General features: G+C 62.1%; 54 protein-coding genes (2 of these 54 cut by a window edge). 30 read left to right on the top strand and 24 right to left on the bottom strand.

Going from position 1 to position 55925, the window contains the following annotated elements:
* Positions 1 to 1053, bottom strand: the 5' portion of a protein-coding gene (gene prlC / locus ACMGT0_RS01250; RefSeq protein ID WP_416771177.1) for an oligopeptidase A. 1047 nt of this gene lie to the left of the window's left edge; only the first 1053 of its 2100 coding nucleotides appear in the window; its start codon is at positions 1051 to 1053; the stop codon falls past the left edge of the window.
* Positions 1054 to 1107: 54 nt separating this feature from the next.
* On the opposite strand from prlC, the gene ACMGT0_RS01245 reads away from it, so the two are divergent.
* Positions 1108 to 1656 carry a gamma carbonic anhydrase family protein gene (locus ACMGT0_RS01245; RefSeq protein ID WP_054063397.1) on the top strand — a complete coding sequence of 183 codons (549 nt, stop codon included), beginning with the start codon at positions 1108 to 1110 and terminating at the stop codon, positions 1654 to 1656.
* 28 nt (positions 1657 to 1684) lie between these two features.
* Entirely contained in the window at positions 1685 to 2329 is a 645-nt protein-coding gene (locus tag ACMGT0_RS01240; RefSeq protein WP_054057616.1) for an HAD family hydrolase, read from the top strand.
* A gap of 105 nt (positions 2330 to 2434) precedes the next feature.
* Here ACMGT0_RS01240 and ACMGT0_RS01235 read toward each other — a convergent pair whose 3' ends face one another.
* Entirely contained in the window at positions 2435 to 3493 is a 1059-nt protein-coding gene (locus ACMGT0_RS01235) for an aminopeptidase (RefSeq protein WP_054057617.1), read from the bottom strand.
* 146 nt (positions 3494 to 3639) lie between these two features.
* Between ACMGT0_RS01235 and ACMGT0_RS01230 the strand changes: the two genes are divergently transcribed.
* The gene (locus ACMGT0_RS01230; protein ID WP_054057623.1) at positions 3640 to 4053 is read left to right on the top strand and encodes a hypothetical protein; all 414 of its coding nucleotides are present in this window, start codon (positions 3640 to 3642) and stop codon (positions 4051 to 4053) included.
* A gap of 162 nt (positions 4054 to 4215) precedes the next feature.
* On the opposite strand, the gene ACMGT0_RS01225 is transcribed toward ACMGT0_RS01230, so the two are convergent.
* Both ACMGT0_RS01225 and ACMGT0_RS01220 read right to left on the bottom strand, forming a co-directional pair.
* Positions 4216 to 4455, bottom strand: a complete 240-nt coding sequence (locus ACMGT0_RS01225; RefSeq protein WP_054057618.1) for a DUF1161 domain-containing protein — start codon at positions 4453 to 4455, stop codon at positions 4216 to 4218.
* A 249-nt stretch (positions 4456 to 4704) separates the two neighbouring features.
* Positions 4705 to 5136, bottom strand: coding sequence for an OsmC family protein (locus ACMGT0_RS01220; RefSeq protein ID WP_054057619.1), 432 nt, complete (start codon positions 5134 to 5136; stop codon positions 4705 to 4707).
* A 220-nt stretch (positions 5137 to 5356) separates the two neighbouring features.
* On the opposite strand from ACMGT0_RS01220, the gene ACMGT0_RS01215 reads away from it, so the two are divergent.
* Positions 5357 to 6358 (top strand): LLM class flavin-dependent oxidoreductase, encoded by a 1002-nt coding sequence (locus ACMGT0_RS01215; RefSeq protein ID WP_416771174.1) that lies wholly within the window; start codon positions 5357 to 5359, stop codon positions 6356 to 6358.
* 60 nt (positions 6359 to 6418) lie between these two features.
* On the opposite strand, the gene ACMGT0_RS01210 is transcribed toward ACMGT0_RS01215, so the two are convergent.
* A complete protein-coding gene (locus tag ACMGT0_RS01210) occupies positions 6419 to 6652 on the bottom strand; it encodes a DUF1161 domain-containing protein (protein ID WP_054057621.1) in 234 nt (77 codons plus the stop codon).
* Between the two features lie 136 nt (positions 6653 to 6788).
* Positions 6789 to 7004: a dodecin gene (locus ACMGT0_RS01205; protein ID WP_017902537.1), complete on the bottom strand. Its 216-nt coding sequence runs from the start codon at positions 7002 to 7004 to the stop codon at positions 6789 to 6791.
* 161 nt (positions 7005 to 7165) lie between these two features.
* Between ACMGT0_RS01205 and ACMGT0_RS01200 the strand changes: the two genes are divergently transcribed.
* Positions 7166 to 7492, top strand: a complete 327-nt coding sequence (locus ACMGT0_RS01200) for a DUF883 family protein (protein WP_017902536.1) — start codon at positions 7166 to 7168, stop codon at positions 7490 to 7492.
* 6 nt (positions 7493 to 7498) lie between these two features.
* Here ACMGT0_RS01200 and ACMGT0_RS01195 read toward each other — a convergent pair whose 3' ends face one another.
* Positions 7499 to 8392 (bottom strand): LysR family transcriptional regulator, encoded by an 894-nt coding sequence (locus ACMGT0_RS01195; protein WP_416771171.1) that lies wholly within the window; start codon positions 8390 to 8392, stop codon positions 7499 to 7501.
* 111 nt (positions 8393 to 8503) lie between these two features.
* On the opposite strand from ACMGT0_RS01195, the gene trpB reads away from it, so the two are divergent.
* The 5 genes from trpB to ACMGT0_RS01170 all read left to right on the top strand — a co-directional run bounded on the left by trpB (position 8504) and on the right by ACMGT0_RS01170 (position 13806).
* The gene (trpB, locus tag ACMGT0_RS01190; RefSeq protein ID WP_054061180.1) at positions 8504 to 9724 is read left to right on the top strand and encodes a tryptophan synthase subunit beta; all 1221 of its coding nucleotides are present in this window, start codon (positions 8504 to 8506) and stop codon (positions 9722 to 9724) included.
* Positions 9724 to 10533: a tryptophan synthase subunit alpha gene (trpA, locus tag ACMGT0_RS01185; protein WP_416771169.1), complete on the top strand. Its 810-nt coding sequence runs from the start codon at positions 9724 to 9726 to the stop codon at positions 10531 to 10533. Before trpB ends, trpA begins: the two co-directional genes overlap by 1 nt.
* Positions 10534 to 10777: 244 nt before the next feature.
* Positions 10778 to 11812, top strand: coding sequence for a hypothetical protein (locus tag ACMGT0_RS01180; RefSeq protein ID WP_416771167.1), 1035 nt, complete (start codon positions 10778 to 10780; stop codon positions 11810 to 11812).
* Positions 11812 to 12327, top strand: a complete 516-nt coding sequence (locus ACMGT0_RS01175; RefSeq protein ID WP_416773592.1) for a geranylgeranylglyceryl/heptaprenylglyceryl phosphate synthase — start codon at positions 11812 to 11814, stop codon at positions 12325 to 12327. The genes ACMGT0_RS01180 and ACMGT0_RS01175 overlap by 1 nt, the downstream gene beginning before the upstream one ends.
* Positions 12328 to 12576: 249 nt before the next feature.
* Positions 12577 to 13806 (top strand): hypothetical protein, encoded by a 1230-nt coding sequence (locus ACMGT0_RS01170; protein WP_416771165.1) that lies wholly within the window; start codon positions 12577 to 12579, stop codon positions 13804 to 13806.
* A gap of 221 nt (positions 13807 to 14027) precedes the next feature.
* On the opposite strand, the gene ACMGT0_RS01165 is transcribed toward ACMGT0_RS01170, so the two are convergent.
* The 3 genes from ACMGT0_RS01165 to ACMGT0_RS01155 all read right to left on the bottom strand — a co-directional run bounded on the left by ACMGT0_RS01165 (position 14028) and on the right by ACMGT0_RS01155 (position 17656).
* Positions 14028 to 16052 carry a hypothetical protein gene (locus ACMGT0_RS01165; protein WP_416771164.1) on the bottom strand — a complete coding sequence of 675 codons (2025 nt, stop codon included), beginning with the start codon at positions 16050 to 16052 and terminating at the stop codon, positions 14028 to 14030.
* Between the two features lie 288 nt (positions 16053 to 16340).
* Positions 16341 to 16667, bottom strand: coding sequence for a DOPA 4,5-dioxygenase family protein (locus tag ACMGT0_RS01160; protein ID WP_054061331.1), 327 nt, complete (start codon positions 16665 to 16667; stop codon positions 16341 to 16343).
* A 38-nt stretch (positions 16668 to 16705) separates the two neighbouring features.
* Positions 16706 to 17656 (bottom strand): choline sulfate utilization transcriptional regulator, encoded by a 951-nt coding sequence (locus ACMGT0_RS01155; RefSeq protein ID WP_054063406.1) that lies wholly within the window; start codon positions 17654 to 17656, stop codon positions 16706 to 16708.
* A 115-nt stretch (positions 17657 to 17771) separates the two neighbouring features.
* Here ACMGT0_RS01155 and betC point away from each other — a divergent pair, with 115 nt between their 5' ends.
* The 3 genes from betC to ACMGT0_RS01140 all read left to right on the top strand — a co-directional run bounded on the left by betC (position 17772) and on the right by ACMGT0_RS01140 (position 21990).
* On the top strand, positions 17772 to 19286 hold the full coding sequence (gene betC / locus ACMGT0_RS01150) for a choline-sulfatase (RefSeq protein ID WP_416771162.1): 1515 nt from the start codon (positions 17772 to 17774) through the stop codon (positions 19284 to 19286).
* An 18-nt stretch (positions 19287 to 19304) separates the two neighbouring features.
* Positions 19305 to 20225: a choline ABC transporter substrate-binding protein gene (gene choX / locus ACMGT0_RS01145; RefSeq protein ID WP_054063408.1), complete on the top strand. Its 921-nt coding sequence runs from the start codon at positions 19305 to 19307 to the stop codon at positions 20223 to 20225.
* Between the two features lie 196 nt (positions 20226 to 20421).
* Positions 20422 to 21990: a SulP family inorganic anion transporter gene (locus ACMGT0_RS01140; RefSeq protein WP_416771160.1), complete on the top strand. Its 1569-nt coding sequence runs from the start codon at positions 20422 to 20424 to the stop codon at positions 21988 to 21990.
* Between the two features lie 249 nt (positions 21991 to 22239).
* Here ACMGT0_RS01140 and aroE read toward each other — a convergent pair whose 3' ends face one another.
* Both aroE and hemF read right to left on the bottom strand, forming a co-directional pair.
* On the bottom strand, positions 22240 to 23061 hold the full coding sequence (gene aroE, locus ACMGT0_RS01135) for a shikimate dehydrogenase (RefSeq protein ID WP_054063410.1): 822 nt from the start codon (positions 23059 to 23061) through the stop codon (positions 22240 to 22242).
* 70 nt (positions 23062 to 23131) lie between these two features.
* Entirely contained in the window at positions 23132 to 24043 is a 912-nt protein-coding gene (hemF, locus tag ACMGT0_RS01130) for an oxygen-dependent coproporphyrinogen oxidase (RefSeq protein ID WP_054063411.1), read from the bottom strand.
* Between the two features lie 169 nt (positions 24044 to 24212).
* Between hemF and ACMGT0_RS01125 the strand changes: the two genes are divergently transcribed.
* Entirely contained in the window at positions 24213 to 25190 is a 978-nt protein-coding gene (locus tag ACMGT0_RS01125) for an NADPH:quinone reductase (RefSeq protein WP_273824860.1), read from the top strand.
* A gap of 159 nt (positions 25191 to 25349) precedes the next feature.
* On the opposite strand, the gene ACMGT0_RS01120 is transcribed toward ACMGT0_RS01125, so the two are convergent.
* The 3 genes from ACMGT0_RS01120 to ACMGT0_RS01110 all read right to left on the bottom strand — a co-directional run bounded on the left by ACMGT0_RS01120 (position 25350) and on the right by ACMGT0_RS01110 (position 28175).
* Positions 25350 to 25907 carry an L-threonylcarbamoyladenylate synthase gene (locus ACMGT0_RS01120; RefSeq protein WP_054061270.1) on the bottom strand — a complete coding sequence of 186 codons (558 nt, stop codon included), beginning with the start codon at positions 25905 to 25907 and terminating at the stop codon, positions 25350 to 25352.
* Between the two features lie 38 nt (positions 25908 to 25945).
* Positions 25946 to 27049 (bottom strand): DNA-processing protein DprA, encoded by a 1104-nt coding sequence (gene dprA, locus ACMGT0_RS01115; RefSeq protein WP_054063413.1) that lies wholly within the window; start codon positions 27047 to 27049, stop codon positions 25946 to 25948.
* 103 nt (positions 27050 to 27152) lie between these two features.
* The gene (locus tag ACMGT0_RS01110) at positions 27153 to 28175 is read right to left on the bottom strand and encodes a LysM peptidoglycan-binding domain-containing protein (protein WP_054061568.1); all 1023 of its coding nucleotides are present in this window, start codon (positions 28173 to 28175) and stop codon (positions 27153 to 27155) included.
* Positions 28176 to 28327: 152 nt separating this feature from the next.
* On the opposite strand from ACMGT0_RS01110, the gene def reads away from it, so the two are divergent.
* From def to ACMGT0_RS01085, 5 genes are all read left to right on the top strand, one after another.
* Positions 28328 to 28834 carry a peptide deformylase gene (def, locus tag ACMGT0_RS01105; protein ID WP_017902518.1) on the top strand — a complete coding sequence of 169 codons (507 nt, stop codon included), beginning with the start codon at positions 28328 to 28330 and terminating at the stop codon, positions 28832 to 28834.
* A gap of 139 nt (positions 28835 to 28973) precedes the next feature.
* Entirely contained in the window at positions 28974 to 29918 is a 945-nt protein-coding gene (fmt, locus tag ACMGT0_RS01100; RefSeq protein ID WP_416771155.1) for a methionyl-tRNA formyltransferase, read from the top strand.
* Positions 29915 to 31225 carry a 16S rRNA (cytosine(967)-C(5))-methyltransferase RsmB gene (rsmB, locus tag ACMGT0_RS01095; RefSeq protein WP_416771154.1) on the top strand — a complete coding sequence of 437 codons (1311 nt, stop codon included), beginning with the start codon at positions 29915 to 29917 and terminating at the stop codon, positions 31223 to 31225. Before fmt ends, rsmB begins: the two co-directional genes overlap by 4 nt.
* A gap of 26 nt (positions 31226 to 31251) precedes the next feature.
* A complete protein-coding gene (gene trkA / locus ACMGT0_RS01090) occupies positions 31252 to 32625 on the top strand; it encodes a Trk system potassium transporter TrkA (protein WP_054056410.1) in 1374 nt (457 codons plus the stop codon).
* 32 nt (positions 32626 to 32657) lie between these two features.
* Entirely contained in the window at positions 32658 to 32981 is a 324-nt protein-coding gene (locus ACMGT0_RS01085) for a tetratricopeptide repeat protein (protein WP_054056411.1), read from the top strand.
* On the opposite strand, the gene ACMGT0_RS01080 is transcribed toward ACMGT0_RS01085, so the two are convergent.
* From ACMGT0_RS01080 to ACMGT0_RS01070, 3 genes are all read right to left on the bottom strand, one after another.
* Positions 32968 to 33213: a PilZ domain-containing protein gene (locus ACMGT0_RS01080; protein WP_054056412.1), complete on the bottom strand. Its 246-nt coding sequence runs from the start codon at positions 33211 to 33213 to the stop codon at positions 32968 to 32970. The genes ACMGT0_RS01085 and ACMGT0_RS01080 overlap by 14 nt on opposite strands.
* A gap of 75 nt (positions 33214 to 33288) precedes the next feature.
* Entirely contained in the window at positions 33289 to 34176 is an 888-nt protein-coding gene (locus tag ACMGT0_RS01075; protein WP_054056413.1) for a lysophospholipid acyltransferase, read from the bottom strand.
* Between the two features lie 37 nt (positions 34177 to 34213).
* Positions 34214 to 34777 (bottom strand): DNA-3-methyladenine glycosylase I, encoded by a 564-nt coding sequence (locus ACMGT0_RS01070; RefSeq protein WP_416771151.1) that lies wholly within the window; start codon positions 34775 to 34777, stop codon positions 34214 to 34216.
* An 82-nt stretch (positions 34778 to 34859) separates the two neighbouring features.
* Here ACMGT0_RS01070 and glyQ point away from each other — a divergent pair, with 82 nt between their 5' ends.
* The 4 genes from glyQ to ACMGT0_RS01050 all read left to right on the top strand — a co-directional run bounded on the left by glyQ (position 34860) and on the right by ACMGT0_RS01050 (position 39264).
* Positions 34860 to 35813: a glycine--tRNA ligase subunit alpha gene (glyQ, locus tag ACMGT0_RS01065; protein ID WP_054056415.1), complete on the top strand. Its 954-nt coding sequence runs from the start codon at positions 34860 to 34862 to the stop codon at positions 35811 to 35813.
* Positions 35810 to 37867: a glycine--tRNA ligase subunit beta gene (gene glyS, locus ACMGT0_RS01060; protein WP_054056416.1), complete on the top strand. Its 2058-nt coding sequence runs from the start codon at positions 35810 to 35812 to the stop codon at positions 37865 to 37867. Before glyQ ends, glyS begins: the two co-directional genes overlap by 4 nt.
* Positions 37868 to 37876: 9 nt before the next feature.
* On the top strand, positions 37877 to 38410 hold the full coding sequence (gene gmhB / locus ACMGT0_RS01055) for a D-glycero-beta-D-manno-heptose 1,7-bisphosphate 7-phosphatase (RefSeq protein WP_054056417.1): 534 nt from the start codon (positions 37877 to 37879) through the stop codon (positions 38408 to 38410).
* Between the two features lie 83 nt (positions 38411 to 38493).
* A complete protein-coding gene (locus ACMGT0_RS01050; protein WP_054056418.1) occupies positions 38494 to 39264 on the top strand; it encodes a lysophospholipid acyltransferase family protein in 771 nt (256 codons plus the stop codon).
* Between the two features lie 174 nt (positions 39265 to 39438).
* Here the strand turns inward: ACMGT0_RS01050 and ACMGT0_RS01045 are convergent, their stop codons facing one another.
* Together ACMGT0_RS01045 and ACMGT0_RS01040 are read right to left on the bottom strand one after the other, a co-directional pair.
* Positions 39439 to 41061, bottom strand: a complete 1623-nt coding sequence (locus tag ACMGT0_RS01045) for an MFS transporter (protein WP_054056419.1) — start codon at positions 41059 to 41061, stop codon at positions 39439 to 39441.
* A 159-nt stretch (positions 41062 to 41220) separates the two neighbouring features.
* Positions 41221 to 42858: a GMC family oxidoreductase gene (locus ACMGT0_RS01040; RefSeq protein ID WP_416771149.1), complete on the bottom strand. Its 1638-nt coding sequence runs from the start codon at positions 42856 to 42858 to the stop codon at positions 41221 to 41223.
* 133 nt (positions 42859 to 42991) lie between these two features.
* Here ACMGT0_RS01040 and ACMGT0_RS01035 point away from each other — a divergent pair, with 133 nt between their 5' ends.
* Entirely contained in the window at positions 42992 to 43879 is an 888-nt protein-coding gene (locus ACMGT0_RS01035) for a LysR family transcriptional regulator (RefSeq protein ID WP_054063423.1), read from the top strand.
* Positions 43880 to 43933: 54 nt separating this feature from the next.
* On the opposite strand, the gene gyrB is transcribed toward ACMGT0_RS01035, so the two are convergent.
* Genes gyrB through dnaA form a run of 4 tightly spaced genes read right to left on the bottom strand, consistent with a single transcriptional unit; the run spans position 43934 to position 50170 of the window.
* Positions 43934 to 46351, bottom strand: a complete 2418-nt coding sequence (gene gyrB / locus ACMGT0_RS01030; RefSeq protein WP_054056422.1) for a DNA topoisomerase (ATP-hydrolyzing) subunit B — start codon at positions 46349 to 46351, stop codon at positions 43934 to 43936.
* Between the two features lie 4 nt (positions 46352 to 46355).
* On the bottom strand, positions 46356 to 47459 hold the full coding sequence (recF, locus tag ACMGT0_RS01025) for a DNA replication/repair protein RecF (protein ID WP_416771146.1): 1104 nt from the start codon (positions 47457 to 47459) through the stop codon (positions 46356 to 46358).
* Positions 47460 to 47495: 36 nt separating this feature from the next.
* A complete protein-coding gene (dnaN, locus tag ACMGT0_RS01020; protein ID WP_054056424.1) occupies positions 47496 to 48599 on the bottom strand; it encodes a DNA polymerase III subunit beta in 1104 nt (367 codons plus the stop codon).
* A gap of 38 nt (positions 48600 to 48637) precedes the next feature.
* Positions 48638 to 50170, bottom strand: coding sequence for a chromosomal replication initiator protein DnaA (gene dnaA, locus ACMGT0_RS01015; protein ID WP_054056425.1), 1533 nt, complete (start codon positions 50168 to 50170; stop codon positions 48638 to 48640).
* A gap of 566 nt (positions 50171 to 50736) precedes the next feature.
* Here dnaA and rpmH point away from each other — a divergent pair.
* The 6 genes from rpmH to mnmG form a co-directional block, all read left to right on the top strand.
* The gene (gene rpmH, locus ACMGT0_RS01010) at positions 50737 to 50871 is read left to right on the top strand and encodes a 50S ribosomal protein L34 (protein ID WP_080635311.1); all 135 of its coding nucleotides are present in this window, start codon (positions 50737 to 50739) and stop codon (positions 50869 to 50871) included.
* Between the two features lie 16 nt (positions 50872 to 50887).
* Positions 50888 to 51289 (top strand): ribonuclease P protein component, encoded by a 402-nt coding sequence (rnpA, locus tag ACMGT0_RS01005; RefSeq protein WP_054056450.1) that lies wholly within the window; start codon positions 50888 to 50890, stop codon positions 51287 to 51289.
* Positions 51282 to 51527, top strand: a complete 246-nt coding sequence (yidD, locus tag ACMGT0_RS01000) for a membrane protein insertion efficiency factor YidD (RefSeq protein ID WP_039792602.1) — start codon at positions 51282 to 51284, stop codon at positions 51525 to 51527. Before rnpA ends, yidD begins: the two co-directional genes overlap by 8 nt.
* A gap of 2 nt (positions 51528 to 51529) precedes the next feature.
* A complete protein-coding gene (gene yidC / locus ACMGT0_RS00995; protein ID WP_416771142.1) occupies positions 51530 to 53209 on the top strand; it encodes a membrane protein insertase YidC in 1680 nt (559 codons plus the stop codon).
* A gap of 81 nt (positions 53210 to 53290) precedes the next feature.
* Entirely contained in the window at positions 53291 to 54661 is a 1371-nt protein-coding gene (mnmE, locus tag ACMGT0_RS00990; protein WP_054056427.1) for a tRNA uridine-5-carboxymethylaminomethyl(34) synthesis GTPase MnmE, read from the top strand.
* A 642-nt stretch (positions 54662 to 55303) separates the two neighbouring features.
* A protein-coding gene (mnmG, locus tag ACMGT0_RS00985; protein WP_416771140.1) for a tRNA uridine-5-carboxymethylaminomethyl(34) synthesis enzyme MnmG crosses the window boundary here: on the top strand, positions 55304 to 55925 show its 5' end (the start). The gene runs 1271 nt beyond the window's last position; the window shows 622 of its 1893 coding nt (coding positions 1-622); it begins with the start codon at positions 55304 to 55306; its stop codon lies beyond the right edge, outside the window.

Here is a 55925-nt window from a genome sequence, read left to right as displayed (position 1 = left end):
GTCCCAGCTCTGCAGTTCGGCACAGCCCTGCTCGGCAGCGTAGGCCTTGAGCTGTTGCAGGTCCTGGGCGGCGAACGGCTTGCTGCGCTTGGCCAGGTCGCGCAGGAAGGTCAGCACCTGGTCGCTGGAATCGGCCATCTTGGTCGCCAGGCTCAGTTCGGCGAAGCTGGCAAAGCCCAGCAGCTTGGCCAGTTCCTGGCGCAGGTCGAGAATTTCAGCCATCACCGGGCCGTTGTCGAACTGGCCGGCGTTGGGGCCCTGGTCGGAGGCGCGGGTGCAGTAGGCGGCGTAGACCTCTTCGCGCAGGGCGCGGTCTTCGGCGTAGGTCATCACCGCGTAGTAGCTGGGGAATTCCAGGGTGATCAGCCAGCCTTCCAGGCCCTTGGCCTGGGCCGCGGCGGCCATCTGCGCCTTGGCCGAAGCACTCAGCCCGGCGAGGGCGGCCTCGTCGGTGATGTGCTTGGTCCAGGCCTGGGTAGCGTCGAGCAACTGGTTGGAGAAGCGGCTGCCCAGCTCCGACAGCTTGCTCTGCACCTCGGCATAACGCTTCTGCTCGGCCTCGGGCAGGTCGATACCCGACAGGCGGAAGTCACGCAGCGAATGTTCGAGAATGGTTTTCTGCGCCACGTCGAAGCCGGCGGCCTCGGGGCTGTTGGCCAGGGCTTCGAAGGCCTGGAACAGCTCGCGGTTCTGGCCCAGCTCGGTGGAGTAGGCACTGAGCGCCGGCAGGCAGGCCTCGTAGGCTTCGCGCAGTTCCTGGCTGTTGCACACCGCGTTGAGGTGGCTGACCGGGCTCCAGGCGGCGCCCAGGCGGTCGTTGAGTTCGTCCATGGCCAGCACCAGGCCGGCCCAGCTCGGATTTTTCCCCTGGCTTTGCAGGATACCTTCGATGGCCTTGCGGTTGTCGGCGAGGATCTGCTCGATGGCCGGTTGCACGTGCTCGGCACGGATCGCCGAGAAGGGCGGCAGGTCGTAGGGCTGCAGAAGAGGGTTGTTCGCGCTCACGGTGGACACCTTGGCTGAAAAAACATGTAGGAACAAAGATGGGGCCATCTTAATTACAATCAATGCCCACCGCAGCTATCAGCAACAGAGAGAGTGCCTATCGTGACCCTTCGCACCTACCAGAACCACACGCCGTCCCTGGGTTCCAGGGCTTTTGTCGACCACTCGGCGGTGGTGATCGGCGATGTCGAGATCGGCGACGACAGTTCGATCTGGCCATTGACCGTGATCCGTGGCGACATGCACCGCATCCGCATTGGCGCCCGCACCAGCGTGCAGGACGGTTGCGTGTTGCACATCACCCACGCCGGGCCTTTCAACCCCGACGGCTTCCCGCTGCTGATCGGCGATGATGTGACCATCGCCCACAAGGTCATGCTGCACGGCTGCAGCATCGGCAGCCGGATCCTGATCGGCATGGGCAGTATCGTCATGGATGGCGCGGTGATCGAGGACGAGGTGATCGTCGGCGCCGGCAGCCTGGTGCCACCGGGCAAGCAACTGGCCAGCGGCTTTCTCTACGTCGGCAGCCCGGTGAAGCAGGTGCGGCCGCTGACGGAGAAGGAGAAGGCCTTTTTCACCTACAGCGCCGCGAACTACGTGAAGCTCAAGGATCAGCACATCGCCGAAGGCTACGACCGCGCCGAGTGAGCGTTTTCTGTACGGATTGGGACATTTCATGCACTACCAGACAATTCTGTTCGACCTCGACGGCACCCTGACCGACCCACGCGAGGGCATCACCCGCTCGATCCAGTTCGCCCTCGCCAAGCTGGGTATCGACGAGCCGGACCTGGGCAAGCTGGAACACTTCATCGGCCCGCCGCTGCTGCAGGCGTTCATGCAGTTCTACGGCTTCGACGAGGCCAAGGCCTGGGAGGCGGTGAATTTCTACCGCGAGCGCTTCAAAGTCACCGGCCTCTATGAAAACCGTGTGTTCGACGGTGTCGTGCCGCTGCTGGAAACCCTCGGCGGGCAAGGGCGCACACTGTATATCGCCACCTCCAAGCCCTGGGTGTTCGCCCGCGAGATCGCCCGGCATTTCGACTTCGCCCGACACTTCAAGGTGATCTACGGCAGCGAGCTGGATGGCACGCGGACCGACAAGGTCGAGCTGATCGCCCACCTGGTCGCCGAGGAGGGCCTGGAACCTGGCGATACGCTGATGATCGGCGACCGCAAGCACGACCTGATCGGCGCGCGCCGCAACGGCCTGGCCGCGGCGGCGGTGGGTTACGGGTTCGGCAGCTTCGAGGAACTGAGTGCCGAGCAGCCGGCGTATCACTTCCAGACACTGGACGAGTTGCATCGGGCGTTTGTGTAGGGCCCGAGAGCGAGCCGCGCCGTTCGCGGGCAAGCCACGCGCCGATAGGGTTGTGCCACACGCTGGCCTCTCTGTAGGAGCGCGGCTTGCCCGCGAAGAGGCCGGTCAGCCCGGCATCAATTTCTGTAACGCCGCCTTTCTCGCCTCGGGCGGCATGGCCCCCAGCCTTTCCACCTCGGTGAAAAACGCCGGCCAATCGCCGTCGACCTGCCTGAACAGCGCCGCAAACGCCGGCACCCACTGGTCATACAGCCCGAACGGCAACAGCTTGGCGTTGTTCAGCGGCGTATTGATCCAGCCATCGTAGCGCTTGTCGCCGGCCCACTGCGTCGCCTGCAGCCGCCGGTATTCCTGGCGCAGGCGCTCGAACTCGGCGGCCTTGCGCGCGCGCATCCGCTCGGCCGGCAACGGCAGCGCGTAGAGCGCCTGCAGGCGCTTGCGGGTCTCCAGCACCAGGGCAATGAACTGGTCCTTCTGCTGCGTCTCGTTGCCCAGGGTCGCCGGCAACCCGCGCGCCGCCCGCCATTGCCGGGTACCTTCCTGCTCGACGAAATTGGCGTAGGACTCGTTGAACTCGGTGTCGTCCTTCACATAGAAGCGCTGGTGCGCCAGCTCATGGAAGATCAGCGTCGCCAGGCGCTCGTCGCCCCAGTTCATCATCGAGCTGAGGATCGGGTCATCGAACCAGCCCAGGGTCGAGTAGGCCTCGACCCCACCGATGTACACATCCAGGCCCTGCTGGCGCTGCAACGCGGCTTCGCCCCGGGCCGCGCCCTGGCTGTAGTAGCCGCGATAGGCGACACAGCCGGCGATAGGGAAACAGTGGCTCTGCGGCGTCAGGGAAAATTCCGGGGTGGCGAAGACATTCCACACCACGTAGGGCCGCCTGATATCGGCATACAGCCGATAGCTGCGGTTGTCCGGCAGATGCAGGTGCTGGCTGGCGAAGGCCCGCGCCTCTTGGGAACGGATCAGGTGCTCGCGCAGCGCCTGGGGACGGCTGGGATCGGCGATCACCTGCGCCACCGGTTCACGGGCGCGCAGCAGGCTCAGTTGGCCGCTGGCCAGCTGGCTGTAGTAGTCCAGGCTGCTGCAACCGCCCGCGAGCAGCAGCAGGCCTGCCAGACCGAGGCGTAGAAGGGGAGCGAATGGCCGGTGCGGCATGCGGATCATCCAGTCGGGGTTTGCGCCAAGACTATCGCGCGGAACGAAACATGTTCCATGAAGATTGGCCACATTCAGGCAAAAGCGTCCAGCCAAGACCACTGATCACAGGTATGCTGAACCCCTGTCATCAAGCGAAATCCATCATGCGCAAGCTGCTGACCTTCCTTGCCCTCGCCAGCCTCGGCGGCTGTGCCGGACCGCTGCCGGCGGTCGACCCGAACATGGCCTGGATCGACCTGGGGACCCGCACCGGCACCCTGGTCATGGCCGAAACCCTGGACAGGAAGCGCCTCGACGACGGGCGCTTCTTCCAGGTGACACCCGGGCCCCATGAGCTGACCGTGCGCTTCGACTACGACGTGTACATTGGCGGCATGGCGATGAACACCGACCCGCTGCAACGAATCTGCTACATCAGCGTGTCCTACCCGAACTTCGAGGCAGGACGGCGTTATCACCTGGAAGGGGTTGCCCTGGGGTTCCAGGCCAATGCCCGGCTGTATGACGACAAGGGCGTGCAGATCGCCTCGGATGAACGGGTGATCTGCATGCCCTAGGCTGTGTACGAAATTGTTTGAAACGCAGGTTAGGCAAGGCAAAAACCGGCGAGGAACGCCCGGGGTCGCGCCCGACTTGACTGGTTGTCAATGAGCATTCCGAGCCGGTTTTTAACGCCGCATAACCAAGTTTCAAGCGATTTCGTACATAGCCTAGGGGCCTCAGGTATCGTTCTTCTGGTAGATGATCGCCTTGGTGCCGTTTTCGCAGGTACCGACCACCATCGCCACGTCATGCTTCTCGGCTTCCTCCCGGGAGACGATCTCCAGGGTGTAGGAAGGTACGGCGTTGGCCTGGATCTTCACTTCGATCTCGTTCTTCAACTCCTGGCAGTCCTTCGGAGCCGCCAGGGTCTGCGCCGCCAGCGCGCAACAGAAAATACCCAAGGCAATACGTTTCATGATCAGACTCCTTCTGGCGGCAACGCGTCGCAAGGGCGTACGCAATCAGTTGCCGCATACCGATTCGACCACAAACGGGAGAATCAAGTTCTGACTCGCCTCACAACCTGTGATAACGGAGCCACACGTGGGCGCCGGTTCCCTCCACATAAAGCACAACCCTGTGGGGACCAACTTCTTGGGGGCAGTCCGGAGATCGCCAAAAGCCTCGCGGAGGAATCCGGCTGCCACAGGTCATGTTCCGCGAAGTCAGCCCAGCAGGGTCGCATCCAGGCTGATCTTCGCGTTCAGCACCTTGGACACCGGGCAACCCTCCTTGGCCTTCTGGCTCAGCTCATCGAACTGCTGCTGGCTGGCACCCGGGATCTTCGCCTTGAGAATCAGGTGCACCGCGGTAATGGCAAAACCGCCATCCACCTGGTCCAGCGTCACCTCGGCGTGGGTGTCGATGCTGTCGGCCTTGAGCCCGGCCTCGCCGAGAATCATCGAGAAGGCCATGGAAAAGCACCCGGCATGGGCCGCGCCGATCAGTTCCTCGGGGTTGGTGCCCCGGCCACCCTCAAAGCGTGCCTTGAAGCCATAGGGTGCCTCGCGCAAGACACCGGTTTCGGTGGAAATGGAGCCGATACCGGTTTTCAGGTCGCCTTCCCAGTGAGCCGAGGCTTTCTTCGTGATACTCATGGACTGTCTCCTCAAAAGCGACGCGGGGGTTCGCGCCAGACCAAAATTTTGAGAATAGTCGGCCTCTCAAAGTTCATCTTGTAGGAGTCGTCTTTGATTTCTGCAGGCTAAAAACTCAGACTGCTCTTGAAACTCGGGTATATGCCCATATTGCCCAGAACACCGACAGGTCCTTCGCCGCGTATCGCAAGCCTGTCCCTCAAACAGGAGTAACAGGCTTATGAAGCGCTTGTCCGACGTGAAGTTTTCCACCCTCGACCTGGTACCGGTGCGCCAGGACGGCAGCCCGGCGCAGTCGCTGCGCAACTCGCTGGACCTGGCCCGGCATGTGGAAAAGTGGGGCTTCAACCGGTTCTGGGTCGCCGAGCACCACAACATGGACGGCATCGCCAGCTCGGCCACCTCGGTGCTGCTGGCCTATCTCGCCGGCGGCACCTCGAGCATTCGCGTCGGCTCCGGCGGGGTGATGCTGCCCAACCATGCGCCGCTGGTGATCGCCGAACAGTTCGGCACCCTGGAAAGCCTCTACCCCGGGCGGATCGACCTGGGCCTGGGCCGGGCACCCGGTTCCGACCAGATGACCGCCCACGCCCTGCGCCGCGAGCGCTCGGGCAGTGCCGACGACTTTCCCGAAGACGTCGCCGAGCTGATGAAGTACCTCGGCCCGCGCACCCCCGACCAGCGCGTGATCGCCGTCCCCGGTACCGGCACCCAGGTGCCGGTCTGGCTGCTCGGTTCGAGCCTGTTCAGCGCGCAACTGGCCGGCGAGCGCGGCCTGCCCTACGCCTTCGCCTCGCATTTCGCCCCGCGCTACATGCATGAGGCGATCCGCGTCTATCGCAACCACTTCAAGCCTTCGCAGGTGCTCGACAAGCCCTACGTGATGCTCGGCGTGCCGCTGGTGGCGGCCGACAGCGACGAGCAGGCCGACTACCTGGCAACCTCGGTCTACCAGCGCATCCTCGCGCTGATGCGCGGCCAGAGCCTGGTGCAGCGGCCGCCGGTACAGAGCATGGACGGCCTGTGGCTGCCCCATGAGAAAGAGGCCGTGGCCAGCTTCCTCGGCCTGGCGATGGTCGGCAGCCCGCAGAAGATCCGCGCCAAGCTGGAGGTGCTGATCGAGCACACCCAGGCCGACGAACTGATCTTCACCTGTGACCTGTACGAACACGCCGATCGCCTGCACTCCTACGAGCTGCTGTCGCAGGTGATGAAGGGCTGAAACCCGATCGACGCCCATGAAAAAGCCGGCGCATTGCGCCGGCCCTGATGCTGCGAACGCTTACTTGCGCTTGTAGGTAATGACCTTGGTACCGGCTTCGCAGGTGGCCACCACCTTGCCGTCGGCGCCTTTCTCGCCGGTGGCGCGATCCAGGATCTGCAGCGAATAGCCATGCACGCCCTTGGACTCCAGCTTGTCCTTGATCTCCCTTTCCAGCTCGTCACATGGCTTGCCTGCCGCAAGGGTCGTTCCCGCGACACTCAACAAACCCAGCGCCAAAATCAGCTTCTTCATCGGTCACATTCCCTGGTCGTATCAAAAAAAGTGCGTCGGCTTTTGGGCGACGCACAGGAGGCTCGATTGGAGCCTTCTGTATAGCAAGCTATATGGCAGTCGGCCAGTGGACTAGTTCACAAGTGCCAGCATTTACTCAACTGTTGGCGATCTTGAAGCCGACCTTGAGGGTCACCTGGAAGTGTGCCGCCTTGTTGTCGCGGATATGCCCGCGGGTATCGACCACCTCGAACCACTCCAGGTGCTTGAGACTCTTGCCGGCTTCGGCCAGGGCGTTGTTGATCGCTTCCTCGATGCTGTTGGGCGACGAACCGACCAGTTCGATCTTCTTGTAGGTGTGATGATCACTCATGCTGCTCTCCTTGGGCTTGCGGGCTGTCAGGGACAGCCTAGCAGTGATTTTCCAGAGGGCCCGGATGGGGTCGGCACAGCGGATTGCAGATTTTCTGCACTTTCGCCAACCGGTGCAGTCGGACTTCACAGACGCCATCCATCACTGAGAGGAGAGCCGATATGGCCAGTTCATCGTTGCGTAAAGCTGCACTGCAAAGCATGGAAGCGGAGATCGAGAGCCTGCTCAAGTCCCTGGAAAGCCTGAAGGACGACGCCTCGGACGAATCGCGCAAGACCCTCAAGGCCCTCAGGAGCAACGCCGAAAGCGCCCTGCGCCATTCGCGGCACCTGCTCAGCGACGCCTACGAGGAGGTCAAGGTGAAGACCCGCGAGACCGGGATCGCCACCCGTGACTACGCCCAGGAGCATCCATGGACCACGGCGGGCGTGGCAGTCGGTGCGTTGGGTCTGCTGGCGGCCTACCTGCTGTGCAAGCGCGGGGATTGAGGCCGGTCAGGCACCTTTTTCCAACTCGGCCTTGAGCCACTGCGCCAACTGCAGGGCGCGGCCATCCACGGCCCGCCCCGGCAACCACAAGGCCAGTCGCCCGGGGGTTTCGTTGAAGCCCCACGGCGCGACCAGCCGACCAGCGCGCAAGTCATCGGCCACCAGCGCCTGCGGCGCGATCGCCACCCCGAGCCCGGCCACCGCCGCTTCCAGCAGGTAATACAGGTGCTCGAAGCCCTGTCCGTACTTCAACCCGGACGCCTCGATACCATTACTCCTTGCCCAGCTCGGCCAGGCCTGCGGGCGCGAACTGGTATACAGCAGCGGCTCGCCCACCAGTGCGCGGGCCGGCGCCTGGCGCAGGGCCGCATAATGGGAAAAATGCGGGCTCATCACCGGCCCGATGCGCTCGCAGGCCAGCTCATGCACCTGCATGTCCGCCGGCCACGGTGGCTCGGCGAACAGCAGCAGGGCATCCAGCCCCGGCTTGCGGGGGTCCAGGTCGCCCTCGCCGGCGGACAGGTGCAGGCGCAGGTCCGGCAAATCGGCATTCAGCCGCCCGAGCCGCGGGATAAACCAGCGCGCCAGCAGGCTGCCGGAGCAACCGAGGACGAACGGTGCATCGCTCGAATCGCGGGTCAGTTCGGCGCAGACCGAACGCAGCCGCTCGAACGCCTCGGCGCTGGCATCGCGCAGGCGGATGCCGGCATCTGTGAGTTTCAGGCCGCGCCCATCCTTGACGAACAGGCTCAGCCCCAGGTGTTCCTCCAGCACCTTCAGTTGCCGGCTGACCGCACCGTGGGTCACGTGCAGCTGTTCGGCAGCCTGGCTGACGCTGTTCAGGCGGGCCGTGGCTTCGAAGGCGCGCAGGGCATTGAGCGGGGGCAGGTCGCGGCTCATGATATCTGTGAGTTTTCCTGACAGGTTACGGCGATCTTATCGGTTTTCATCCACGCCTGTCATGGTTAGAGTGAAGCCATCGATCATTCCATCACCCACCTGGAGCCTCCCATGACCCAGTCCACCCTGCGCAACGGCCCCGATGCCCATGGCCTGTTCGGCGCATTCGGCGGCCGCTACGTGGCTGAAACCCTGATGCCGCTGATCCTCGACCTGAACCGCGAATACGAGGCGGCCAAGGCCGACCCGGCGTTCATCGAGGAACTGGCCTACTTCCAGCGCGACTACGTCGGCCGTCCCAGCCCGCTGTACTTCGCCGAACGCCTGACCGAACATTGCGGCGGCGCGAAGATCTACCTCAAGCGCGAAGAGCTGAACCACACCGGCGCGCACAAGATCAACAACTGCATCGGCCAGATCCTGCTGGCACGGCGCATGGGCAAGAAACGCATCATCGCCGAGACCGGCGCCGGCATGCACGGCGTGGCCACCGCCACCGTGGCTGCGCGCTTCGGCCTGCAATGCGTGATCTACATGGGCACCACCGACATCGAGCGCCAGCAGGCCAACGTGTTCCGCATGAAGCTGCTGGGCGCCGAGGTGATCCCGGTGGTCGCCGGCACCGGCACCCTCAAGGACGCCATGAACGAAGCGTTGCGCGACTGGGTGACCAACGTCGACAGCACCTTCTACCTGATCGGCACCGTCGCCGGCCCGCACCCGTATCCGGCCATGGTCCGTGACTTCCAGGCCGTCATCGGCAAGGAAACCCGCGAGCAGTTGCAGGCCCAGGAAGGGCGCCTGCCCGACAGCCTGGTGGCGTGCATCGGCGGCGGTTCCAACGCCATGGGCCTGTTCCACCCGTTCCTCGATGACACCAGCGTCGAGATCATCGGCGTCGAGGCGGCCGGCCACGGCATCGAGACCGGCAAGCACGCCGCCAGCCTGAACGGCGGCGTACCGGGCGTGCTGCATGGCAACCGGACCTTCCTGCTGCAGGACGACGACGGCCAGATCATCGACGCCCACTCGATTTCCGCCGGTCTGGACTACCCCGGCATCGGCCCGGAACACGCCTGGTTGCACGACATCGGCCGCGTCCAGTACACCTCCATCACCGATGACGAAGCCCTGGCCGCGTTCCACCAGTGCTGCCGCCTCGAAGGCATCATTCCGGCCCTGGAGAGCTCCCACGCCCTGGCCGAAGTCTTCAAGCGCGCGCCGAACCTGCCCAAGGATCACCTGATGGTGGTCAACCTGTCCGGTCGCGGTGACAAGGACATGCAAACCGTCATGCATCACATGCAACAGTCCCAGCAGGAGAAACACTGATGAGCCGCCTGCAAGCCCGCTTTGCCGAGCTGAAACAACAGAACCGCGCCGCCCTGGTGACCTTCGTCACCGCCGGCGACCCGGGCTACGACACCTCCCTGGCGATCCTCAAGGGGCTGCCCAAGGCCGGTGCCGACGTGATCGAGCTGGGCATGCCCTTCACCGATCCGATGGCCGACGGCCCGGCGATCCAGTTGGCGAACATCCGCGCCCTGGCTGCCAAGCAGAACCTGGCGAAAACCCTGCAGATGGTTCGCGAGTTCCGCGCCGAGAACAACGACACCCCGTTGGTACTGATGGGTTACTTCAACCCGATCCACTACTACGGCGTGGCACGCTTCATCGAAGAGGCCAAGGCCGCCGGTGTCGACGGCCTGATCGTGGTCGACCTGCCGCCGGAGCATAACGGCGAACTGTGCGACCCGGCCCAGGCCGCCGGCCTGGACTTCATCCGCCTGACCACCCCGACCACCGACGACGGCCGCCTGCCGACCGTCCTCAATGGCAGTTCCGGCTTCGTCTACTACGTCTCGGTAGCCGGCGTGACCGGTGCCGGCTCGGCCACCCTGGAACACGTCGAGGAGGCGGTCAGCCGCCTGCGCCGCCACACCGACCTGCCGATCAGCATCGGCTTCGGCATCCGTACCCCGGAACAGGCCGCCGCCATCGCCCGCCTAGCGGACGGTGTGGTGGTCGGTTCGGCCCTGATCGACCAGATCGCCAAGGCCGAAACCGGCGAACAGGCCGTCGATGGCGTGCTGAGCCTGTGCGCGGCGCTGGCGGAAGGGGTGCGTGGCGCGCGCCACTGATTCGCCGAATAGTCGCTACATCAAAGGGCTTCAGTGCTACAGCGCTGAGGCCCTTTTTCATGGGCGTAAAAGTCCTTTCCCTACCAAGTATTCAGAGACGCTAACCGATTCACCGGCGATGGGCGTTTATTGGCAGAATTCCCTTCTACAAGCGCCAACCATTGAACGCTCGTACCGCCTTTTAAACGGTGGATCGCGCCAGTCCTAACGTGCTGGATCGTCTCGACTTCAAGAATGGGCCATCATGACACGTCCCCTTGCCTCCCTTTCAAGTTCATCAACTATTCCTCCCGGCATGTTGCAAAGCGAGCAGTCGGGGAAAAACTATAAAGCCAACCAGCAATTGCAAGATGGCAAGAACGTTCCCGCTCAAGCAGGGCCCAACGCACAGATAAATTTTCTCAACAAGCAACGCGCGGAGATGCTAGAACTCAAGGCTAAGGCTGCTTTATTACAGGTAAAAAACCAACCCAAGAAAGTTTTTTTGAGCTATTCAAAAAAAGACAGTCAATTTGTCGTCAGCGATAATCTGAATTTTAGAAAAAAACTGGCTATCAAGCTTGGGCTCAGCGACGGTGGATATTCAAGCGCCCCCTTCAACCCAAAATTTCACAACATTGCCAACCCTGGTCAAAGAGTCAAAATCGAGGATTTGATCGAACGTTTGGATAACAGTCAACAGCGCGTCACTTCAGAAATAAAACTTAACGAAACTCTCAACTCAGGGAATAAGTTGGACGATATTGGTGAACCTCCACCAGCACCCGGCAACCTGAAGTTTGTCAAACAAGAAGGCTCGCCCCCTGAAACATCACCGCCTGTCAAGCCACCACGCAACTTTGAATATAGCGCTCCCACCCAGGATATTCGAGCCGAACGGTCAACGACAGCTGCTGGCCTACCTAATGAAAGTTCCGATACCGAAGTCTCCACAGACAGAGAATTTGATGAGCTATATAACTCATACACAGCGCTTGCTCAAATGTCTGCTGACGCCAGAGACAAAGAATTTGACGAAATATTCGGATACGAACAAACAGCGCCTGGTAGCCAGGGCGCGTCATTATCATTAGCCAACCCTGGACACTCTGAAGCCGACAAGGGTGCCGTGCCAATCCGACCACCGCGAAAGAGAGATGCTCTGAACGATCAGAAAAAAAACCAGAGCCCCTCTGAAGATAGGTTAACAGGAATAAAGAAAGGTCACGTTAAAAACCTCATCTCTCGCTATGAGGAGCTGAACACGGACAATTCGGATAAATCGCCTGGCACAAGATAATTCATCGGACTTTTCCAAAGCGACAGAAAAGAGATCATTGCCAGCAGCAATCAGCCGCCCTGGTGACCTTCGTCACCGCCGGCGACCCGGGCTACGACACCTCCCTGGCGATCCTCAAGGGGCTGCCCAAGGCCGGTGCCGACGTGATCGAGTTGGGCATGCCCTTCACCGACCCAATGGCCGACGGCCGCCTGCCCACCGTCCTCAATGGCAGTTCCGGCTTCGTCTACTACGTCTCGGTAGCCGGCGTGACCGGTGCCGGCTCGGCCACCCTGGAACACGTCGAGGAGGCGGTCAGCCGCCTGCGCCGCCACACCGACCTGCCGATCAGCATCGGCTTCGGCATCCGTACCCCGGAACAGGCCGCCGCCATCGCCCGCCTGGCGGACGGTGTGGTGGTCGGTTCGGCCCTGATCGACCAGATCGCCAAGGCCGAAACCGGCGAACAGGCCGTCGATGGCGTGCTGAGCCTGTGCGCGGCGCTGGCGGAAGGGGTGCGTGGCGCGCGCCACTGATTCGCCGAATAGTCGCTACATCAAAGGGCTTCAGTGCTACAGCGCTGAGGCCCTTTTTCATGGGCGTCAAGATCCTTTCCCTACTCAATGTTCAGAGGGGCTAACCGATTCACCGGCGATGGGCGTTTATTGCAAGTACACCCTCCTTCAAGCGCTAACCATTCAACGCTCGTACCGCCGTTCTACAACGGCGGATCGCGCCAGTACGGACGGACTGGATCGTTTCGATTTCCAGAATGGGCCCTCATCATGCCTTTCATTCCCCCCAGCTTGAATGGTCTCCCGGCTTTTATAACTGGCCGGTTCCAGAATGACAGGTCGGAGCCGGACTCCAGAGCTCGCCAGAAGCTTCTGGGTACCACTAATCTCCCTACCAAGCCAGAAACAATCAGCAGGATAGATGCTCCCCAAACCACTAACGAAAGCATATCAAACGATACCCAAATCAAGCTCGCCATAGATGAACTAAGGGCTGCGCAGCAAGACGCTGAGCAGCGCAAGGGAGAACTATTGGGCCTGAAGGAAAAATTCAAAAGCGCGAACAACCCGCTAGATAAAGGCATCCTTCGCTACTCTGAAAAGAAAGGTCTTTATCTCAGCGCTAACTTCAGCTTCCGTGAAGCCCTCAACTTAAAGGATGCCGGATCCGAAAAATTCGAAAGAAACTTTAAAGGCCTTGGCCTGGATTTTGGAAAGGTCAACGATAAACAAGCGGTCTTTACTATAATCGATGATAAAGTGAAGGCTAGAGATGAATACATCAATTTTCTTGAGTCAAAAATACTAGACCATGAAAAAAATCTATCTACTAAACAGCCCTCGATGAACGGAGGTGATTCAGACTCGATCCAAAAGAGCCATGAGCCTCTCAGTGAATTGATTTCCGAGCGTTTGAAGAGCGACCAGCATGGTCCTTCCATGGATGTAGTTGAGCCGCATCCTACGAGCTCGCCTGAAATACCCGCCCTGTCGCCCAGGACGATCCGAGAAAATGGCAGCCCCATCCTGAAAGCGCGAGTCGACCATGATCATTTAGCGGCTATGCGCATGAGAAAAAACTCCTCATCGGAAATATTTGAAAAAATACTTAAATTACAGTGTGAGCAGCTAGAGGCAGAAAATATTGAACGTGATCTATCCTTCCTGAAAAAACAACTTGATACCAATTCATCCGAGCAAAAAACGGGCTATCTGCACTTCTCCGATGTGAAAGGCCTCTATCTTAGTGAAGATAAAACCCCACATGAAAAAGGAGGCGCCTCGAAACTAAAGTCTAAAATTCCAGGACTCGAACTTGGCATTGGGAAAACGGTAGAAAAAACAAAAGTCCACGCCAAAATCGATGAATTATTGGAAAAGCAAAATGATCATATCGTCTCCTTGGGCGATTCCATTGCAAGACATAGAACCGAACTGGCTTTCTGGAAATCAAAGGAAAAATTGGAGGCCAATGGCAGCAAAAACAATCCGACTCTATAAAGCAAATGCCTAGCTAACTTAAAACTTTCAGGAGTCTGGCCATCGGTGGCAAGCAGAAACGCAGAAACGGGGACTGACTTATTTCCTCTTAAGCTTAAAGTCCTAGCTGACTAGCCAATGTAAGTAAGGGTGAAGAGAGCCTATCGACAATAGCGCTCTTCACCCTTGCAGCACTTCACAGACAGGACCGATTGGTGAGCTGAATCCAGCGGACCGTCAATTCACTTTATAGTCGCCCTGTTTTCAGGATTCATTCCTCCTCCAAACTCACGCCATTGTTGCTCAACCTGCTGATGTAGTTCATTGAGCTCTTTGGCCTCGCCAAAGCTCCTGTAGATGTTCCGGCCGGACCATGCAAGAGCTGCCACCGACGCCCCGGCGAGCGCAGCAAAACCCAACGGTGGGGATGCGATAAACAATAATGTCCCCACTAAAGCCGCCCCACCCCCGATCAGGATTTTTGCCTTGGTTGGCTTGAAGGAGCGCTTGAGTGCCAATTTCAGGGTATCCTGGGTCGTCATCCGTTTCGGCAGGAGCCTATCTACCCCGATCTTCAGCGACTCGGCGACCGGAAGTACAACCTGCTCCAAATCATTTTTCTCCAGTTTCAGATGAACGTCATGGGAAAGATTACGTACCTTGTTCAAGTCGGCAATCGCGTTAGCTGAGTACTTAACCAAGTTTTTTGAAAGTTCAAGCTTGCCATCCATTCCCTCTGCAGGCTCTCTCTCATCCAGTTTTTCGTGGTGACGGTTGAGTACATCCCGGTAGTTTTCCAGGACCTTTTTGCGGATGGATTTGGCGAAGTCGAGTTGCAGTGTTTCGAACCCCTCCGATATACCCTCCACCGCCTTTTTACCAAACCTTTTCTCCACCTCGCTGATATCTGACTCGTGGTGGGTTTGCGCGACCTGATACAGGTCACTCAGGTTCCTGTTGATATGGATGATGTTGTCCACCGACCTTTCGAGGCTCTTTCCCTTGAAATAATCGTCGACGGAGAAAGAAGTTACCGCTTCGGTCATATCCGCGACAAATTCACCTTCATAGGCCAGAACAGTACCTCGGAGCACCTTGTGAAAGTTTTCCTCGGTTTTTGCATCGATCTGGCGGGCACTCTCCGCATTCATGGCCTCAGGGTAGATATTTCTCCCCTTCATCTGCTGGGCGTAATCCCCTTGTGCCTGCTTCAAACGTTGATCAAGCATCTGCTTCGTCCGTGATGCCACGGCTTTCGGCGCGTGCTGTTGGTGAATCCGATCCAGATTCCCGAGCATTTTTTTCTGGAACACCCTCCCGGCCTCTGCCACCTCGTTATTGAAGCGGTCCACCCGCTCCCCGGTTTTCACTCGATGGAAAAAACGCCTGACCGCATCGACGAAGCCACGGTCATTGAGCGAAAGGCCGCTTTTCTGTGCCACTGCCAGCGCTGATGAGCGTGCCTGGTCCAGGTCTTTCTCCGTGCGGCCGTAGTGGCTGATCAGATCGTCCACGGCACCCTCCGGCAAGGGCTGGTCGTGGCGCTGCGGATCGCTGAAGTGCTTAAGCACGTCGCTCATGACCTTTCGCTTCATATCCACTACCTCGCCCTTGCCCGGACGGTGCATTGCCGGCTTGGCCGCCTTGCGGATGATCCGGTCATGGGCCGCATCGTCGAGCAGGCGATAGCCTGCACCAGGGAAGTCGAAGTTTGTCAGCAGCGTATAAAAACTGCCTTTCCCCTTGTGCAACGCCTTGAATGCCTGCAGCAAACTCTGAAATTCCCTCTCATTGGCAGGTGGTTCCTTCCATGTGACGGAGTCCTTTCCCTCTTCGCTCTTCAGGGTCAGGAAGTTTGAGAGCGGCGGGGTGCTAATGTCCTTGGCCAGTTTCTTAAGGTGGTTGCTGTTGGTGCGGTCCCCAATAGAGCCGTTGCCATGGGTCCTCAGGTAGGTAGTGAGCAGTTGGGTGAGCGCAAGGGGGGCACCGAATTCCACGTCAAGCTTGGATGCAGACAGCAACAGCTCCGGCGCACTGGTGGGTGAGTCATCAAGGATCTCGGGGGCACTCTCGGACGGGTTCAACTCTTGCGGATAGGCCGGCGGGTCGCTGGTAACACGTTTGGGGGAGGGTGATCCCTGCTGCACCTTGACACTGGACTCATCAGCGGTGCCGATTTCGCCCTCAAAGGGGTTCAACTCTTGCGGATAAGCGTCAGCAAAGGGATTGAGCTCATCTGGGTAGTCAGAGGAGTCGATAGTCTTCATTTTGTTACTAGTGTTTCCGACTCTATCGATTTTCGCTGCGAAACTTGACTGATTTCCAGCTATTGGTAAAAAAGTCTCCACTGATCCTTTTATAACTTTCAATAATATCGCTCCAGTTTCTCGCTCATAAATGAATCATTCGAGCGCATCACTGCCATGGCAACTACTACAATCCGCGCATCCTTCGAAGGTAAAGTTCCTGATACGCAGGATTTGCGTACACCCAAGAACCTTGTGGGAGCTGGCTGCGGGCGACGTTCCGACGAAGGCGACCACCCACGGAAATGGCTAGAAAATAGACAGATCCAGCGGCCGGACCGCGCCCATCCAGATGGCATGGTCGCGATGGTCCGCCAGGTCATCGCCCGTCAGGGGGTGGGTGAATATCACCAACCCCTGGCGATTGAGCGCCAACCACGGCACCACCGCGCCAAACTGCTCGGCGTCGAAGGCCAGTTGGCAGCTCCAGTCCGGGTGCGGCCCCACCAGCCGCTCATGCACCCGCCCCATCTTCAGCGGGAATGTCGCCGCCGCCCGCTCGCACAACTCACGGGCCTGGTCGAGGGTCGAGGCATCGAAATAGACATGGGCGTGGTAACCCTTGATTGCTGGCATACCGCTCTCTTTCAAAAACTCTGATCGATCCCCCCACGCTACACCGCAATCGACGGCAAGCCCAGCCCCACCAGCGATTGCGCACTGCTGGCCTGCTCGGCCATCAGCCAGTCGAAGAACCGCTGGATCAACACCCCGCGCCGTTTGCGCGGCGGCAGCACCACGTAGTAACCGAAGGTCGACAGCACCGTCTGGTTGATCGGCCGGCACAACAGGCCCTGCTCCAGCAGGTTATCCACAAGGTGCCGCCAGCCGATGGCCACGCCCTGGCCGCCGATCGCCGCCTGGATCAGCAGCGTGTAGTTGTCGAAGCGCAGTTGCCCCGGTGCCGGCGCGCTGGTCAGGCCCAACTCGCGAAACACCCCGGCCCAGTCGAACCAGTGGCTGCTGTTCTCACCCTTGAGGTGCAGCAAGGGAAACTCCAGCAACGCCTCGGTCGCCAGCGGCCGCTCGCGGCCCTGGAGCAACTGCGGGCTGCACACCGGGAACACTTCCTCGCTGAACAGCCAGTGGCTTTCGCCCTGCTTGAAGCGGCCCTGGCCAAACAGCACGGCCACGTCGATGTCGCTGCGCAGCATGTTGTGGCTGCGCTCACTGGTCACCAGGCTGACATCGACCAGCGGGTTGGCCGCATGGAAACGGTGCAGCCGCGGCATCAGCCAGTACGCGGCGAAGGCGAAGTCGGTGGCGACCTGCAGCACCTCATGCCGGCTATGGGCAGTTACCGCACTCAGGCCACTGTCGATGCTCTGCAGGCCCGCCTGGACCTGCTCGAACAGCAGCAGGCCGGCCTCGGTCAGTTCGATGCCCCGGTAAATGCGGTCGAACAGCCGTGTCGCCAGCTGTTCCTCCAGGCGCTTGATCTGCTGGCTGATCGCCGGCTGGGTAGTGCCCAGCTCGACCGCCGCGGCGGTGAAACTGCGATGACGGGCCGCCGCTTCGAACACCCGCAGCAGGTCAAGAGACAACTCACCCAGCGCATCAAACATAAGCGGTACTTATCCTAGTCATTGTGTGGCATGGGCTTTACCGTCCGAGGGCAAAGGCCACATGCTCGATCGCAGCACTATCGCATAACAATTGACTATGGAACGCCGCGATACCATGAAGCGCAAGAACATTCTCTTCATCATGGCCGACCAGATGGCCGCGCCGCTGTTGCCCCTCTACGGCCCATCGCCGATCAAGCTGCCGAACCTGAGCCGCCTGGCCGCCGAGGCGGTGGTGTTCGATGCCGCCTACTGCAACAGCCCGCTGTGTGCCCCTTCGCGCTTCACCCTGGTCAGCGGCCAGTTGCCAAGCAGAATCGGCGCCTACGACAACGCCGCCGATTTCCCCGCCGACGTTCCGACCTACGCCCACTACCTGCGCCGCCTGGGCTACCGCACCGCGCTGTCGGGCAAGATGCATTTCTGCGGCCCCGACCAGCTCCACGGCTACGAGGAACGCCTGACCAGCGACATCTACCCGGCGGATTACGGCTGGGCGGTGAACTGGGACGAACCGGACGTGCGCCCCAGCTGGTACCACAACATGTCCTCGGTGCTGCAGGCCGGGCCCTGCGTGCGCACCAACCAGCTGGACTTCGATGAAGAGGTGGTGTTCAAGGCCCAGCAGTACCTGTTCGACCATGTGCGCGAGGACGGCGACCGGCCCTTCTGCCTGACCGTGTCGATGACCCATCCCCACGACCCGTACACCATTCCCAAGGCGTTCTGGGACCTGTACCGCGACGAGGACATCCCGCTGCCGCACACGCCGGCCCAGGCCAGCCTCGACCCGCACTCGCAGCGCCTGCTCAAGGTCTACGACCTGTGGGACAAGCCGTTGCCTGTGGATAAGATCCGCGATGCGCGCCGCGCCTACTTCGGCGCCTGCAGCTACATCGACAGCAATGTCGGCAAACTGCTGCAGACCCTGGAAGACATCGGCCTGGCCGACGACACCCTCATCGTGTTCTCCGGCGACCACGGCGACATGCTGGGCGAGCGCGGGCTCTGGTACAAGATGCACTGGTTCGAGATGTCCGCCCGGGTACCGCTGCTGATCAGCGCAGCGGGGCAGTTCGCCGCCAAGCGGGTCGGCGCCGCCGTGTCCACAGCCGACCTGCTGCCGACCCTGGTGGAACTGGCCGGCGGCCGCGTGCAGGCCGACCTGCCGCTGGACGGCCGCTCGCTGCTGCCGCACCTGACGGGCGAGGGCGGGCACGACGAGGTGTTCGGCGAATACATGGCCGAAGGCACCGTCAGCCCCCTGATGATGATCCGCCGCGGTGCCTACAAGTTCATCTACAGCGAAGACGATCCGTGCCTGCTCTACGATATCCACAACGATCCACGGGAACAGGAAGACCTCAGCCAGTCACCGCAACACCAGCCACTGTTCAACGACTTCCTGGCCGAAGCCCGGGCGAAATGGAACATCCCGGCGATCCACCAACAGGTGCTCGCCAGCCAGCGACGTCGGCGCTTCGTCGCCGACGCCCTGACCCTCGGAAAGCTGAAGAGCTGGGACCACCAGCCGATGGTAGACGCCAGTCAGCAATACATGCGCAACCATATCGACCTCGACGATCTGGAGCGCAAGGCCCGTTATCCACAACCCTGCCAAAACCAATAACGAACACAAGGGGAAGCCATGAAGAAGTTATCCACAATCCTCTGCGCCGGGCTGCTGGCCGCGAGCAGCCTGGGCGCCCATGCCGACCCGACCTGCGACACGGTGAAAATGGCCGATCCGGGCTGGAGCGACATCGCCGCGACCAACGCCATCGCCAGCCTGCTGCTCGAAGGCCTGGGCTACAAGGCCAAGGTCGATACCCTGGCGGTGCCGATTACCTACGGTGGTCTCAAGGATGGCCAGGTGGACGTGTTCCTCGGCAACTGGATGCCGGCGCAGCAGGGCTTCCATGACAAGTTCATCGCCAACGGCGATGTCACGCAACTGGCGAAGAACCTCGAAGGCACCGAATTCACCCTGGCGGTCCCGGACTACGTGTGGGACGCCGGCGTGCATGACTTCGCCGACCTGCACAAGTTCGCCGACAAGTTCGACAAGAAGCTCTATGGCATCGGCTCCGGCGCACCGGCCAATGCCTCGCTGGCACAGATCATCAAGAACGACGAGTTCGACCTGGGCCAGTGGAAGCTGGTGGAATCCAGCGAGCAGGCGATGCTGGCCGAGGTCGGCCGGTCGATCAAGAAACAGAAGTTCGTGGTGTTCCTCGGCTGGACGCCGCACCCGATGAACGTGCAGATCAAGATGCATTACCTCAAGGGCGGCGAGAAGTACTTCGGCGACAGCGGCAGCGTCTACACCGTGACCCGCAAGGGTTATGCACAGGCCTGTCCGAACGTCGGCAAGCTGTTTGCCAACCTGGGCTTCACCCTCGACATGGAAAACAGCATCATGGCCGAGGTGGCGAACAGGAAGCTGAGCAATGCCGACGCGGCCAGGGCCTGGATCAAGGCCAACCCGGCGGTGCTGGACAAGTGGCTGGACGGGGTGAAGACCGCGGATGGCCAGGATGGGCTGGCGGCGGTGAAGGCCAGGCTCTGAGCTTCGGGCTCCCTGATTCATCTGTTACCGATCATTCCCACGCTCCGCGTGGGCATGACTCTCTGGACGCCCGGCGTCCGCTCTTGTGACCCACAGCGTCACAGGCCGCATTCCCACAGGGAGCGTGGGAACGACCAACGATCACCAGGCCTTCTGGCACACTGCCCCCGACACGACTCATCCAACCGAGAACCCCATGGGCCGGACCAACCGCCACGCATTCCTGCCATTTCTCAGCTGGCTGCCCCGGCAGACCCGCGCCAGCGTCAGCCGTGACCTGATCGTCGGCCTGAGCGGCGCCATCCTCGCCCTGCCGCAATCGGTGGCCTACGCCCTGATCGCCGGCCTGCCGCCGGAGTACGGCCTGTACGCGGCCATCGTGCCGGTGCTGATCGCCTGCCTCTGGGGCTCGTCCTGGCACCTGATCTGCGGGCCCACCGCGGCGATCTCCATCGTCCTGTTCGCCAGCGTCAGTCCGCTGGCCGTGCCCGGCAGCCAGGACTACATCACCCTGATCCTGCTGCTGACCTTCATCGCCGGGATCTTCCAGTGGCTGCTGGGCCTGCTGCGCTTCGGCGCCCTGGTGAACTTCGTTTCGCATTCGGTGGTGCTCGGCTTCACCCTCGGCGCCGCCGTGGTGATTGCCCTCGGCCAATTGCCCAACCTGTTGGGCATCGATGTTCCCAACCAGGCCACCGCGCTCAATAGCCTGCTGGCGCTCATGCAGCATATCGGCGAAATCGACCGACCTTCGCTGGCGCTAGGGCTCGGCACGCTGGTGGTCGGCCTGCTGCTCAAGTCGCTGCTGCCGCGCTGGCCGACGTTGCTGATCACCCTGGTGCTGGCCAGCCTGCTGGTCTGGCTGTGGCCGGCGATGTTCGGCCACGTGCAACGGGTGGAGGGTTTCGTCGGGCGCCTGCCGCCGTTCAGCCCGTTGCCGCTGGATCTGGAAGCTGTGCTGCGGCTGCTGCCTAGCGCCGTCGCCGTGGGCATGCTCGGGCTGGTGACGAGCCTGTCGATCGCCCGCTCGTTGTCCGCCCGCTCGCAGCAGTTGCTCGATGCCAATCAGGAAGTGCGTGCCCAGGGCCTGTCGAATATCGTCGGCAGCCTGTTTTCCGGCTACCTGTCCGCCGGTTCGTTCACCCGCGCCGCCCTCAGTTACGAGGCCGGAGCCTGCTCACCGCTGGCCGGGGTGTTCTCGGCACTGTGGGTGGCGCTGTTCGCGGTGTGCGGCTCGGCGCTGATCGCCCACATCCCGATTCCGGCCATGGCCGGCAGCATCCTGCTGATCAGTTGGGGGCTGGTGGATCACCGCGGCATCCGCGCACTGTTGCGGGTCAGCCATGCCGAGTTCGCGGTGATGTCACTGACCGGCGTGGCGACCCTGCTGCTGGAGCTGCAGACGGCGATCTATGCCGGGGTGCTGGCCTCGCTGTTCTTCTACCTCAAGCGCACCTCGCAACCCCGGGTGCAGCACTGGCGCGACGGTGACGAAGAGGTGCTGCGGGTCGGCGGGTCGATCTTCTTCGGCGCCAGCCATTACCTGCAGGTGCGCCTGCAGCGGTTGAAAGGGCCGCGGGTGGTGATCGAAGCGCAGCAGATCAACTTCATCGACTATTCCGGGGTGGAGATGCTGCACCAGGAAGCGCGCCGGCTGGCGCGGGAGGGGCGCAGCCTGACGTTGAGGAAGGCACGGGCACAGGTGGTCGAGGAGTTGGTCAAGCTCGAGGGTGTGGATAGGTGCCCGATCCGTTTCGAGGATTGAGCACGCTCTCTTGATGCACCGCCGTTCCCATGTACAACGCTACCCCTTGTAGGAGCCGGGCTTGCCCGCGAACCGCCAAAGGCGGCCATTCATCCCGAAGCAGTGTGGCGCCGGTAAAATCGCCTTCGCGGGCAAGCCCGGCTCCTACAGGGGCTGCGGCGATTGATGATCGTTCCCACGCCAAGCGTGGGAACGATCGAAGTTTGACCGGGAAAGAGTATCTACAAGGTTCGCGGTAACTTGTGGAATTCAGGCAGCCAGCAGGCGCCGCAACTCGGCCAGCACCGGCGCCGTGTCCGGGCGCACGCCACGCCACAGCTCGAAGGCAACCGCCGCCTGTTCGGCGAGCATGCCCAGGCCATCCAGGGCCACCGCCGCCGATTGCGCGCTGGCCCAGCGGCAGAATGCGGTCGGTTCCTTGCCGTACATCATGTCGTAGCAAACGGTCTTGCCGGGTTCGACCAGGCTCGGCGCAATCGGCGGCACATCGCCGGACAGGCTGGCCGAGGTGGCGTTGATGATCAGATCCACCGGCTCGCGCAACCACTCGAAACCGCTGGCGGACACCGGCCCCAGATCGGCGAACAGCTCGGCCAGCAGCTCGGCCTTCTCGACGGTGCGGTTGGCGATCACCACCGACGCCGGCTGCTGCGCCAGCAATGGCTCCAGGGCACCGCGTACCGCGCCGCCGGCCCCCAGCAGCAGGATGCGCTGGCCTTGCAGGCTGAAGCCGGCGTTGACCTCAAGATCGCGCACCAGCCCGGCACCGTCGGTGTTGTCGCCCAGCAGGCTGCCATCGGCCAGTTTGCTCAGGGTATTCACCGCGCCGGCTCGCCGCGCCCGGTCGGTCAGGCTGTCGGCCAGGCGGAAGGCCTCTTCCTTGAACGGCACGGTGACGTTGGCGCCACGACCTTCCTGAAAGAACGCCCGGGCACAGCCGGAAAAATCGTCCAGCGGCGCCAGCAGCGTGCTGTAGTCCAACCGCTGGCCGGTCTGTTCGGCGAACAGGCGGTGGATCAGCGGCGACTTGCTGTGGCCGATGGGATTGCCGAAGACAACGTAACGATCCATCAAACAGGGTCCTGTCGGGGCTGGCGGGCCAGCGGTCAGATCAATAGGGTGGGAATTCGGTCGTTGCGGGCTAAACCGCCAGCCAATCCCGATCCTGCAGGAAGTACTCGGTCAACCGCGCCTCTTCGCTACCCGGCTCGGCCTTCCAGTCGTAACCCCAGCGCACCTGCGGCGGCAGCGACATCAGGATCGACTCGGTACGCCCACCCGATTGCAGGCCGAACAGGGTGCCACGGTCGTACACCAGGTTGAACTCCACATAACGCCCACGGCGGAATTCCTGGAACTGGCGCTGCTGCTCGGTCCAGGCCTGCGCCTTGCGCCGCTGCACGATCGGCAGGTAGGCCTCGATGTAGGCATCGCCGATCGCCCGCATGAAGGCGAAGCAGGTGTCGAAGTCCCACTCGTTCAGGTCGTCGAAGAACAGGCCACCGATGCCCCGCGGTTCGTTGCGGTGCTTGATGTGGAAATAGCTGTCGCACCAGGCCTTGTAGCGCGGGTAGACATCCGCCCCGAACGGCGCGCAGGCCTGTTCGGCGACGCGGTGCCAGTGCACGCAGTCTTCCTCGTTGCCGTAGTAGGGCGTCAGGTCGAAACCGCCGCCAAACCACCAGACCGGCTCTTCGCCTTCCTTCTCGGCGATGAAGAAGCGCACGTTGGCGTGGGACGTCGGCACATGCGGGTTGTGCGGGTGGATCACCAGGGACACCCCTAGCGCCTCGAAGCCGCGCCCGGCCAGTTCCGGCCGGTGGGCACTGGCCGAAGGCGGCAGGCCGGCACCGAAGACGTGAGAGAAGTTCACGCCACCTTTCTCGATGACCTGGCCGTCGGCGATCACCCGGGTCCGTCCGCCGCCACCGGCAGGGCGGGTCCAGGCGTCTTCGACGAAACGCGCACCGCCATCCTCGGCTTCCAGCGCAGCGCAGATACGGTCTTGCAGGTCGAGCAGGTAGGCTTTAACGGCTTCGGTGCGGGTAGTCATGGCATCACCTGGAATCGGGCAAAGCTACGCGGCAGATCTGACGTGCCGGCGGCAAAAGGCCCGTAGCATAACACCGTGCCCGTGACAGTCGCAGTTGACGAAGGTCAAGCGAAGGAGTCCGATAGGGGATCTTCAGGCTTTGCAAGAAATCATTTCAAGGAGCGTATCGATGGCCAAGCGAATCCAGTTCCGTGCCCATGGCGGCCCCGAAGTCCTCGAGTATGTGGACTACACCCCCGCCGAACCGGGACCACAGCAGGTCAGGGTGCAGAACAAGGCGATCGGCCTGAACTTCATCGACACCTATTGGCGCAGTGGCCTGTACGCACCGCCGAGCCTGCCTTCCGGGCTGGGCGGCGAGGGCGCCGGGATCGTCGACGCGGTGGGCAGCGAAGTGACCCGCTTCAAGGTCGGCGACCGGGTCGCCTATGGCACCGGGCCGCTGGGCGCCTACAGCGAGTTTCACCTGCTGCCGGAGGCGCATCTGGTGAAGCTGCCGGAGCAGATCGACTTCGAGCAGGCCGCCGCGGTGATGCTCAAGGGCCTGACCGTGCAGTACCTGCTGCGCCAGACCCACGAACTCAAGGCCGGTGAAACCGTGCTGTTCCATGCCGCCGCCGGCGGGGTCGGGGCACTGGCCTGCCAGTGGGCCAAGGCCATCGGGGCGAAGCTGATCGGTACCGTGAGCTCGGCGCAGAAGGCCGCCTATGCCAAGTCCCTGGGGGCCTGGGAAACCATCGACTACAGCCATGAGGATGTGGTGAAGCGGGTGCTGGAACTGACCGATGGCAAGAAGGTTCCGGTGGTGTATGACGGGGTCGGCAAGGATACCTGGACGACGTCCCTGGATTGCCTGTCACCGCGGGGCCTGCTGGTGAGCTTCGGCAACGCTTCGGGGGCGGTGGAAGGCGTCAACCTGGGGATTCTGTCGGCCAAGGGCTCGCTGTACGTGACCCGGCCGACCCTGGGCACCTACGCCAGTAACCCACAGCAGTTGCAGGCCATGGCCGACGAGTTGTTCGGGCTGGTGATCGGTGGCCAGTTGAAGGTCGAGATCGGCGCGCGCTACGGGTTGGCCGAGGCGGCCAAGGCGCAAACCGAGCTGGCGGGGCGGCGGACGACCGGGTCGACGGTGTTGCTGCCCTGAGGTCGTGGGGGATGGCCGCTGCCTGGCAGCAGCGGTTCGCGGGCAAGCCACGCTCCTACAGGCATGGCGTCGTGCACTTGTATCGTGTGCACCCAATACCTGTAGGAGCAGGGCTTGCCCGCGAACCGCCGCGAAGGCGGCCTCAGGGACCAGTGAGAACTACGACGGACGCACCACCTTGCCCGTCGCCAGATCGCGGATCAGGCTCGGGTTCTTGCGCCCGCCCAGGCTGCCACCCAGTACCAGGTCCAACTGCCCGCCGAAGTACTGCTGCACCCGCAACCGGGTCCTGGCCGACGGCCGGCCCTGGGGGTTGGCGGAGGTGGAGATCAGCGGCCCGACCAGCGAGCACAGATCCCGCACCAGCGGGTGGTCGCTGACCCGCACGGCCACGGTGTCATGGCGGCCAGTGACCCACTCCGGCAGCAGGTCCTGGTGCGGCACCAGCCAGGTGTTGGGCCCCGGCCAGGTACTGGCCATGCGGTCGACCCACTCCTGCGGGAATTCCTCGAAGAGGAAATCGAACTGGCGGATATTGTCCGCCACCAGGATCAACCCCTTGTCCACCGAACGATTCTTGAGCGCCAGCAACCGATCCACCGCCTCTTCGTTCCAGGGATCACACCCCAGCCCCCAGACCGCTTCGGTTGGATAGGCAATCACCGCTCCTGCGCGAACTTCTCGTGCGGCTTCTTGCACACGCCAACTCTTGACCATCGCTTGCTCTCCGGATTCAACGCTGCCGGCAGTTTACCTCAGGTCGGGCTACGCGCTAACCAGCGTCCGCCGTCGCTGGCCACCCGGCCTTCCAGTTCCAGCTCGGTCAGGCTCGCCAGGACCCGCGCCAGGCTCCAGCCACAGGCCCGGGCCAAGGCCTCGCTGGTCTGCGGCGCGGCATGCAGCAGGGCCAGCAGCGGGTGCGTGGGCGCCTCGGGCAGTACGCTGGCCGGCATGCGCTGCCAGCCCCGCAGGTTCTGCAGGATATCGTCGACCGTTTCCACCAGCACCGCACCGTCGCGAATCAACTGGTGACAGCCACGCGCGGCCGGGTGATGGATGGAGCCGGGAATCGCATAGACCTCTCGCCCCTGTTCCGCCGCCAGCCGGGCGGTGATCAGCGAGCCGCTGCCGACGCTGGCCTCGACCACCAGTACGCCGAGGGACAGGCCGCTGATGATCCGGTTGCGCCGGGGGAAATTGCCGGGTTGGGGGGTGGTGTCCAGGGGAAACTCGGAAACCACGGCGCCGCCCTGGTCGATCATGGCCCGGGCCAGGGCGCGATGCCGCTGTGGATAAAAATTCTCGATGCCGGTGCCGAGCACGCCCACCGTCAGCCCGCCAACGTCCAGTGCGGCCTGGTGGGCAGCGCCATCGATGCCCAGGGCCAGGCCGCTGGTGATGACAAAACCGGCGGCGGCCAGGCTGCGGGAGAAGGCCGCGGCGGTATCCATGCCCGGTCGCGAGGCACGTCGGCTACCGACCAGCGCCAGTTGCGGCTTGTCCAGGATCGTCGGCTCGCCGGCGACGAACAACAGCGGCGGGGCATCGTCCAGTTCGGCCAGCAGGGCCGGGTAGGCGGCCTGGTCCCACATCAGCAAATGCTGCTCCGGCCGCTCTAGCCAGGCCAATGCAGCGCTGGCGCCATCGCGCACGGCCGGGCTGCGGCGCGCCTCGGCGCTGCTCGCGGGCAGCCCCAGCGAGCGCCAGGCCGCAGCCGGGGCACTCAGGGCGGAAGAGGCCGAACCAAAGGTTTCGATCAGTTGGCGGAAGCGCCTGGGGCCGATTTCCGGCAGGCGATGCAGCCGCAGGCGGGCTTCCAGCTCCGCCGGCGACAGGGTATTGCACACAGACTGTGACATCAGCTCATCCTTGATCCGTGGCAGTCGTGATCAAGTAGGACAAGCTGTGGATAACTCTGTGAGTAACCTGTTCAGCAAGCGGTCGCAGATACTGCGACAGCCGTTACGGATTGCGTACCTTGTCCTGCACCGCCAGCGACCGCGTGGCATTGAGTACCAAACCATAGCTGAGCTTTTCGTAGGTGCGGAACACCATCAACAGGCCGGAACGCTCGTCGGGAATCTTCACCGGCTGCCCGGTGACCCGGTCGCGGACCGTCTCGCCGGTCTTGAACACCGCGAGAACATTGCCTTCGGCCAATCCGTCGCGGCGTCCCTTGTCGATCGTGACCACGTCCATGACGCCGATCTGTGTAACACCTCGTGGCACATCTATGATCACGCCGTTGACCTGGGACTGCGGCGCGCTCGGCATGAAGGTCGAGGTGATCGGCCGTTCCTCGCTGACGAACAGCCGGTCGCCCAGGCGCACTTCCTCGGTGGTACGGCGCAGGGTCAGGGTGCCGACATCGCCTTCGGTGGCCAGCAGTTCGCCGGTGCCGATGTCGTCGGCGTTGATGCCGAGGAACTCCTTGGTCTGCGGGTCGGTGTAGACCTTGCCCTGGCGGAACAGGCCGTACACGTTGTGCGTTGGGTCGAATGCGCCGCGCGCGTAGATCCGGTCGCCCATGCCGCTGAGCACCCGCTCGTTGCTGCCGGCGAGGATGTACGGGGCACGCTTGAACGCCTCGACGCTGTCGACGATGCGGTTGCTCAGCAGGAAGGCGTTGATCTTTTCCAGCGGAATGCTCGGAATCGCCTCGGCCACCGCCGAGCGGCGCACCTGTGGCGACAGCTTGATGGTGCCGCGCGACGCACCGCGCTCGACCACCAGCCGCGGCTGGCCGTCGACGAACTGCAGGGTCAGGGTGTCGCCGGGGTAGATCAGGTCGGGGTTGGCGATCTGCGGGTTGGCGTGCCAGATCTGCGGCCACTGCCAGGGCTCGCGAAGAAACTTTCCGGAAATATCCCACAGCGTATCGCCGCGCACCACGGTGTAGCGCTGTGGATAACCATCCTTGAGTTGCACTTGCGCCTGCGCGACACCGGTAAAGGCCAGCAGCAGGGCGAGTAGTGTTTTCCTCATGCAGTGAATCCCTTTATCATGTGTCTTCGCGTGAAACGCCAGAGCCCCCGCGGCTCGCTCCCAGGGAGAACGTTTTACAACGGTAGCCGATCCCGCCGGGATGTTTCGGCAGCCGTCTCTGACTTTACCTCACATGTGCAGCAAATACGCCTATGGCCATTTTAAACATCCTCGAATTCCCAGACCCGCGCCTGCGCACCATCGCCAAACCCGTGGCCGAGGTGGACGACAAGGTTCGGCAACTGATCGATGACATGTTTGAAACCATGTACGAAGCCCCGGGCATCGGCCTCGCCGCGACCCAGGTCAACGTGCACCAGCGTATCGTGGTCATGGACCTGAGCGAGGATCGCAGCGAGCCACGGGTGTTCATCAACCCCGAGTTCGAAGCGCTGACCGAAGAGAAGGACCAGTACCAGGAAGGCTGCCTGTCGGTACCGGGTTTCTACGAAAACGTCGACCGCCCGACCCGCGTGCGCATCAAGGCACTGGACCGCGACGGCAAGCCGTTCGAACTGGAAGCCGATGGCCTGCTGGCGGTGTGCATCCAGCACGAATGCGACCACCTCAACGGCAAGCTGTTCGTCGACTACCTGTCCACGCTCAAGCGCGACCGGATCAAGAAGAAGCTGGAAAAGCAGCACCGCCAGAACGCCTGATCCCCCACCGACTCTGTCCTGTAGGAGCCGGGCTTGCCCGCGAAGCTTTTAGCGCTCTCAAGGGCCATTCGCGGGCAAGCCCTGCTCCTACAGAAAGTGGCATTCATAATGTCCTGTCCTCTCTCAAGCGAGCCCTCCCATGACTGAGCCACTGCGCATCGTCTTTGCCGGCACTCCCGAATTCGCCGCCGAACACCTCAAGGCCCTGCTCGACAGCCCCCATGAGATCGTCGCGGTCTACACCCAGCCGGACCGGCCGGCCGGGCGCGGGCAGAAGCTGATGCCCAGCCCGGTCAAGCAGTTGGCGCTGGAGCATGGCATCAGCGTCCTGCAACCGCCGACCCTGCGCAACGCCGACGCCCAGGCCGAACTGGCGGCGCTCAAGCCGGACCTGATGGTGGTGGTCGCCTATGGCCTGATCCTGCCGCAGGTGGTGCTGGATATTCCGCGCCTGGGCTGCATCAACAGCCACGCCTCGCTGCTGCCGCGCTGGCGCGGTGCGGCACCGATCCAACGGGCGGTGGAATCCGGCGACGCGGAAAGTGGCGTCACCGTGATGCGCATGGAAGCCGGCCTGGACACCGGGCCGATGCTGCTCAAGACCGTCACCCCGATCAGCGCCGAGGACACCGGCGGCAGCCTGCATGACCGCCTGGCCGAACTCGGCCCGCCCGCGGTCATCCAGGCCATCGCCGGCCTGGCTGCCGGCACGCTGGTCGGCGAGGTGCAGGACGACAGCCTGGCGACCTACGCCCACAAACTGAACAAGGACGAGGCGCGCATCGACTGGCAGCGCCCGGCCGTCGAGCTGGAGCGGCTGATCCGCGCGTTCAACCCGTGGCCGATCTGCCACAGCAGCCTCGATGGCGAAGCCCTGAAAGTACTGGCCGCCCGCACCGCCGAGGGGCAGGGCCAGCCGGGCGAAATTCTCGCCGCGAGCAAGGACGGGCTGATCGTCGCCACCGGTGACGGCGCGTTGTGCCTGACCCGCCTGCAACTGCCCGGCGGCAAGGCGCTGAACTTCAGCGACCTGTTCAACAGCCGCCGGGAGAAATTCGCCCTCGGTACGGTACTCGGCCAATGAACCCGCGCCTGGCCGCCGCCAAGGCCCTGGCCGCCGTGCTCAGCGGCAAGGCCTCGCTCAACAGTTCGCTGCCGGCGCAACTGGACAAGGTCGAGGCCCGCGATCGCGGCCTGACCCAGGACCTGGCGTTCGGCGCCGCCCGCTGGCAGCCACGGCTGGCGGCGCTGGCGGCCAGGCTGCTGCAGAAGCCCTTCAAGGCCGCCGATGCCGATGTCGAGGCGTTGTTGCTGGTGGGCCTCTACCAGTTGCTCTATACGCGCATCCCGGCCCACGCCGCCATCGGCGAAACCGTCGGTTGCGCCGACAAGCTGAAGAAACCCTGGGCCAAGGGCCTGCTCAACGCCGTGTTGCGCCGCGCCCAGCGCGAAAGCACCGAGCTGCTGGCCGAGCTGGAGCGCGACCCGGTGGTGCGTACCGCCCACCCGCGCTGGCTGCAGAAGTCGCTGAAAGCCTTCTGGCCCGAGCAGTGGGAAGCCATCTGTGCGGCGAACAACGCCCATCCGCCGATGATCCTGCGGGTCAACCGCCGCCATCACAGCCGCGACGCCTACCTCAGGCTGCTGGGTGACGCCGCCGTCGCGGCCCGGCCGTGCGACTACAGCCGCGACGGCATCGTCCTCGACGAAGCCTGCGATGTGCGCAACCTGCCGGGCTTTGCCGAAGGCTGGATCAGCGTCCAGGACGAAGCCGCGCAACTGGCCGCCGACCTGCTGGACCTGGCTCCCGGCCAGCGGGTGCTCGACGCCTGCTGCGCGCCGGGCGGCAAGACCTGCCATATCCTCGAAGCCCAGCCGCAACTGGCCGGGGTGGTCGCTGTCGACCTGGAGGCCAAGCGTCTGCTGCGGGTACGCGAGAACCTCGACCGCCTGGGGCTGGAGGCCGAACTGATCGCCGCCGATGGTCGCGACACCGCCAGTTGGTGGGATGGCAAGCCGTTCCAGCGCATCCTGCTCGACGCGCCCTGCTCGGCCACCGGCGTGATCCGCCGCCATCCGGACATCAAGCTGACCCGCCAGGCCGACGACATCGCCGCACTGGCCAGCCTGCAGGGTGAGCTGCTGGACGCCATGTGGGCCACCCTGGAAGTCGGCGGCATCCTGCTCTACGCCACCTGCTCGACCCTGCCGACGGAAAACACCGAGGTGATCGAGGCGTTCCTGGCCCGCACCTCCGGTGCCCGCGAGCTGGATATCCCCGGCAGCTTCGGCGTCAGGCAACCCCATGGCCGGCAACTGCTGGCGCAGGAAGGCGGCCATGATGGTTTCTATTACGCCAAACTGATCAAGATCGCGGCCGCGCGCGGCTGACCGGGTCGAAACGGAGCTGCTACCCGATGAAAATCATCATTCTCGGCGCAGGACAGGTCGGCGGGACGCTGGCCGAACACCTGGCCAGCGAAGCCAACGACATCACCGTGGTCGACACCGATGGCGAGCGCCTGCGCGACCTCGGCGACCGCCTGGACATCCGTACCGTGCAGGGCCGCGCCTCGTTTCCGACGATCCTGCGCCAGGCCGGCGCGGACGATGCCGACATGCTGGTGGCGGTGACCAACAGCGACGAGACCAACATGGTCGCCTGCCAGGTGGCCCATACGCTGTTCCACACCCCGACCAAGATCGCCCGGGTACGCGAGTCGGCCTACCTGACCCGCACCGAGCTGTTCGACAACGACGCGATCCCGGTGGACGTGCTGATCAGCCCGGAACAGGTGGTCACCAACTACATCAAGCGCCTGATCGAAACCCCCGGCGCCCTGCAGGTGATCGACTTCGCCGAGGGCAAGGCCCAGCTGGTGGCGATCAGGGCCTACTACGGCGGCCCGCTGGTGGGCCAGCAACTGCGCCAACTGCGCGAGCACATGCCGAATGCCGACACCCGCGTGGCGGCGATCTTCCGCCGCGACCGGCCGATCATGCCTCGCGGCGATACGGTGATCGAGGCCGACGACGAAGTGTTCTTCATCGCCGCCAAGGCGCACATTCGCGCGGTGATGAGCGAGATGCGCCGGCTCGACGAGAGCAACAAGCGCATCGTCATCGCCGGCGGCGGGCAGATCGGCGAACGCCTGGCCGAGGCGATCGAAAGCCGCTACCAGGTGAAGATCATCGAAATGAGCGCCGCCCGTTGCCGGCAGTTGTCCGACACCCTCGACAGCACCGTGGTGCTGCAGGGCAGCGCCTCGGACCGCGACCTGCTGATGGAAGAGAACATCAACGATGCCGACCTGTTCCTGGCGCTGACCAACGACGACGAGGCCAACATCATGTCCTCGCTGCTGGCCAAGCGGATGGGTGCGAAGAAGGTCATGACCATCATCAACAACCCGGCCTACGTCGACCTGATCCAGGGCGGCGACATCGACATCGCCATCAGCCCGCAACTGGCGACCATCGGCACCCTGCTGGCCCACGTACGCCGTGGCGATATCGTCAGCGTGCACTCGCTGCGCCGGGGTGCGGCGGAGGCCATCGAGGCGATCGCCCATGGCGACATGAAGTCGAGCAAGGTGATCGGCCGGGCCATCGAGGACATCGCACTGCCGCCGGGCACCACTATCGGCGCGATCATCCGCGACGAGGAAGTGCTGATCGCCCACGACGACACGGTGATCCAGGCCGGCGACCATGTCATCCTGTTCCTTGTGGATAAGAAGCACATCCGCGATGTGGAGAAGCTCTTCCATGTCGGCCTGAGCTTTTTCTGAGATATTGCGACAACACGGAAAGGACCTGCCTCATGCTCGAATCACTGGAGAAGATGCTCGCCAAGGGTGTGGATAACCCGCTGCTGCGCTTCGGCCTGGGCAAGGGTTACCTGGATCTTGGCGACCACGCCCGCGCCGCCGAACACCTGCAGCGCTGCGTCACCCTCGACCCCAAGTACTCGGCCGCCTGGAAACTGCTGGGCAAGGCCCATCAGGGCGCCGGGGACGTGGTCGCCGCGAGGCAGGCCTGGGAACACGGCCTGGAAGCCGCCCGTGCCCATGGCGACAAGCAGGCGGAAAAGGAAATGACGGTGTTCCTGAAGAAGCTGGAGAAGGCTGCGCTCAAAGATCGATGAAGCGCAGGCCGATGCCTTCGGCGTCGACCCGGATCACTTCCATGCGAATGCGCGGCGCGGCCACCGGCAGGTCCTGTACCTGGCCGTAGACCACCGCCCCGGTGGGCAGCCGCGACAACCCCGGATGCTGCACGTAGACACCCTGGCTGGACAGATTGCGCGTATGCCCCAGGCATTCGCCTATGCTCGGGTGCTGGATCTTGATGCGCAGATAGTTCTTGTTCTCGGACATCTGATGCGCCCTTGGATAAACCGCTGTGGATAAATCATCGACGATTTTATCCACAGACCCCACCGATAAGTTGTTTCAGTACCAGCGCTGCTCACCCGCCGGACGCTTCTTGAAGCGTTTCATGCTCCACATGTACTGGCTCGGATAGGCCCGCACGTAGCGCTCGACCACCTTGCTCATGGCCGCGGCCGAGACTTCGGCATCGGTGCTGTACATCTCCTCTGGCGCCGCTTCGAGGATCACCTTGAAGCCCGAACCATCGGGCAGGCGCAGCGCGTGCAGGAACACCCCGACCGCCTTGCCGCCGGCGAGCATGTTCGGCACGAACTTGCTGGTCAGGGCCTGGGTACCGAGGAACGGCACGAACACCCCGGCGGACTCGGCCGGCTCCGGGTCGGCGGGGATGCCCACCGAGCCGCCCTTGCGCACTTCCTTGATGACGCTGAGGATGCCTTCCTTGGTCGAGGCCGCCACGCGGTTGCCCAACTGCACCCGCTGCTTGCGCAGCAGTTCGTCGACCGCCTTGAGCTTGGGCGGACGGTAGAAAATGATCGGTTTGCACTGGCTGCAGTAGAAGTGATTGAGCACTTCCCAGTTGCCCAGGTGGCTGGTGATGCCGACCACGCCCTTGCCCGAGGCCAGCGCCTCCTTGAGCACGTCGAGGCCTTCGACCTCGCGCACCAGCGCGATCGAGCGCTCGGCCGGCCAGATCCAGGCGCAGGCGCTTTCGGTCAGGGACTTGCCGATATCCTTGAGGCTCTGTCCGACCAGTTGTTCGCGAGCGACCGGATCGAGTTCGGGAAAACACTTGGCCAGGTTGATCCGCACCACGTCGCGGGAACGGTTGGGCAGCTTCCACATCACCCAGCCGATGGCCGAGCCGACACGCTGCACGGCACGCCAGGGCAGCATCGCGAACAACCGCAACGCCCCCACCAGCATGGCGCCTTTAAACTTTTCCACAGGTCACTCCCGGTGTGCTTGGCTAATCGTCAGCCGGCTATTGTAGCCGTGGCGCGGCCAGCGCGGCATAGCTATCACAATCGGTGGTGTGGTCCATGACCATGCCCGAGGCCTGCATGAACGCGTAGCAGATGGTCGGGCCGACGAAGCCGAAGCCGAGCTTCTTCAGCGACTTGCTCATGGCCTCGGCCTCGGGCGTGACGGCCGGTACCTCGCTGCGATCGCGGAAATGGTGGATCTGCGGCACGCCGCCGACGAAGGACCAGAGCAGCGTCACCGGGTCCTCCAGCTGGAGCCAGGCGCGAGCATTGCGCCGCGCCGCCTCGAGCTTCAGGCGGTTGCGCACGATCCCCGGATCGAGCAGCAGGGTTTGCAGGTAGTCATCGCTCATGTCGGCGACTTTCCGCACATCGAAACCGAACAGAACCTTACGGTAGTGCTCGCGTTTTTTCAGGATGGTGATCCACGAAAGCCCGGCCTGGAACCCTTCGAGCAAAAGCAACTCGAACAGTCGCTGCCCATCGCGCAGCGGTACGCCCCACTCCCGATCGTGGTAGTCCATGTACAGGGGATCGTCGTTGCACCAAAAGCAGCGTGGCATAAGGCTCCAGGGAGGCGGAGGCGCGACCTAATCGGGTATACTCCCGCCTTTTGAATCGCAGCCCAAGTAACAGGTGAATTTCGTGAGCCAGCCTACGCCAGCCGTGCGTACCTTCCAAGACTTGATTCTCGCCCTCCAGCAATACTGGGCCGAGCAAGGTTGTGTGGTACTTCAGCCCTACGATATGGAAGTAGGCGCCGGGACTTTCCATACCGCCACGTTCCTGCGCGCCATCGGCCCGGAAACCTGGAACGCCGCCTACGTACAGCCCAGCCGTCGCCCGACTGACGGCCGCTACGGCGAGAACCCGAACCGCCTGCAGCACTACTACCAGTTCCAGGTGGTGCTCAAGCCCAACCCGGACAACTTCCAGGAGCTGTACCTGGGCTCGCTCAAGGCCGTCGGCCTGGACCCGCTGGTGCACGACATCCGCTTCGTCGAGGACAACTGGGAATCGCCGACCCTCGGCGCCTGGGGCCTGGGCTGGGAAGTCTGGCTCAACGGCATGGAAGTCACCCAGTTCACCTACTTCCAGCAGGCCGGCGGCATCGAGTGCTACCCGGTCACCGGCGAAATCACCTACGGCCTCGAGCGCCTGGCGATGTACCTGCAGGGCGTCGATTCGGTCTACGACCTGGTCTGGGCCGACGGTCCGTTCGGCAAGGTGACCTACGGCGACGTGTTCCACCAGAACGAGGTGGAGCAGTCGACCTACAACTTCGAACACGCCAACGTCGAGAAGCTGTTCGAACTGTTCGATTTCTATGAAAGCGAAGCCAAGCGCCTGATCGAGCTGGATGAGCCGCTGCCGTTGCCGAGCTATGAAATGGTCCTCAAGGCCTCGCACACCTTCAACCTGCTGGATGCACGCCGGGCCATCTCGGTGACCGCGCGTCAGCAGTACATCCTGCGTGTGCGCACCCTGGCGCGTTCCGTCGCCCAAGCCTACCTGCTGGCACGTGCCAAGCTGGGCTTCCCGATGGCAACCCCGGACCTGCGTGATGAAGTGTTGGCTAAGTTGGAGGCGGCACAATGAGTGCGCAAGATTTTCTGGTAGAACTGGGCACTGAAGAACTGCCACCCAAGGCCCTCAATACCCTGGCCGAGGCGTTCCTGGCCGGTATCGAGAAAGGCCTGCAGGCCGCCGGCCTGAGCTTCGAAGCCAAGCAGGTCTACGCCGCGCCACGCCGCCTGGCGGTGGTGCTCAAGCAACTGCAGACCCAGCAGCCGGACCGCAGCATCAACCTCGACGGCCCGCCACGCCAGGCCGCCTTCGATGCCGAGGGCAACCCGACCCAGGCCGCCCTGGGCTTCGCCAAGAAGTGCGGCGTCGAGCTGAGCGAGATCGACCAGAGCGGGCCGAAGCTGCGCTACAGCCAGAACATTCCGGGCAAACCGACCGCCAGCCTGCTGCCGACCATCGTCGAGGACTCGCTGAACGACCTGCCGATTCCCAAGCGCATGCGCTGGGCCGCGCGCAAGGAAGAGTTCGTGCGTCCGACCCAGTGGCTGGTGATGCTGCTCGGTGACCAGGTCATCGACTGCACCATCCTCGCCCAGAAGGCCGGTCGCGAGTCCCGTGGCCACCGTTTCCACCACCCGGAAAACGTCCGTATCGGCTCGCCGGCCAGCTACCTCGACGACCTGCGTGCCGCCTACGTGCTGGCCGACGCCAACGAGCGTCGCGAGCTGATCAGCAAGCGCACCACCGAGCTTGCAACGATGCAGGAAGGCACGGCGATCATGCCGCCGGACCTGCTCGACGAAGTGACGGCACTGGTGGAGTGGCCGGTACCGCTGGTGTGCTCGTTCGAGGAACGTTTCCTCGAAGTGCCACAGGAAGCCCTGATCACCACCATGCAGGACAACCAGAAGTACTTCTGCCTGCTGGACGTCGATGGCAAGCTGCTGCCGCGCTTCATCACCGTGGCCAACATCGAGAGCAAGGATCCGAAGCAGATCATCGCCGGTAACGAGAAGGTCGTGCGCCCACGCCTGACCGACGCCGAGTTCTTCTTCAAGCAGGACAAGAAGCAGCCGCTGCAGGATTTCAACCTGCGCCTGCAGAACGTGGTGTTCCAGGAGAAGCTGGGCAGCGTCTACGACAAGGCCGAGCGTGTCTCGAAGCTGGCCGCGTTCATCGCCCCGCGCATCGGCGGCGACGCCCAGCGTGCGGCCCGGGCAGGCCTGTTGTCCAAGTGCGACCTGGCCACCGAGATGGTCGGCGAGTTCCCGGAAATGCAAGGTATCGCCGGTTACTACTACGCCCTCAATGACGGCGAGCCGGAAGACGTTGCCCTGGCCCTGAACGAGCAGTACATGCCACGTGGTGCCGGTGCTGCCGAACTGCCAAGCACCCTGACCGGTGCCGCGGTGGCGATCGCCGACAAGCTCGACACCCTGGTCGGGATCTTCGGTATCGGCATGCTGCCGACCGGCAGCAAGGACCCCTACGCCTTGCGCCGTGCCGCCCTGGGCGTGCTGCGCATCCTGATCGACAAGAAACTCGACCTCGACCTGATCGAGACCGTGGCCTTCGCGGTCAACGCGTACGGAGCCAAGGTCAAGGCCGCGGGCCTCTCCGACCAGGTGCTGGAGTTCATCTTCGACCGCCTGCGTGCCCGTTACGAGGACGAAGGCATCGACGTCGCCACCTACCTGTCGGTGCGTGCCCTGAAGCCGGGCTCGGCCCTGGACTTCGACCAGCGCGTCCAGGCGGTGCAGAAGTTCCGTCAGTTGCCGGAAGCCGCCGCCCTGGCCGCGGTGAACAAGCGTGTATCGAACCTGATCAGCAAGGCCGAACCGACCATTTTCTCGACAGTCGATCCGAAGTACTTCGACAACGCGAAAGAGTTCTCCATGCACTCGGCCATCCAGCAAGCCGACAAGGACGTCCAGCCGCTGATGGAGAAACGCGAGTATGCCGAGGCACTGGCACGCCTGGCCGCCCTGCGCGAATCCGTCGATGCCTTCTTCGAAGCGGTCATGGTCAACGCCGAGAACGAAGACGTGCGCAAGAACCGCTACGCCTTGCTTGCACGTCTGCGCGGGTTGTTCCTCAACATCGCCGACATTTCGCTGCTAGGCTGAGGACGCGACTTGAAGCTGCTGATACTCGATCGCGACGGGGTGATCAACCAGGACTCCGACGCCTACATCAAGTCGGTGGAGGAGTGGATTCCGATCCCCGGGTCGATCGAAGCCATCGCGCAGTTGAGCAGGGCGGGCTGGACGGTCGCCGTGGCGACCAACCAGTCCGGCATCGCCCGCGGCTACTACGACCTCGCGACCCTGGACGCCATGCACGAGCGCCTGCGCTCGCTGGTGGCGCAACAGGGTGGCGAGCTCGGGCTGGTGGTGTATTGCCCCCATGGGCCGGACGAGGGCTGCGATTGCCGCAAGCCCAAGCCGGGCATGCTCAGGACCATCGCCGCGCATTATGGCGTTGAACTGGCTAGGCTATGGTTTGTCGGCGACAGCCTCGGTGACCTGGAGGCCGCCAGCGCCGTCGATTGCCAGCCCGTTCTGGTAAAGACCGGCAAGGGCGAAAAGACCCTGGGGAAAACCCTGCCGGTGGGCACGCTGATCTTTGACGATCTGGCGGCCGTCGCGGCTGAGCTTATCCACAACTAGCGCCTTTCTGACTTCCTGATCAAGGACTGTTCAGGGGTTCACTTATTAACAGGCGGGCAATGCCCGCAACGGTAAATGTCGCTATGTCGATCCTGCAGGCCATCAGAACCTTTTTCTTTTACCTGCTGCTGGGCACCAGTTCGCTGCTGTGGTGCTCCCTGAGCTTTTTCGTCGCGCCGTTCCTGCCGTTCAAGGCGCGCTATCGCTTCATCAACGTGTACTGGTGCCGCTGCGCGCTGTGGCTGACCAAGGTATTCCTGAATATCCGGGTCGAGGTGCAGGGTGCACACAACGTTCCCGAGCGGCCCTGCGTGATTCTGTCGAACCACCAGAGCACCTGGGAAACGTTCTTCCTGTCGGCCTATTTCTCGCCCTTGAGCCAGGTGCTCAAGCGTGAGTTGCTCTACGTGCCGTTCTTCGGCTGGGCCATGGCCATGCTGCGGCCGATCGCCATCGACCGGGACAACCCGAAGGAAGCGCTCAAGCACGTGGCGAAAAAGGGCGATGAGTTGCTCAAGGACCACACCTGGGTGCTGATCTTTCCGGAGGGCACTCGCGTGCCCTACGGTACCATCGGCAAGTTTTCCCGCGGTGGTACGGCGCTGGCGGTGAATGCCGAGCTGCCCGTGCTGCCGGTAGCCCACAATGCCGGCAAATTCTGGCCGAAGACCGGTTGGGCGAAGAAACCGGGCACCATCACCGTGGTGATCGGCGCCCCGATGTACGCCGAAGGCACCGGCCCACGGGCCATTGCCGACCTGAACGAGCGGGTCCAGGCCTGGAACGAGAACGCCCAGCGTGAGATGGGTTCACTGCCGCCTGTAGCGGCTGCCGAAGCACCCAGCGCCGCCTGACCGATCTGTGGATAACTTGTGCACAAGATTTTGATATTTCTTGAAATAGCCACGTAAGTAAATGATTTATATACTTATTTCTCTGTATGACTATTCAATGTAAATCGTGCATAAGTTTTTTCGAGCAATAAAAAAACCGGCTTTCATGCCGGTTTTTTCATGCCTGTGAATCTCTCAGACCTTGTCGATATCCACATCCCGGGTTTCTTTCAGGCAGAACAGCCCGACCACCAGGCTCACGCCGGTGATCAGCACCGGATACCAGAGGCCATAGAAGATATCCCCGGTGTAGACCACCAGGGCGAACGACACGGTCGGCAGGAAGCCACCGAACCAGCCGTTACCGATATGGTAGGGCAGGGACATGGAGGTGTAGCGGATCCGGGTCGGGAACAGTTCGACCATCACCGCCGCCAGCGGACCGTAGGTCATGGTCGCGATCAGGATCAGCAGCACGATCAGCAACACCACCATCGGCTGGTTCACCGTCGCGGCCTCGGCCTTGGCCGGGTAGCCGGCCTGGCTGATCGCCGCGCGCATGGCCGCCTCGTCGAAGCCGTTGATCTTCTGCGCGCCCACGGTGACCGTCACCTCGCTGCCCGCTGCAGCCGACTGGGAACTGTAGGGCAGGCCCTGCTTGACCAGGAAGGTCTTGACCTTGTCGCAGGGGCTGTCGAAACGCGCCTTGCCCACCGGGTCGAACTGGAAGGTGCAGCCGGCCGGGTCGGCCGTCACCACGATCGGTGCCTGCCGGCTGGCGGCATCGATCTGTGGGTTGGCGTAATGGCTGAGGGCCTTGAACAGCGGGAAGTAGCAGACCGTCGCCAGCAGCAGGCCCATCATCAGGATCGGCTTGCGCCCGATCTTGTCCGAAAGCCAGCCGAACAGCACGAAGAACGGCGCACCGATCACCACGCTGATGATCAGCAGGGTGTTGGCCTGGCCCGGGTCCATCTTGAGCATCTGGGTCATGAAGAACAGGACATAGAACTGCGCGGTGTAGAAGGTCACCGCCTGCCCGGCATTGATACTGAAGAGGGCGGTGAGAACGATCTTCAGGTTCTGCCAGGAGCCGAAGGACTCACGGATCGGTGAATGGCTGGCCTTGCCCTGGGCCTTCATTTTCACGAAGGCCGGTGACTCGTGCATGCTCATGCGAATCCAGGTGGAAATAGCCAGCAGGACGATCGACAGCAGGAACGGCAGCCGCCAGCCCCAGGTTTCGAACTGGTCACCGCTGATGTAGCGGCTGGCCAGGACCACCAGCAGCGACAGCAACAGGCCGAGGGTGGCCGTGGACTGGATCCAGCCGGTGTGGAAACCGCGCTTGCCGGCCGGCGCGTGTTCGGCCACGTAGGTCGCGGCGCCGCCGTACTCGCCCCCCAGCGCCAGGCCCTGGAGCATGCGCAGCAGCACCAGGATGATCGGCGCGGCGATGCCGATACTGGCGTAGGTCGGCAGCAGGCCGACGGCGAAGGTCGACAGGCCCATCAGTATGATGGTCATGAGAAAGGTGTACTTGCGGCCGATCATGTCCCCCAGCCGGCCGAACACCAGCGCACCGAAGGGCCGCACCAGGAAGCCGGCGGCGAAGGCCATCAGGGCGAAGATGAACGCCGTGGTGTCGTTGACCCCGGCGAAGAACTGCTTGCTGATGACGGCGGCCAGGGCACCGTAGAGAAAAAAGTCATACCACTCGAAAACCGTCCCGAGGGATGACGCAAAAATGATCCGGCGCTCTTCCTTGCCGCTGCTGGCGGAGACAGACGCCGACTGTTGCTGGATGTAGTCCGACATGAGTGATGTCCTCGGCCTCGTGGGCCACAGTGATTATTCTTGTTGTTCCACTGTGGACTCCGGCTGACTGCCACCGGAGTCCGTGTCTTGCTCGTTACCGATCTTCCTTTTGACCGCTCCTGTCATCCGCCTGAACAGCGCAATACGCACCGCCTGCTCCTACAGGATTGTGGATAACTGCGCCGCAGGCGTCCGGACATCTGCCAGGATCATCTGCGCCGCCTTCTCGGCAATCATCACCGTGGGCGAACAGGTATTGCCCGAGGTGATCTGCGGCATGATCGAGGCATCGGCCACTCGCAGGCCCGGTACCCCATGCACCCGCAAGCGGGCATCGACGACGTCCTGCACGCCGTGGCCCATGCGACAGGTACCCACCGGGTGAAAGATGGTGGTGCCGATCTTCGCCGCCGCTTCGTGCAGCTGTTCCTCGCTTTGCAAGGCCGGGCCGGGCAGGTACTCCTCGGGGGCAAAGCGGCGCAGGGCAGGGGAGGCGACGATGCGTCGGGTCAGGCGAATCGCCTCGGCGGCGACCTTCAGGTCCTCGGGGTCACTGAGGTAATTGGGGTCGATCAGCGGAGCAGCGCCCGGATCGGCCGAACGGATGTCGATGCGCCCGCGGCTCTGCGGACGCAGATTGCACACCGAAGCAGTGAACGCCGGAAAGCGATGCAGCGGCTCGCCAAAGCGCTCCAGCGACAGCGGCTGCACGTGGTATTGCAGGTTCGCCGACGTCTGCTCCGGGCTCGATTTCACGAACGCGCCCAGTTGACTCGGCGCCATCGCCAACGGACCACTGCGGTCGTAGAGATATCGCAGGCCCATGCCGGCCTTGCCCCACAAGCTATTGGCCATCTGGTTGAGGGTCCGGGCATTGCTGAGCTTGTAGATCAGCCGCAATTGCAGGTGATCCTGCAGGTTGCCGCCGACCCCCGGCAGTTCGTGGCGCACGCCGATCCCCAGGCTCTCCAGCAGCGGTCGCGGGCCGATCCCGGAACGTTGCAGAATCCCCGGCGAACCGACCGAACCGGCACACAGGATGATTTCCCGACGGGCCGGGAACAGATGTTCTTCGCCTTGCCAGCGCGCCAGCACCGACGTTGCCCGACCTTTTTCCAAGTTGACCCGGTCGACCTGCACGCCGGTGAGGACGGTCAGGTTGGGGCGCTTGAGTACCGGCCGCAGGAACGCCTTGGCCGAATTCCAGCGTACCCCGGAGCGCTGGTTGACCTGAAAGTATCCACAGCCCTCATTATCCCCCGTATTGAAATCACTGACACTGGCGATACCGTTTTCAGCAGCCGCCTCACGGAACGCATCGAGAATCGGCCAGGAATAACGCTGCTGTTCCACCCGCCACTCACCGGTGTCGCTGTGGAACTCCCCACTGCCGCCGAAGTGATTTTCGCTGTGCTTGAACAGCGGCAACAGGTCCTTCCAGGCCCAGCCCGGATTGCCCTGTTCGGCCCAGCGGTCATAGTCGTGGGCCTGGCCACGCATATAGATCATGCCATTGATCGAGGAACAGCCACCGAGCACCTTGCCCCGTGGATAACTCAGGCTGCGGCCCTGCAGGCCGGGTTGCGATTCGGTCTTGAAGCACCAGTCGGTGCGTGGGTTGCCGATGCAGAACAGATAGCCGACGGGGATGTGGATCCACAGGTAGTTGTCCCGGCCACCGGCTTCGAGCAGCAGCACGTTGTTGCTCGGGTCGGCGGACAGCCGATTGGCCAGCACGCAGCCAGCTGGCCCGGCACCGACGATCACGTAGTCATAAGGCAAATGGGCAGATGCCATGAGGACCTCGCCTTTATTGTTCTTGTATCAGCCCATGTTATTGATTAGTTTCGGTATGAAAACCTTCGTTTTTGCGCAAGTGCTGTGCGTTTTCAAGCAGGCAGGTGAACCCCACGATTCACAAGGAAGCTCAATGTTTGACTGGAACGATCTGCGTTTTTTTCTCGAACTGCAGCGCAGCGGCCGCCTGCTGACCGCGGCCAAGCGGTTGAATACCACCCACAGCACCGTGGCCCGGCATATCGAGACCATCGAGCAGAGCCTGGGCACCGCGCTGTTCGTCCAGCATGCCCAGGGCTACGAGCTGACCCCCGCCGGCCAGGCCCTGCTCAAGCATGCCGAAGCCATGGAAAACGTGGCACTGCTGGCCCAGGAAGAGATCACCCAGGCCATCGCGCCGCTGGGCAAGATCCGCCTGGGGGTCACCGAAGGCATCGGCATCATGTTTCTCACTTCGCGCCTGGGGGCGCTGTTCGAGCGCTATCCGGGGCTGGAGGTGGAACTGGTGGCAGTACCGCGCTTCGTCAGCATCCTCAACCGCGAGGCCGAGATCAGCATCCATCTGGACCGCCCCCACGCCGACATGCTGATCACCCGCAAGCTCACCGACTACCGCCTGGCCCTCTACGCCAGCCCGGCCTACCTGGCCCGGGCGCCCCGCCTGGAAACCCGTGACGATCTCTCGGAGCACCAGTGGATCGGCTATGTGGATGACCTGCTGTTCAGCCAGGAGCTGCTGTTCCTCGACGACTTCTGCCGCTCGCCGAACGTGACCCTGCGCAGCACCAGCGTGGTCGCCCAGCAGATCGCCGCCCGGGCCGGACTGGGCATTGCGGTGTTGCCCAACTACATGGCCAAGGATGATCCGGAGCTGGTGCGGGTACTGCCGCAGGAGACGATCCAGCGCAGCTACTGGATCAGTACCCGCCGGGAGTTGCACAAGTCGGTGCGGTTGCGGGTGGTGTGGGATTTTCTGTTGGCGCTGTGTGCCCAGGAACAAGCGGTGTTGCTGGCCGAATGAGGCAATAAGAAAGCCCGCTTGCGCGGGCTTTCTTGAGCAGCGAACCACCGGGAATCAGAAGTCCAGGTTGGCCACCGACAGGGCATTGCTCTCGATGAAGTCGCGGCGTGGTTCGACCGCATCGCCCATCAGGGTGTTGAAGATCTGGTCCGCCGCGATGGCGTCTTCGATCGTCACTTTCAGCATCCGGCGAACGGTCGGATCCATGGTGGTTTCCCACAGCTGGTCCGGGTTCATCTCACCCAGCCCCTTGTATCGCTGGATGGTGTGGCGCTTGGTACTTTCAGCCATCAGCCAGTCCAGGGCTTCCTTGAACTCGCTCACGGCCTTCTTGCGTTCGCCACGCTGGATGTAGGCACCCTCGTCGAGCAGCGAGCTCAGTTGGGCGCCCAGGGTGACCACGGTCTTGTAGTCGTTGCTGCCGAAGAAGTCGCGGTTGAAGGTGACGTAGCTCGACAGGCCATGGGAGATCAGTTCCACCTCCGGCAGCCAGACGTTACGCTCACGGTCTTCGCGCAGGCTGGTCTTGTAGACCAGGCCGGACTTCTCGCTCAGGCGCAGGCGGGCATCGTACTTGGCCAGCCATTCCTGCATCGCCGAATGATCGCCCAGTTGCTCAAGGCTTACCGCCGGCAGGTAGATGAAGTGCTCGGTCAGCTCCTGTGGATAGATACGCGACAGGCGCTTGAGGGTCTTCATCACCATGCGGAAGTCATTGACCAGACGCTCCAGCGCCTCGCCGGAAACACCCGGCGCGTCTTCATTCAGGTGCAGGCTGGCGTCTTCGAGAGCCGACTGCGTCATGTATTCTTCCATGGCGTCGTCGTCCTTGATGTACTGCTCCTGCTTGCCTTTCTTCACCTTGTACAGCGGTGGCTGGGCAATGTAGATGTAACCGCGCTCGATCAGCTCCGGCAACTGACGGAAGAAGAAGGTCAGCAGCAGGGTACGAATGTGCGATCCGTCGACGTCAGCATCGGTCATGATGATGATGTTGTGATAACGCAGCTTCTCGATGTTGTACTCTTCGCGGCCGATGCCACAACCCAGCGCGGTGATCAGCGTGCCCACTTCCTGGGACGAGATCATCTTGTCGAAACGGGCCTTCTCGACGTTGAGGATCTTGCCCTTGAGCGGCAGGATCGCCTGGGTCCGACGGTTACGACCCTGCTTAGCGGAACCGCCTGCGGAGTCACCCTCCACCAGGTACAGTTCGGAAAGGGCAGGGTCCTTCTCCTGGCAGTCAGCCAGTTTGCCCGGCAGGCCGGCGATATCCAGCGCACCTTTGCGGCGGGTCATCTCACGGGCCTTGCGCGCCGCTTCACGGGCACGAGCGGCATCGATCATCTTGCCGACCACCAGCTTGGCTTCGTTGGGGTTCTCCAGCAGGAAGTCGGAGAAGTACTTGCCCATTTCCTGCTCGACCGCACCCTTGACCTCGGACGACACCAGTTTGTCCTTGGTCTGGGAACTGAACTTCGGATCCGGCACCTTGACCGAGATGATCGCCGTCAGGCCTTCACGCGCATCGTCACCGGTGGTGGCGACCTTGTGCTTCTTCGCCAGACCTTCCTGTTCGATGTAGTTGTTCAGGTTACGGGTCAGTGCGGAGCGGAAGCCCACCAGGTGGGTACCGCCATCACGCTGAGGAATGTTGTTGGTGAAGCACAGCAGGTTTTCGTTGAAGCTGTCGTTCCACTGCAGGGCGATTTCCACGCCGATGCCGTCTTCACGCTGGATGTTGAAGTGGAACACCTGGTTGACCGTGGTCTTGTTGGTGTTCAGGTATTCAACGAAGGCACGCAGGCCACCCTCGTATTTGAACATCTCTTCCTTGCCGGTGCGCTCGTCACGCAGCAGGATGCCGACGCCGGAGTTGAGGAAGGACAGCTCGCGAATCCGCTTGGCCAGGATGTCCCAGCTGAAGTGGATGTTCTTGAAGGTTTCGGCGGAAGCCTTGAAGTGGATCTGGGTACCTGTGGTTTCGCTGTCGCCAACGATAGCCATCGGTGCCTGGGGTACGCCGTGGACATAGGTCTGTTCCCAGATCTTGCCGCTACGGCGGACGGTCAGTACCAGCTCTTCGGACAGGGCGTTCACCACCGACACACCCACACCGTGCAGGCCGCCGGATACCTTATAGGAGTTGTCGTCGAACTTACCGCCGGCGTGCAGCACGGTCATAATGACTTCGGCTGCGGAGACGCCTTCCTCCTTGTGTACATCGACCGGGATGCCGCGGCCGTTGTCGCGAACTGAGATCGACTCGTCCGGGTGGATAGTGACGCAGATGTCGTCGCAGTAACCAGCCAGCGCTTCGTCGATGGAGTTGTCGAGCACCTCGAACACCATGTGGTGCAGACCGCTACCATCATCGGTGTCGCCAATGTACATACCGGGACGTTTGCGTACGGCATCCAAACCTTTCAGCACCTTGATGCTGTTCGAGTCGTACGTATTTTCTTCGCTCATGCCTTCACTCCCGATGGTCGTGGGTCTGGGTGATACAGCCCTGTTCCACGTGGAACAGCGCAACTGGCGTTTCCGTCTGCCAGCCTTCCCTCAGTAATTCGTGGTCTACACAGGTGATGAACACCTGGCAGCGTAATTCTTCAAGCAAACGACATAGTGCGCGGCGGTGCTGGTCGTCCAGTTCGGACGGCAAGTCATCCACCAGATAAATACATTGCCCGCGCCGGACCTGGCTCACCAGGTGTCCCTGGGCAATGCGCAACGCGCAGACCACCAGTTTCTGCTGCCCCCGCGACAGAATGTCCGCGGCGTTGTGTGCGCCCAATCGAAGACGCAAGTCAGCTCGCTGTGGTCCAGCCTGGGTATGGCCCATCTGCTGGTCCCGCTGCAGGGAGGAGGCGAGCACGGCGCTCAGCTCTTTTTCCTTGTCCCAGCCACGGTAATAGCTCAGCGTCAGCCCCTCGAGTTCGACTAGTTCGCTCAAGGTCTGCTCAAAGACTGGTTTCAAGGCTTTGATATAGGCGCGGCGGTATTCATCGATTTCGGCACTGGCCAGGCACAGTTCCCGGTCCCAGGCCGCTTGCGAAGCGGCGTCAAGTGTACCATGCCGCAGCCACGAGTTCCGCTGCCGCAGGGCCTTCTGCAGGCGCTGCCAGGTCGACATGAAGCGCGGTTCCACGTGGAACACTCCCCAGTCGAGGAACTGCCGACGAATCTTCGGCGCCCCCTCCAACAGACGAAAGCTGTCGGGGTTGATCAACTGCAGCGGCAGGATTTCCGCCAACTGCGCGGCGCTCCTGGCATTCTGCCCGTCGATGCGGATCTGGAATTCCCCCTGGCGATCGCGGGATATCCCCAAGGCGCTCTGCCCACCCTCGGCCAATTCGACCTGGCCGAACACCGTACAGGCCAACTGCTCGTACTGGATCACCGGCAGCAGACGGGTGCTGCGGAACGAACGGGCCAGCCCCAGCAGGTGGATGGCTTCCAGCACGCTGGTTTTGCCGCTGCCGTTGGCGCCGTAAAGGATATTGATACGCGGGGAGGGGGAGAAGGTCACCGGGTGCAGGTTGCGCACCGCGGTGACCGAAACACGGCTGAGGGACATCTAGCGTGTGCTGAACATATTAAAGGAGGGGCACGGTTACAGGCGCATCGGCATGACGACGTAGGCCGAGTCATCGTTGTCCGATTCCTGCAGCAGCGCACTGCTGTTGGAATCGGACAGGATCAGGCGCACCTGCTCGGTGGTCATCACGCCCAGCACGTCCAGCAGGTAGCTGACGTTGAAGCCGATTTCCAGGGAGCCGCCGTTGTAATCGACGCCCACTTCTTCTTCCGCCTCTTCCTGCTCGGGGTTGTTGGCCTGGATCTTCAATTGGCCGCTGGCCAGTTGCAGACGAATGCCGCGGTACTTCTCGTTGGACAGGATCGCGGTACGGCTGAAGGCTTCGCGCAGTGCCTGGCGGTCGCCCAGTACCAGCTTGTCCCCGCCTTTTGGCAGGACGCGCTCGTAGTCGGGGAACTTGCCGTCGACCAGCTTGGAGGTGAAGGTGAACTCACCGGTGGTGGCGCGGATGTGGTGCTGACCCAGCACGATGCTGACGTTGCCTTCCGGCTCGGTGAGCAGGCGGGCCAGTTCCAGGATACCCTTGCGCGGCACGATCACCTGGTGACGATCCTGCTGGCCGATGTCGGCCTGCATGGAGCACATCGCCAGGCGGTGGCCGTCGGTGGCCACAGCACGGATCACGCCGGCGGACACTTCCAGCAGCATGCCGTTGAGATAGTAACGCACGTCCTGCTGGGCCATGGCGAAGCTGGTGCGCTCGATCAGGCGACGCAGCTTGCTTTGCTCCAGGCTGCAGGTCAGCGAACCCGGGCCTTCTTCCACAGTCGGGAAATCGTTGGCAGGCAGGGTCGACAGGGTAAAGCGGCTGCGGCCGGCCTTGACCACCAGTTTCTGCTCGTCGACCTTGATGTCGATCAGGGCATCGTTCGGCAGGCTCTTGCAGATATCCATCAGCTTGCGTGCCGGTACGGTGATCTCACCGGGTTCGGCAGGCTCTTCGAGCTGGACGCGGCCGACCAGTTCGACTTCGAGGTCGGTACCGGTCAGCGACAGTTGCTGGCCTTCGACGACCAGCAGCACATTGGAGAGCACCGGCAAGGTCTGGCGGCGCTCGACGACGCCTGCGACCAGTTGCAGGGGTTTCAACAGGGCTTCGCGTTGAATGGTGAAATGCATGGTCTAGTCCCTTGCCTTAATAAGCTGCGCTGCAATTCTCAAGTGGTCAGTGTACGCAGCAGGTTCTTGTAGTCCTCGCGGATGTCCGCGTCGGATTCCTTTAGTTCGTTGATCTTGCGGCATGCGTGCAAGACAGTGGTGTGGTCGCGCCCACCAAACACATCGCCGATTTCCGGCAGGCTGTGGTTGGTCAATTCCTTGGACAGGGCCATGGCGACCTGACGCGGACGAGCGACCGAGCGCGAACGGCGCTTGGACAGCAGATCGGAAATCTTGATCTTGTAGTACTCGGCCACGGTCCGCTGGATGTTATCCACAGACACCAGCTTGTCCTGCAGGGCCAGCAGGTCCTTCAGCGATTCGCGGATCAGCTCGATGGTGATCTCTCGCCCCATGAAGTGCGAGTGGGCGATCACCCGCTTCAGTGCGCCTTCGAGTTCGCGTACGTTGGAGCGAATACGCTGGGCAATGAAGAACGCCGCGTCATGGGGCAGTTCGACCTTGGCCTGGTCGGCCTTCTTCATCAGGATCGCCACGCGGGTTTCCAGCTCGGGCGGCTCCACCGCAACGGTCAGGCCCCAGCCGAAACGCGACTTCAGGCGCTCTTCCAGGCCTTCGATTTCCTTGGGATAGCGGTCACTGGTGAGAATCACCTGCTGGCCGCCTTCGAGCAAGGCGTTGAAGGTGTGGAAAAACTCTTCCTGGGAACGCTCCTTGCGTGCGAAGAACTGAATGTCGTCGATCAGCAGGGCGTCCACCGAACGGTAGAAGCGCTTGAACTCGTTGATGGCGTTCAACTGCAGCGCCTTGACCATGTCGGCGACGAAACGCTCCGAATGCAGGTAGACCACCTTGGCATTCGGGTTCTTCTTCAATAGATGGTTACCCACAGCATGCATCAAGTGGGTCTTACCGAGACCGACGCCACCATACAGGAACAGCGGGTTGTAGCCATGCTTGGGGTTGTCCGCCACCTGCCACGCCGCAGCGCGGGCCAGCTGGTTGGACTTACCCTCGACGAAGTTCTCGAAGGTGAAGGTACGGTTCAGGTAACTGGTGTGCTTGAGTGCGCCCTCGACCTGGACCGTGCGCTGTTCGGCACGTACCGGAGCCTGCTGCGCAGCGGCGCCGGCCATCGGATCGAAACTGTCGCGGGACGGCTCTTCGCTGGCCTCCGCCACTTCCTTCTGGCTGGCGGGTGGCGGGGTCGGCGTTGCCACCGGTGCAGTCGGTGTAGCCGCCGCGGCGGCAGCCGCACTGGCGGCCAGGGCCTGGGAAGCCGCGGCAGCCAGAGGAGCATTCGGTGCAGCACGCGGCGCCGAACTGCGTTTGCTGCCTATTAATAAGGAAAGGGCAGGCGCCATGCCGTTGCCATGCTCGTTCAGCAGTTCAAGCAAACGTCCCAGGTACTTTTCGTTCACCCAGTCGAGCACAAAACGGTTCGGTGCATAGACACGCAACTCGTCGCCTTCGGCTTCGACCTGTAGTGGACGGATCCAGGTGTTGAATTGCTGGGCAGGCAGCTCATCACGCAGAAGCTCCACGCACTGCTGCCAAAGTTCCACTGACACGGATATCCCCTAAGTTGAAAGCCGGTAAGGCAAAAACAAGCGGCCATTGTACCGGCAGGCCGAGCACTTATCCACACGTCGATTGCAGGCAGAGCCCGGCGAATCAATCTCTTATCTGTGAACAAGGCGACCAGCGGTATGTGAATAAGCCCTGTGGATAACAGCCCTTGAGGGCGTTGCACAAGTGTGATCGAAAGTCTGTGGACAACCCGCCTGTGGATAACCTCTCTTTCCACACACAACTTATTCGCCGGCGTAGCACAGGCAGGGCACCGTTTCCCCACCGTGTTGTCATTCTCTGTACAGTAGGTGTTTCCTGGCCTCAAGCCAGTTATCCACAGATGCTCGCGAGCTAAGCTTTTATAAGCTTTACAGAAAAGCTTTAAATAATTCGCTTCTTTATTTCTATGTCTGGAGCTCGTGTTGATCAAGCCCAGGAACGAGAAATACCTATAGGAAGGAAAAGCTGGTTGGAAATTGACCTGAAGGCTTGCTTTCTCTAGAATCGCCGATCTCTTAAAACGGGGGCCATTCCGGCCCGTTGTGACGAACCAGGTAGCAACGCCATGAAACGTACTTTCCAACCCAGCACTATCAAACGCGCCCGCACCCACGGTTTCCGTGCTCGCATGGCAACCAAGAACGGTCGTGCCGTCCTGTCGCGCCGCCGCGCCAAAGGTCGTGCCCGTCTGTCGGTTTGATATTCCGGCTTTGGTGGTGAGTCAGGACTTCAGTCGGGAAAAGCGTCTGCTTACTCCACGACATTTCAAGGCGGTCTTTGACTCCCCTACCGGCAAGGTTCCGGGGAAAAACCTCCTGCTCCTTGCGCGCAACAACGACCTCGATCATCCCCGGCTGGGGCTGGTTATCGGTAAAAAGAGCGTCAAGCTCTCCGTTGAGCGCAATCGCCTCAAACGTGTGATGCGCGAATCGTTCCGTCTGCACCAGGATTTACTGGCAGGCTGGGACATTGTTATCGTCGCGCGCAAAGGTTTGGGGGACGTAGAAAACCCCGAATTGATTCAGCATTTCGGTAAGCTGTGGAAACGCCTGGTTCGTAATGCACCAGCTGCCGCAGTCAAAACCGAATCTGCAGGGGTAGACAGTCCAGATGCGTAAACTGGCACTCGTTCCGATCCAGTTTTACCGCTATGCCATTAGTCCCCTGATGGCCAGTCACTGTCGTTTCTACCCCAGTTGTTCCTGCTACGCGTACGAAGCCATCGAAACTCATGGACTCCTGCGCGGTGGCTGGCTGACCTTTCGTCGTTTAGGTCGCTGTCATCCGTGGAATGCCGGTGGTTATGACCCGGTTCCACCTATTCCTACCTCCCGTTCTTCTTCGATGGCCGAGTAATCATGGATATCAAACGCACGATCCTGATCGTCGCCCTGGCAATCGTGTCCTACGTCATGGTTCTGAAATGGAACCAGGACTACGGCCAGGCTGCCCTGCCGACTCAGAATGTTGCCAGCACCACCGTTTCCGGTCTGCCGGATACCGCAACCGGCAGCAATGCCGCCGCCAGTGATGACATTCCACGAGCCACCAATGACACCAGCGCTCCTGCCGAAGCACCGCTGGCCGTCAGCAAGGACCTCATCCAGATCAAGACGGATGTGCTGGAACTTGCCATCGATCCGAAAGGTGGTGACGTCGCGCAACTCAAGTTGCCGAAATACCCACGTCGCCAGGATCATCCGGACGTTCCATTCCAGCTGTTTGACAACGGTGGCGAGCGTATCTACCTGGCACAAAGCGGCCTGATCGGTACCAACGGCCCGGACTCGAATGCCGCAGGTCGTCCGCTGTACGCATCCGAGCAGAAAAGTTATCAACTGGCTGACGGTCAGGACCAACTGGTCGTCAACCTGAAGTTCAGCGCGAACGGCGTCAACTACATCAAGCGTTTCACCCTGAAGCGCGGCCTGTATGACGTGACCGTTTCCTACCTGATCGACAACGAAAGCGGCCAGCCATGGTCGGGGGCGATGTTCGCCCAGCTCAAGCGCGACGCCAGCGCCGATCCGTCCTCGAGCACCGCCACCGGTACCGCGACCTACCTGGGCGCCGCCCTGTGGACAAGTTCGGAGCCGTACAAGAAAGTGTCGATGAAAGATATCGACAAGGGCTCGCTGAAGGAAACCGTCCAGGGTGGCTGGGTGGCCTGGCTGCAACACTACTTCGTAACCGCCTGGGTTCCTGCCAAGGGCGACAGCAATGTCGTAAGCACCCGCAAGGACAGCCAGGGCAATTACATCATCGGCTACACCGGTCCTTCGCTGAACGTGGCGCCAGGCCAGAAGGCCGAGGTCAGTGCCGTTCTCTACGCCGGTCCGAAGATCCAGTCCGTACTGAAGCAGTTGTCCCCAGGCCTGGAACTGACCGTCGACTACGGCATCCTGTGGTTCATCGCCCAGCCGATCTTCTGGCTGCTGCAACATATCCACGGCCTGCTGGGTAACTGGGGCTTCTCGATCATCGTGCTGACCATGCTGATCAAGGGCCTGTTCTTCCCACTGTCGGCTGCCAGCTACAAGTCGATGGCCCGCATGCGTGCCGTTGCCCCGCGACTGGCCCAGCTGAAGGAACAGTTTGGCGACGATCGGCAGAAGATGTCGCAGGCCATGATGGAGCTGTACAAGAAAGAGAAGATCAATCCGCTGGGTGGCTGCCTGCCGATCCTGGTGCAGATGCCGGTTTTCCTTTCGCTGTACTGGGTGCTGCTGGAAAGCGTTGAAATGCGCCAGGCCCCGTTCATCCTGTGGATTACCGACCTATCGATCAAGGATCCGTTCTTCATCCTGCCGATCATCATGGGCGCCACCATGTTCATCCAGCAGCGTCTGAACCCGACTCCGCCGGACCCGATGCAGGCCAAGGTGATGAAGCTGATGCCGATTATCTTCACCTTCTTCTTCCTGTGGTTCCCTGCAGGTCTGGTGCTGTACTGGGTTGTGAACAACTGCCTGTCGATCGCCCAGCAGTGGTACATCACCAGCCGTATCGAAGCCGCTACCAAAAAGGCCGCTGCCTGACATACGCTGTGGATAACCACTCAAGACGCCCCCTAGTGGGGCGTTTTGCTATCTGCCACTTTCTGTTTTGAGGCTCGCTCCATGAACGTCCCTCGGGAAACCATCGCCGCCGTCGCCACCGCCCAGGGTCGTGGTGGTGTCGGTATCGTCCGTATTTCCGGGCCTCTGGCGCAGACTGCGGCACAGGCCATCAGCGGTCGTGAGCTGAAACCGCGGTTTGCCCACTATGGCCCATTCCACGGTGAGGCCGGTGAAGTGCTGGACGAAGGCCTGGCGCTGTATTTCCCGGGGCCGAATTCGTTCACCGGCGAAGATGTGCTGGAGCTGCAGGGCCACGGTGGCCCTATCGTGCTCGACATGCTGCTGCAGCGTTGCCTGCAACTGGGTTGCCGGTTGGCCCGTCCGGGCGAATTCAGCGAACGCGCGTTCCTCAACGACAAGCTCGACCTGGCCCAGGCCGAAGCGATCGCCGACCTGATCGAGGCGAGTTCCGCCCAGGCGGCGCGCAATGCCCTGCGTTCGTTGCAGGGAGCGTTTTCCCAGCGTGTGCATAACCTCACCGAACAGCTGATCAGCCTGCGGATCTACGTCGAGGCGGCCATCGACTTTCCCGAGGAGGAAATCGACTTCCTTGCCGATGGCCATGTCCTGGCGATGCTCGACGCGGTCCGTGACGAGTTGTCCACAGTGATCCGCGAAGCCGGGCAGGGCGCGTTGTTGCGCGATGGCATGACCGTGGTGATCGCCGGCCGGCCGAATGCCGGCAAGTCGAGCCTGCTCAATGCCCTGGCCGGGCGCGAAGCGGCCATCGTCACCGAGATCGCCGGCACCACCCGGGATATTCTCCGTGAACATATCCACATCGATGGCATGCCGCTGCACGTGGTTGACACCGCCGGCTTGCGCGACACCGACGACCATGTGGAAAAGATCGGGGTGCAACGGGCGCTCAAGGCCATCGGCGAGGCGGATCGCGTGCTGCTGGTGGTGGACGCCACGGCGCCCGAGGCAGCAGATCCCTTCGCCCTGTGGCCGGAGTTTCTTGAACAGCGGCCTGACCCGGCCAAGGTCACCTTGATCCGCAACAAGGCCGACCTGAGCGGCGAGAAGATCGCCCTGGAAGTCAGCGAGGACGGTCATGTCACCATCAGCCTCAGCGCCAAGTCTGCTGGCGAAGGCCTGGAGCTGCTGCGTGATCACCTCAAGGCCTGCATGGGTTATGAACAGACCGCCGAAAGCAGTTTCAGCGCACGTCGCCGGCACCTGGAGGCCCTGCGCTTCGCCAGTGCGGCCCTGGAACACGGCCACGCCCAGTTGACCCTGGCGGGGGCGGGCGAGCTGCTGGCCGAAGATTTGCGCCAGGCCCAGCAGTTCCTCGGCGAAATCACCGGTGCATTCAGCTCCGATGACTTGCTGGGAAGAATTTTCTCGAGTTTTTGTATCGGAAAATGACAGCCAGCAGCAATGTGGTTATCCACAATTCAAGGTAGGCGCCTGCCTTGAGGTGAGCCGGGACGACAGGGTTCCACCCGGCTCGCGTTTCCTTCCTGTTCCTGAAAATGGCCACTTGCGCCATTTCCCTCCAGCCATACCCGTCATCAACCCTTTCCTGCCTGACACTCCAATCTCCACTGATTCATCCTGGCCACGGGAGGATTTTCCGTGTCCGGCCGTCGCCTCCCCGGCCTTTTTCTGTGGATTAAGCCCTGTGAATAACCGCGCTTCAGCTCAGTTGATAACCCGGCCTGAAAACTGAGGATGAACCGCTCTGTGGATAACAATCACTTTAATCCACAGGCTTACACCGGTTATCCCAAACCCTCCCGAGCACATGACCACAGAGTTATGAATCGCTGTACACATTGATAAATAAGGGCTGTATAACCTTATCCACAGATAGGTTGGGCCCTAAGAATAAACATAAAAACAAGGTTTTAATACATTTCCTTCTTTTTGATTTCTATTGTGCGTGCTTATCCACAACTGGTTAAATTTTGTGCAAAGGGTTCTTTAGGAAGGGCGAATTCCCTATACTGGGTCATTCAGTCCAAATTTCTCTTATTTACCTACCTGGAAGCAGGCACGAGGTGCGTGGTGGATTTCCCTTCCCGTTTTGAAGTGATCGTCATCGGCGGCGGTCATGCCGGTACCGAGGCAGCACTAGCATCAGCACGCATGGGGGCAAAAACCCTGTTGCTGACGCACAACGTGGAAACCCTCGGTGCCATGAGCTGCAACCCGGCCATTGGTGGTATTGGTAAAAGCCACCTGGTCAAGGAAATCGATGCCCTTGGCGGCGCTATGGCGATTGCCACCGATAAAGGCGGCATCCAGTTTCGCGTTCTCAACAGCCGCAAAGGTCCGGCGGTGCGCGCCACCCGGGCCCAGGCCGACCGCGCCCTGTACAAGGCCGCGGTACGCGAGATCCTGGAAAACCAGCCGAACCTGTGGATATTTCAGCAATCCGCCGATGACCTGATCGTCGAGCAGGACCAGGTCCGCGGCGTCGTCACCCAGATGGGCCTGCGTTTCTTCGCCGACTCCGTGGTATTGACCACCGGTACCTTCCTGGGCGGACTTATCCACATCGGTTTGCAGAACTATTCCGGTGGCCGTGCCGGCGATCCACCCTCGATCGCCCTGGCCCATCGCCTGCGCGAGCTGCCGCTGCGTGTCGGTCGGCTGAAAACCGGTACGCCGCCGCGCATCGACGCGC

Source organism: Pseudomonas sp. RHF3.3-3 (genome assembly GCF_048069595.1).
In the GTDB taxonomy this organism is placed as follows: Bacteria; Pseudomonadota; Gammaproteobacteria; order Pseudomonadales; family Pseudomonadaceae; genus Aquipseudomonas; species Aquipseudomonas fuscovaginae_B.
This window is presented reverse-complemented; position numbering and strand designations above follow the sequence as displayed.

What these genes read in the sequence shown, in the direction of transcription:
- def (WP_017902518.1), top strand. Translation starts at nt 28,328, where the DNA reads ATGGCCATTTTAAACATCCTCGAATTCCCAGACCCGCGCCTGCGCACC.
- ACMGT0_RS01200 (WP_017902536.1), top strand. Translation starts at nt 7,166, where the DNA reads ATGGCCAGTTCATCGTTGCGTAAAGCTGCACTGCAAAGCATGGAAGCG.
- rpmH (WP_080635311.1), top strand. Translation starts at nt 50,737, where the DNA reads ATGAAACGTACTTTCCAACCCAGCACTATCAAACGCGCCCGCACCCAC.
- dnaN (WP_054056424.1), bottom strand. Translation starts at nt 48,599, where the DNA reads ATGCATTTCACCATTCAACGCGAAGCCCTGTTGAAACCCCTGCAACTG.
- ACMGT0_RS01165 (WP_416771164.1), bottom strand. Translation starts at nt 16,052, where the DNA reads ATGAAGACTATCGACTCCTCTGACTACCCAGATGAGCTCAATCCCTTT.
- ACMGT0_RS01205 (WP_017902537.1), bottom strand. Translation starts at nt 7,004, where the DNA reads ATGAGTGATCATCACACCTACAAGAAGATCGAACTGGTCGGTTCGTCG.
- ACMGT0_RS01085 (WP_054056411.1), top strand. Translation starts at nt 32,658, where the DNA reads ATGCTCGAATCACTGGAGAAGATGCTCGCCAAGGGTGTGGATAACCCG.
- ACMGT0_RS01140 (WP_416771160.1), top strand. Translation starts at nt 20,422, where the DNA reads ATGGGCCGGACCAACCGCCACGCATTCCTGCCATTTCTCAGCTGGCTG.
- ACMGT0_RS01180 (WP_416771167.1), top strand. Translation starts at nt 10,778, where the DNA reads ATGACACGTCCCCTTGCCTCCCTTTCAAGTTCATCAACTATTCCTCCC.
- ACMGT0_RS01225 (WP_054057618.1), bottom strand. Translation starts at nt 4,455, where the DNA reads ATGAAACGTATTGCCTTGGGTATTTTCTGTTGCGCGCTGGCGGCGCAG.
- ACMGT0_RS01160 (WP_054061331.1), bottom strand. Translation starts at nt 16,667, where the DNA reads ATGCCAGCAATCAAGGGTTACCACGCCCATGTCTATTTCGATGCCTCG.
- trpA (WP_416771169.1), top strand. Translation starts at nt 9,724, where the DNA reads ATGAGCCGCCTGCAAGCCCGCTTTGCCGAGCTGAAACAACAGAACCGC.
- ACMGT0_RS01045 (WP_054056419.1), bottom strand. Translation starts at nt 41,061, where the DNA reads ATGTCGGACTACATCCAGCAACAGTCGGCGTCTGTCTCCGCCAGCAGC.
- ACMGT0_RS01040 (WP_416771149.1), bottom strand. Translation starts at nt 42,858, where the DNA reads ATGGCATCTGCCCATTTGCCTTATGACTACGTGATCGTCGGTGCCGGG.
- ACMGT0_RS01195 (WP_416771171.1), bottom strand. Translation starts at nt 8,392, where the DNA reads ATGAGCCGCGACCTGCCCCCGCTCAATGCCCTGCGCGCCTTCGAAGCC.
- ACMGT0_RS01070 (WP_416771151.1), bottom strand. Translation starts at nt 34,777, where the DNA reads ATGCCACGCTGCTTTTGGTGCAACGACGATCCCCTGTACATGGACTAC.
- ACMGT0_RS01110 (WP_054061568.1), bottom strand. Translation starts at nt 28,175, where the DNA reads ATGAGGAAAACACTACTCGCCCTGCTGCTGGCCTTTACCGGTGTCGCG.
- ACMGT0_RS01220 (WP_054057619.1), bottom strand. Translation starts at nt 5,136, where the DNA reads ATGAGTATCACGAAGAAAGCCTCGGCTCACTGGGAAGGCGACCTGAAA.
- yidC (WP_416771142.1), top strand. Translation starts at nt 51,530, where the DNA reads ATGGATATCAAACGCACGATCCTGATCGTCGCCCTGGCAATCGTGTCC.
- ACMGT0_RS01155 (WP_054063406.1), bottom strand. Translation starts at nt 17,656, where the DNA reads ATGTTTGATGCGCTGGGTGAGTTGTCTCTTGACCTGCTGCGGGTGTTC.
- aroE (WP_054063410.1), bottom strand. Translation starts at nt 23,061, where the DNA reads ATGGATCGTTACGTTGTCTTCGGCAATCCCATCGGCCACAGCAAGTCG.
- trpB (WP_054061180.1), top strand. Translation starts at nt 8,504, where the DNA reads ATGACCCAGTCCACCCTGCGCAACGGCCCCGATGCCCATGGCCTGTTC.
- trkA (WP_054056410.1), top strand. Translation starts at nt 31,252, where the DNA reads ATGAAAATCATCATTCTCGGCGCAGGACAGGTCGGCGGGACGCTGGCC.
- gyrB (WP_054056422.1), bottom strand. Translation starts at nt 46,351, where the DNA reads ATGAGCGAAGAAAATACGTACGACTCGAACAGCATCAAGGTGCTGAAA.
- ACMGT0_RS01215 (WP_416771174.1), top strand. Translation starts at nt 5,357, where the DNA reads ATGAAGCGCTTGTCCGACGTGAAGTTTTCCACCCTCGACCTGGTACCG.
- ACMGT0_RS01035 (WP_054063423.1), top strand. Translation starts at nt 42,992, where the DNA reads ATGTTTGACTGGAACGATCTGCGTTTTTTTCTCGAACTGCAGCGCAGC.
- rsmB (WP_416771154.1), top strand. Translation starts at nt 29,915, where the DNA reads ATGAACCCGCGCCTGGCCGCCGCCAAGGCCCTGGCCGCCGTGCTCAGC.
- ACMGT0_RS01050 (WP_054056418.1), top strand. Translation starts at nt 38,494, where the DNA reads ATGTCGATCCTGCAGGCCATCAGAACCTTTTTCTTTTACCTGCTGCTG.
- ACMGT0_RS01120 (WP_054061270.1), bottom strand. Translation starts at nt 25,907, where the DNA reads ATGGTCAAGAGTTGGCGTGTGCAAGAAGCCGCACGAGAAGTTCGCGCA.
- ACMGT0_RS01080 (WP_054056412.1), bottom strand. Translation starts at nt 33,213, where the DNA reads ATGTCCGAGAACAAGAACTATCTGCGCATCAAGATCCAGCACCCGAGC.
- ACMGT0_RS01240 (WP_054057616.1), top strand. Translation starts at nt 1,685, where the DNA reads ATGCACTACCAGACAATTCTGTTCGACCTCGACGGCACCCTGACCGAC.
- ACMGT0_RS01125 (WP_273824860.1), top strand. Translation starts at nt 24,213, where the DNA reads ATGGCCAAGCGAATCCAGTTCCGTGCCCATGGCGGCCCCGAAGTCCTC.
- ACMGT0_RS01235 (WP_054057617.1), bottom strand. Translation starts at nt 3,493, where the DNA reads ATGCCGCACCGGCCATTCGCTCCCCTTCTACGCCTCGGTCTGGCAGGC.
- choX (WP_054063408.1), top strand. Translation starts at nt 19,305, where the DNA reads ATGAAGAAGTTATCCACAATCCTCTGCGCCGGGCTGCTGGCCGCGAGC.
- fmt (WP_416771155.1), top strand. Translation starts at nt 28,974, where the DNA reads ATGACTGAGCCACTGCGCATCGTCTTTGCCGGCACTCCCGAATTCGCC.
- hemF (WP_054063411.1), bottom strand. Translation starts at nt 24,043, where the DNA reads ATGACTACCCGCACCGAAGCCGTTAAAGCCTACCTGCTCGACCTGCAA.
- glyS (WP_054056416.1), top strand. Translation starts at nt 35,810, where the DNA reads ATGAGTGCGCAAGATTTTCTGGTAGAACTGGGCACTGAAGAACTGCCA.
- ACMGT0_RS01170 (WP_416771165.1), top strand. Translation starts at nt 12,577, where the DNA reads ATGCCTTTCATTCCCCCCAGCTTGAATGGTCTCCCGGCTTTTATAACT.
- ACMGT0_RS01230 (WP_054057623.1), top strand. Translation starts at nt 3,640, where the DNA reads ATGCGCAAGCTGCTGACCTTCCTTGCCCTCGCCAGCCTCGGCGGCTGT.
- recF (WP_416771146.1), bottom strand. Translation starts at nt 47,459, where the DNA reads ATGTCCCTCAGCCGTGTTTCGGTCACCGCGGTGCGCAACCTGCACCCG.
- betC (WP_416771162.1), top strand. Translation starts at nt 17,772, where the DNA reads ATGAAGCGCAAGAACATTCTCTTCATCATGGCCGACCAGATGGCCGCG.
- ACMGT0_RS01210 (WP_054057621.1), bottom strand. Translation starts at nt 6,652, where the DNA reads ATGAAGAAGCTGATTTTGGCGCTGGGTTTGTTGAGTGTCGCGGGAACG.
- mnmE (WP_054056427.1), top strand. Translation starts at nt 53,291, where the DNA reads ATGAACGTCCCTCGGGAAACCATCGCCGCCGTCGCCACCGCCCAGGGT.
- dprA (WP_054063413.1), bottom strand. Translation starts at nt 27,049, where the DNA reads ATGTCACAGTCTGTGTGCAATACCCTGTCGCCGGCGGAGCTGGAAGCC.
- yidD (WP_039792602.1), top strand. Translation starts at nt 51,282, where the DNA reads ATGCGTAAACTGGCACTCGTTCCGATCCAGTTTTACCGCTATGCCATT.